Source organism: Streptomyces sp. AK02-01A (assembly GCF_033795305.1).
In the GTDB taxonomy this organism is placed as follows: domain Bacteria; phylum Actinomycetota; class Actinomycetes; order Streptomycetales; family Streptomycetaceae; genus Streptomyces.
Genome location: NZ_JARBAE010000028.1, coordinates 57,672 through 98,316, shown reverse-complemented (window position 1 = coordinate 98,316; position 40,645 = coordinate 57,672). Strand labels below are relative to the sequence as shown.

Annotated in this window: 20 protein-coding genes (1 of these 20 running past the window's edge); 14 read left to right on the top strand and 6 right to left on the bottom strand. The window is 68.6% G+C overall.

The genetic code is table 11. The features are described 5' to 3' along the window. From PV679_RS24010 to PV679_RS23995, 4 genes are all read right to left on the bottom strand, one after another. Positions 1-3,373, bottom strand: a 3,373-nt coding sequence (locus PV679_RS24010) for an Ig-like domain repeat protein (RefSeq protein WP_319682446.1), incomplete at its 3' end; no start/stop codon positions are given. A gap of 589 nt (positions 3,374-3,962) precedes the next feature. Beyond that, complete coding sequence (locus PV679_RS24005) at positions 3,963-5,207, bottom strand: YncE family protein (RefSeq protein WP_319682445.1); 1,245 nt, start codon at positions 5,205-5,207, stop codon at positions 3,963-3,965. 437 nt (positions 5,208-5,644) lie between these two features. Next, positions 5,645-6,787, bottom strand: coding sequence for a ThiF family adenylyltransferase (locus PV679_RS24000; protein ID WP_319682444.1), 1,143 nt, complete (start codon positions 6,785-6,787; stop codon positions 5,645-5,647). Further along, on the bottom strand, positions 6,787-8,100 hold the full coding sequence (locus tag PV679_RS23995) for a M14 family zinc carboxypeptidase (protein WP_319682443.1): 1,314 nt from the start codon (positions 8,098-8,100) through the stop codon (positions 6,787-6,789). Before PV679_RS23995 ends, PV679_RS24000 begins: the two co-directional genes overlap by 1 nt. A 497-nt stretch (positions 8,101-8,597) precedes the next feature. On the opposite strand from PV679_RS23995, the gene PV679_RS23990 reads away from it, so the two are divergent. The 3 genes from PV679_RS23990 to budA all read left to right on the top strand — a co-directional run bounded on the left by PV679_RS23990 (position 8,598) and on the right by budA (position 15,053). After that, positions 8,598-12,176 carry a phosphotransferase gene (locus tag PV679_RS23990; RefSeq protein WP_319682442.1) on the top strand — a complete coding sequence of 1,193 codons (3,579 nt, stop codon included), beginning with the start codon at positions 8,598-8,600 and terminating at the stop codon, positions 12,174-12,176. A 353-nt stretch (positions 12,177-12,529) separates the two neighbouring features. After that, positions 12,530-14,209, top strand: coding sequence for an acetolactate synthase AlsS (gene alsS, locus PV679_RS23985; RefSeq protein ID WP_319682441.1), 1,680 nt, complete (start codon positions 12,530-12,532; stop codon positions 14,207-14,209). 31 nt (positions 14,210-14,240) lie between these two features. Beyond that, positions 14,241-15,053 (top strand): acetolactate decarboxylase, encoded by an 813-nt coding sequence (gene budA / locus PV679_RS23980; protein WP_319682440.1) that lies wholly within the window; start codon positions 14,241-14,243, stop codon positions 15,051-15,053. 15 nt (positions 15,054-15,068) lie between these two features. On the opposite strand, the gene PV679_RS23975 is transcribed toward budA, so the two are convergent. Continuing rightward, positions 15,069-17,408 carry an FUSC family protein gene (locus PV679_RS23975; RefSeq protein ID WP_319682439.1) on the bottom strand — a complete coding sequence of 780 codons (2,340 nt, stop codon included), beginning with the start codon at positions 17,406-17,408 and terminating at the stop codon, positions 15,069-15,071. A gap of 317 nt (positions 17,409-17,725) precedes the next feature. Between PV679_RS23975 and PV679_RS23970 the strand changes: the two genes are divergently transcribed. Both PV679_RS23970 and PV679_RS23965 read left to right on the top strand, forming a co-directional pair. Continuing rightward, complete coding sequence (locus PV679_RS23970; protein ID WP_319682450.1) at positions 17,726-18,304, top strand: dihydrofolate reductase family protein; 579 nt, start codon at positions 17,726-17,728, stop codon at positions 18,302-18,304. Between the two features lie 928 nt (positions 18,305-19,232). Further along, positions 19,233-19,769 (top strand): ATP-binding protein, encoded by a 537-nt coding sequence (locus PV679_RS23965; RefSeq protein ID WP_319682438.1) that lies wholly within the window; start codon positions 19,233-19,235, stop codon positions 19,767-19,769. 925 nt (positions 19,770-20,694) lie between these two features. On the opposite strand, the gene PV679_RS23960 is transcribed toward PV679_RS23965, so the two are convergent. Next, positions 20,695-21,531, bottom strand: a complete 837-nt coding sequence (locus PV679_RS23960; protein WP_319682437.1) for an IPT/TIG domain-containing protein — start codon at positions 21,529-21,531, stop codon at positions 20,695-20,697. A gap of 1,759 nt (positions 21,532-23,290) precedes the next feature. Here PV679_RS23960 and PV679_RS23955 point away from each other — a divergent pair. From PV679_RS23955 to PV679_RS23915, 9 genes are all read left to right on the top strand, one after another. After that, the gene (locus tag PV679_RS23955) at positions 23,291-23,500 is read left to right on the top strand and encodes a DUF5988 family protein (protein ID WP_319682436.1); all 210 of its coding nucleotides are present in this window, start codon (positions 23,291-23,293) and stop codon (positions 23,498-23,500) included. Positions 23,501-23,679: 179 nt separating this feature from the next. Beyond that, positions 23,680-24,966: a beta-ketoacyl synthase N-terminal-like domain-containing protein gene (locus tag PV679_RS23950; RefSeq protein ID WP_319682435.1), complete on the top strand. Its 1,287-nt coding sequence runs from the start codon at positions 23,680-23,682 to the stop codon at positions 24,964-24,966. A 132-nt stretch (positions 24,967-25,098) separates the two neighbouring features. Beyond that, the gene (locus PV679_RS23945) at positions 25,099-31,464 is read left to right on the top strand and encodes a type I polyketide synthase (protein WP_319682434.1); all 6,366 of its coding nucleotides are present in this window, start codon (positions 25,099-25,101) and stop codon (positions 31,462-31,464) included. 372 nt (positions 31,465-31,836) lie between these two features. Then, a complete protein-coding gene (locus PV679_RS23940) occupies positions 31,837-35,277 on the top strand; it encodes a CARDB domain-containing protein (protein ID WP_319682433.1) in 3,441 nt (1,146 codons plus the stop codon). Positions 35,278-36,152: 875 nt separating this feature from the next. Then, on the top strand, positions 36,153-37,730 hold the full coding sequence (locus tag PV679_RS23935) for an ABC transporter substrate-binding protein (RefSeq protein WP_319682432.1): 1,578 nt from the start codon (positions 36,153-36,155) through the stop codon (positions 37,728-37,730). Between the two features lie 36 nt (positions 37,731-37,766). Beyond that, positions 37,767-38,795, top strand: a complete 1,029-nt coding sequence (locus PV679_RS23930; RefSeq protein WP_319682431.1) for an ABC transporter permease — start codon at positions 37,767-37,769, stop codon at positions 38,793-38,795. Positions 38,796-38,797: 2 nt separating this feature from the next. Continuing rightward, on the top strand, positions 38,798-39,685 hold the full coding sequence (locus PV679_RS23925) for an ABC transporter permease (RefSeq protein ID WP_319682430.1): 888 nt from the start codon (positions 38,798-38,800) through the stop codon (positions 39,683-39,685). Further along, the gene (locus PV679_RS23920; RefSeq protein ID WP_319682429.1) at positions 39,685-40,575 is read left to right on the top strand and encodes an ABC transporter ATP-binding protein; all 891 of its coding nucleotides are present in this window, start codon (positions 39,685-39,687) and stop codon (positions 40,573-40,575) included. Before PV679_RS23925 ends, PV679_RS23920 begins: the two co-directional genes overlap by 1 nt. After that, positions 40,572-40,645 carry the 5' portion of an ABC transporter ATP-binding protein gene (locus PV679_RS23915; protein WP_319682428.1) on the top strand. 796 nt of this gene lie beyond the right edge of the window, so 74 of the gene's 870 nt are visible here — the first part of the coding sequence; the start codon lies at positions 40,572-40,574; its stop codon lies beyond the right edge, outside the window. The genes PV679_RS23920 and PV679_RS23915 overlap by 4 nt, the downstream gene beginning before the upstream one ends.

Sequence of the window (40,645 nt, the reverse complement as noted above, 5' to 3'; positions counted from 1 at the left end):
TGGTGCTCGCAGCCGTGACCGTCTGGATATCCACCGGCGACGTCGAACCACCAAAGCTGGCGTTGCCGCCGTACACCGCCGTCAGACTGTGCACACCGATGCTGAGGGTCGACACCGACAGCGTCGCCACACCACCGGCCAGCGTGCTGGTGCCCAGCAGCGTCGCACCGTCAAAGAAACTCACCGTCCCCGTCGGAATCCCACCACCAGGAGGAACCGCCGCGACCGTAGCCGTCAGAATCTTCGTCTGACCGAACACCGACGGATCCGGCGCCGACGTCAACACCGTACTGGTGCTCGCAGCCGTGACCGTCTGGATATCCACCGGCGACGTCGAACCACCAAAGCTGGCGTTGCCGCCGTACACCGCCGTCAGACTGTGCACACCGACACTCAGCGTCGACACCGACAGCGTCGCCACACCACCCACGAGCGCACTCGTACCCAGCAGCGTCGCACCGTCAAAGAAACTCACCGTCCCCGTCGGCGTACCGACAGCGGGCGGCACCGGCGCGACCGTGGCGGTCAGGATCTTCACCTGACCGAAGACGGACGGATCCGGCGCCGACGTCAGCGTCGTGGTCGTACCGGCAGCGGTCACGGTCTGAATGTCGATCGGTGAAGTGGAACCGGTGAAGGTGACGTCACCGCTGTAGACCGCCGTCAGACTGTGCACTCCCACGCTCAGCGTCGATGTGGTGAGAGTCGCGACTCCGCCCGCCAGAGTGCCGGTACCGAGAAGGGTCGCACCGTCGAAGAAGCTCACCGTCCCCGTCGGCGTACCGACAGCCGGCGGCACCGGCGCGACCGTGGCGGTCAGAATTTTCGCCTGACCGAAGACCGACGGATCCGGCGCCGACGTCAGCGTCGTGGTCGTACCGGCGCCGGTGACCGTCTGGATATCCACCGGCGACGTCGAACCACTGAAGGTGGCGTCACCGCTGTACACCGCCGTCAGACTGTGCACACCGACACTCAACGTCGACACCGACAGCGTCGCCACACCGCCCACGAGCGCACTCGTACCCAGCAGCGTCGCACCGTCAAAGAAGTCGACTGTCCCCGTCGGCGTCCCACTACCGGGAGGAACCGCCGTGACCGTAGCCGTCAAGATCTTGACCTGGCCGAAGACGGACGGGTCCGGCGCCGACGTCAACACCGTACTGGTGCTCGCAGCCGTGACCGTCTGCGTATCCACCGGCGACGTCGAACCACCAAAGTTGACGTCACCGCCGTACACCGCCGTCAGACTGTGCACACCCACGCTCAGCGTCGACACCGACAGCGTCGCCACACCACCCACGAGCGCACTCGTACCCAGCAGCGTCGCACCGTCAAAGAAGTCGACTGTCCCCGTCGGAATCCCACCACCCGGAGGAACCGCCGTGACCGTAGCCGTCAAGATCTTGACCTGGCCGAAGACGGACGGGTCCGGCGCCGACGTCAACACCGTACTGGTACTCGCAGCCGTGACCGTCTGCGTATCCACCGGCGACGTCGAACCACCAAAGCTGGCGTCACCGCTGTACACCGCCGTCAGACTGTGCACACCGACACTCAACGTCGACACCGACAGCGTCGCCACACCACCCACGAGCGCACTCGTACCGAGCAGCGTCGCACCGTCAAAGAAGTCGACTGTCCCCGTCGGCGTGCCACTACCGGGAGGAACAGCAGCAACCGTAGCGGTCAGCACCTTCACCTGACCGAACACGGACGGATCCGGCGCCGACGTCAGCGTCGTGGTCGTACCGACAGCCGTCACGGTCTGCGTATCCACCGGCGACGTCGAACCACCAAAGTTGACGTCACCGCCGTACACCGCCGTCAGACTGTGCACACCGACACTCAACGTCGACACCGACAGCGTCGCCACACCACCCACGAGCGCACTCGTACCCAGCAGCGTCGCACCGTCAAAGAAACTCACCAGACCCGTTGGAGTCCCGCTACCGGGAGGAACAGCAGCGACCGTAGCGGTCAGCACCTTCACCTGACCGAACACGGACGGATCCGGCGCCGACGTCAGCGTCGTAGTCGTACTGGCAGCAGTTACGGTCTGCGGATCGACCGGCGACGTCGAACCGTCGAAGTTGGCGTCACCGCTGTACACCGCCGTCAGACTGTGCGCGCCCACACTGAGCGTCGACACCGACAGCGTCGCCACACCGCCTACGAGCGCACTCGTGCCCAGCAGCGTCGCACCGTCAAAGAAGTCGACTGTCCCGGTCGGAGTGCCGGCCACGGAACTCACGGTGGCGGTCAGGATTTTCGTCTGACCGAACACTGACGGATCCGGCGCCGAGGTCAGGGCCGTGGTGCTGGTGAAGGCAGCGATCGCGACAACAGTGACGGTGGCGTCGCCGTTGTTCACCACGTAGGCGTTCAGGCCGTCCGGAGTGATCGCCAGTCCGATCGGCGTCGCGCCGACCGGACTGGTGGAGACGACGGCGTTGGTCGCGGTACTGATGACACTGACCGTGTCGTCGTTCTCATTGCTTACGACGACCCGGAGGCCGTCCGAGGAGATGCCGACACCGAACGGTGTGGTACCGACCGGGATGGTGGAGACGACGGTGTTGGTCGCGGTGCTGATGACACTGACCGTGTCGTCACCGGAGTTCGCCACATAGGCGAAGAGCCCGTTCGGAGTGACCGCCACATCGAGCGGCGCCGTACCCACCGGAATGGTGGCGGTGACCGTGTTGGTCGCGGTGCTGATAACGCTGACGGTACTGTCACCGGAGTTCGTCACATAGACGAAGAGCCCGTCCGGAGTGACCCCTGTGCCGAACGGTGTCGCGCCGACGGGAATGGTGGCGGTGACCGTGTTCGTGACGGTGCTGATGACACTGACCGTGTCGCCACCGGAGTTCGCCACATAGGCGAAGAGCCCGTTCGGAGTGACCGTCACTTCGAGCGGAACCGAGCCGACGGGAATGGTGGCGGTGACCGTGTTGGTGGCGGTGCTGATGACACTGACCGTGTCGTCGCCGGAGTTCGTCACATAGACGAAGAGCCCGTCCGGAGTGACCACGACGCCGAACGGCGCGCTGCCCACGGGGATGGTGGCGGTGACCGTGTTCGTGACGGTGTCGATGACGCTGACCGTGTTGTCACCGGAGTTGGCCACGTAGGCCCGAAGGCCGTCCGGCGTGATCGCGACATCGGTCGGAAAATTTCCCACCGGTACGGTCGGATCCAGCAAGGCGACCGCATTCGCGCGAGATTTCCCGCGCCATACAAGGCCGAGTAGCTGACGCCACTTCGGCTGAAAACTCTGGTCCATGAGGTACCCCTCGCGATCTAGATCCATCCGGTCTAGACGGGAGCTGCTGGGAAATCGGCCGTACCCGGTGCGGCCAACGCACATGAGACATAGGGAATTTGCCGGACTTCCAAGGAGAGCGCCCATCAGGTATTGCCACTGACCGCTACTGGTCAGCGGGCAATCGTCCGTCCCCAGCGGAGGATGGGCGCCTCGTCAGGTCCAGTACCACGATTAACCCACCCTCACCGAATCCAGCACAGCGGAAGGACCCAAATATCACCCGAACGGATTCACCGCCTCGAAGGCTTGATTCATGGCTCCGACGCTGTTGCGAAAGGCCTGGTCGCCATGGAATGTCGGTGTGGGCCCGGCGCCACAGGCATAGGTGTAGGCGCGCCGACGGCGACACGTGCGCCGAGGACACCGCCGGAGAGGCACCGCGTGAGGAGCTCTCGGGCACCTCGTACGCACAACGCAAGTGCCCCGGCCACCTGGTGGAACGGTGGCCGGGGCACTTGTGTGAGGGAGCCGTGTCAGCGGGCGGGCCGCTGTCGGCCCGGGATCTCTCGTTGCCGAGGAGCCTGTCCCGCGACCGTCGGCCTCGGCGCGAGGCCGACGGAATGTCCTGGGCCCTGATGGCAACGGGCCAGGGCCTGTTGACGGTCGCGCGCCGGTCTACGGCTGTCGCGGATCAGCGCTGAGCGGCGTTGGCCCGCGCCTCGCCGCCGGCAGCGAGCGGCGCCGGAGTGGCCGCCGCGGCAGACGGTGCTGCGGCAGACGGTGCCGGGGCAGGCGCAGCCGCGGACGGCGCCTGGGCCGGAGTGGCCGCAGAGGGTGCCTGGGCCGGAGCGGCCGCGAGCGGCGCCTCGGCGACGTCGTCACCACTGCTCCGGTTGACGGCGGAACACGGCCCGCAGTCAATCGCCACTCCGGCCGGGCCGATGCCGACGCGAGGTGTGGCGACCACTCGGTTCCTGATCGTATTGATCACTGACACATTGTTGGAGAGGAGGTTGGACACGTAGGCGCGCTCGCTCCTTTCGTCCACGGCGACTCCGACGGGGGCGGTGCCGACGCGTACGGTGCCGACCACCCTGTTGGTGGACGTCCTGATCACCGAGACGTTGCTTGAGCCTTGGTTGGCCACGTACGCGCGGTGGCGCCGGGTGTCGATCGCCACGCCGAACGGAGACCTGCCGACGGGAATGGTGGCGAACACGAGGTTCCTGGACGTGTTGATCACGGACACGTTGTTGGAGCCCTGGTTGGTCACATACGCCCGGCCCCTGTCCACAGCCACTCCGACGGGCGTGGTGCCGACGGGGATGGTGCCGGTCACCGTATTGGTATTGGTCGCGATCACCGACACCGTGCCGGACTGGATGTTGGTGACATAGGCACGGTTGCGCGCGTGGTCCACGGCGACCGCGAACGGGTTGCCGCCGACGGGGACGGTGGCGGTCACCGTATTGGTGGCGGTATTGATCACCGACACGGTCCCGGAGACCTCATTCGTCACATAGGCACGGTTACGTCGAGTGTCGACGGCGATCCCGAACGGACCGGTGCCGACCGGGATGGTGGCGGCCACGGCGTTTCTGTGCCTGCCGGTATTGATCACGGACACGCTGTTCGAGCCGTGATTGACCACGTACGCGCGTCGGTGACGGCTGTCGATGGCGATTCCGAACGGGCTCCTTCCGACAGGGATGTTCCTGGTCACGACGTTTCTGCGGGCATTGAGCACCGACACGTTGTTCGAGCCCTGATTGACCACGAAGATCGGGTGTCTGAATTTGCCGTCGTCCCCGAACTTGCTTCGAGTGGCCTCTTGCACCAGCTCCGTCGAATCACTCGTGGGTGCGGCCGATTCCGCCCAGGCGGGCGAAGCGGTGCCGAGCAGAGGACCGGCGAACAACACCGCCGCGAGTCCCACCGCCCATGTTCCCCGTCGTCGGCCCCGTGCCTTGTGGAGCCTCCACTCCGGGGTTTTGGACTCCTGTGGCACGTTTCGGGCGAGAGGCATACCGTCTCCTGACAGGCTGTGATGTGGCTCCTGGTGGGAGCCGCGGGCAAGGATGCGAAACGGCGCAGCGAGCCGCCTTCGTCCTGGCGGCTCGATCCGTCGTCAGCAGCCATCCTGTGATCATCTTTCGACGCTCGCCACGGATGTTCGGCCAGAAGGACGCACGGGCCGCCCCGGGTTGTCCTACGGCTTGCCGGACCGTCGGATGCGATGACGCTTCCTGCCGCTGCGGGCACGCCTCGGCCCGGGCCGGCTCGACACGCGCAAGTGACCTGCGGTGTCTCAGTGTTGGACGGCCCCTTCGCGGCGGCGCCGATGCCGGGACCGCGCGTGCGGGCCCGGTCCGCTCATCCCGGAGGCGTACCGCAGGCCGGACAGTCCGCCCGGCGCCCGTAGCGCTCTTCCACGGGCTCGGCGAGTTTCATCAGGTTGAGACCGAAACGGAAGCCGGGTTCCATCCGGGGTACGCCCGTCAGCAGCGCGATCGCCGCGTGAGTGAGCAGATGGCCGGAGAGCCCGGCGGTCACCGCGTTGACCGGGTTCCAGTCCATCCGCGGCGAGGCGACCTCCTCGTCCTGGCCCGCGGCGAGGCGCAGGTCGCGCCGGTCGACATCGCCGGCGCGGTGGCATTCCCAGCACGCCCCGTGCCCGGGGACATGGACTCCGACCGTGACCAGCGGGCCGCGGTAGCCGGCGTCGAGCCAGGGCGTCCCCGTGGCCAGACAGACGCGGTTCGCCCAGCGGCGTACCTCCGGCGGCCGGTCGGCGCAGAGCAGCAGCAGGTCGTATCCCGGCGCGAGCAGTGCCGCGAGGTCGTCGGCGCCGCGCACCTCGCGGCGTTCCGTGGTGAGCGCCGCCCGCGAGTCGAGCGCCCGCAGGGCTTCGGCCGCCGCCTCCGCCTTGGGTCGGCCGATGTCGCTCTCCCGGTAGAGCGGCTGCCGGTTGAGATTGGACAGCTCCACGACATCGCCGTCCACACAGTGCATCCGTCCCACGCCCGACGCGACCAGCCCTTGTGCGGCGAATCCGCCGGTGCCGCCGAGTCCGAGCAGCAGGACACGGGCGGATCGCAGCCGCGCCTGGAGTTCCCATGTCGTCGGGCGCGGTGACAGATCCATCCAGCGCAGCAGCGTCACACCGCGGCTGTACCGTACGTGGTCCTCTCCGGTGAGGCCCTCAGGCAGTTCGGCTCCCGCGTCCTCCAGGAATCCGGCCTCGTACAGGTCACGCATGGCCTGCCCGACCAGGCTCGGTTCAACACCGGAGTGACGGGTGAGCACCTCGGTGACCGCTTCGAGCGGGCCGCGAGTGCCGTCGAGGGCCTCGGTCAGTGTCCAGATCCAGCCCTCGGGGTCGGCGACCTCGGCACCGATGCCGTACACCACACTCCCGATCCGCACATTGCCGTCCACGGTGCGATAGGCCCGGTGCTCGGGCTTCACCCGTGGACGTCGTAATCCGGACAGCGGCACCTTGGGTCCCTCGGGCATCACGCCCGTACCACCTTCGTCTCACTGAACCGGCCGGCCAGTTCGGCGGCGGCCAACACGACCCTGAACTGGTGTTCTACCTGGTCATGGACCGGAATCCAGCGGACACGGCAGTCGGCCTCGAAGGCGTCGCACCGCTCTGCGAGGAACCGGTCGAGAGTGTTCCGGACCGCGTCGACCCGCGCGAGGTCCCGGCGGACATACGGAGCGTCCTGGGCGAGCAGTTGGCTCAGCAGCCCCGCCGTGCGTACGACAAGCCGCCGGGCGGCGATCCGGAGCGACATGACGCGCGCCCGGTTGAGCGGCGGCAGGGCGCCGGCCGTGCCGGGAGCCCATTCCTCCGCCAGTCCCGGACAGACGGCGAGATACTCCTCGACCGGGGCGAGCAGCGGCGTGGCGGTGTCGAGAAGCGCCGGGCGAATCCGCTCGACCAGTTCGGTGAGCAGCAGCGCGTCCTTCCGGAGCGTGCGGCTGATGGTCTCCAGAGCGGCGCCCGGATCGGGATGCGCGGCCGTGTCACCGACCTCGTCGGCGCCCCACATCGGAGCTTCGACGACGGCGGTGAAGGTGCCGTACCGATGCGGATGGAACCAGGTGGACGCGGCGGTGGACGCGGGCAGCGAGTCGAACTGATCGGTCTCCTCGGGCTGCGGCATGTCATAGACGCCCGGGCCGGGACTCGGCCAGAAGAAGGCGTCGTACGGTCCCAGCTCGACCGGTATCCGCAGGTCCCCGGCGGACCGCACCAGCTTGTCGGCCATGCCCGGCAGACCACGCGTGAGCTGGACGAAGCTGCCTCCGACGTCCACGCCGTGCAGCGAGCACTGCAGAAACGGACGCAGTTCGTCCTGGAGTTCGAGGAGAGCGCGGGTCTCCGGCATCGGTGCCGCCCCGGACTCCGCGGGCAGCCACTCGGGCTGCCCGGCGAAGCCGGGACGGTAGAAATGCCGGTAGTGGTGGACGAAGGTCATCGGTCCCCTGAGCCATCGCTCGTTGCGGCGGGCCCCGTCGGGATCGAGACAGAGGAGGAAGTGCCAGGTCGTATCGGCCGTATACCTGAACCTGTCCGGTCGTCCGGCCCGCGCCAGATAGCGAGCCAGTCGCAGCGCCGTGACGCCGCCGACCGGCTCATTGGCGTGCGGACCGGCGACCACCAGAACGTGCCGGCTCCCCCGCCCGACGGAGAGCGACCGGATGGGCTCCCCGGCCCGCGACGCGCCGATCCGGCGCAGCACCACCCGGTCCGGCTGCATGGCCGCCAAGCGCTCGGCACGTGAGGTCAGTTCATCGACGGTGAGATAGCGGCCCGGCACAACGCCCGCTCAGGAACCGGTGGAGTTGCTGTCGCCTGTGGTCTCTTTCCGATCGAGACGCCGAATCTTGATCGCCGCAAGCTTCGGGTGTGATGCGCTGTCGTTCTTGGCCGCTCCGCTCATGAACCGCTCCTTCGACATCACGGGGCCCAACTCTCCTGTTGTGCACCCATTGTGATGGTCAGTCACATACTCCAAGTGCGTCAACACTGTGGACGGGTGACGGCACAGTTGGCGAGAACCGGCCCCGTGCTTCCGGCCGCGCGGCGACGCGACACGGTGCGGCCGGACCGTCCCTGCCGCTCCCAGGCCGTGCCAGCCGCACCTCCGCGGCCGGGACCAGGAACTACGAAAAAGTCCTGCTCTTGGCCCGCCCGCCGCAGGCCCGGACGTGCCCTTCTTGGCTCCGCCTTCAGTTATCTGACGGATCATCAGTTCGCAGGCCTCGGCTGCTAGCATCATTTGGCTGCGTCGGCGAGGATCAGCAGGGGGACGGTATGCCGTTGAGGCCGAGGTTCGTCGTGGACGAGAGCGCCCGGCGACTGTTCGTCGACCGTACCCACGCGCTGGCCGCGGTGGAGGCCGAACTGGACGCCGTCCAGGCCCGAGTCGGCGGCGGAGGCGACGTGATGAGTCCGCGCGTCCTCAATGTCACCGGTGTCGGTGGCATCGGCAAGTCCCGTCTGCTCGCCGAGGTGCAGCGCCGCGCCGAACACCGCGGCTACCGCACGGCTGCACTCGATCTGCAGGTCCCCCGGTTACGCGAACAGGACGCAGCACTCTCCGTCCTACGCGCCCAGTTCGGTGAGCAGAAGGTCAGGTTCGACCGGTACGACCTGGCGTACGCCGCCCTGTGGCAGCGCTGGAACCCCAACCTGCGACTGTCCGAGAAGAACCTGCCCTTCCTCACCCGGAGCGAGGTCCTCGGTGGCATCCTCGACGGCGTCACCAGTCTTCCGGTGTTCGCCACGGCGATAGGTCTGATCCGGGCCGTCGACTCGACCTCCCACCACGTCCGCCACTGGCAGCGCATCCGCACGGATCCGGTACTGCAGCGGCTGGACTCGCTACCGAACGCCGAACTCGCGGACGCGGTGACCTATCTGTTCGCCGAGGAACTGCGCGCGGCCACCAGCGACAGACGGCCATACATCCTCTTCGTCGACGCCCACGAAGCGCTTGGCGCCGGAGCGCTGCGGGCCGGGAGGGACAGCACCGTTGACGCCTGGCTGCGAGACCTGGTGTCCCAGCTCGACGCGGGGCTTGTCGTCGTAGCGAGCCGCGAGCCACTGCGCTGGGCCCGCATGGATGTGGAGTGGGATCAGGTGATCCGGCTGATCGCGCTCGATGGTCTGCCCATGGCCGACCGGTTGTCCCTGCTGGAACAGGCCGGAGTGGAAACGGACGCGGTGCGCGATGCGCTGGCACGAGCCAGCGCCGGAGTGCCGTTCTATCTCCATCTCGCCATCGACACGGTGCGGCAGCAGGCGCCGACCGGATCGCCCGACAGCCCGCCCTCCACTCCCGCGGTCTCCACTCAGGAGATTCTGCGGAGGTTCCTCCAGCACGTCAGCACGGAGCATGTGCAGATCCTGGAGCTGCTGAGCGTCGCGCGCACCTTCGACAGGGATGTGTTCCGCAAGATCACTGCTGCCTTTGGCCTACCAGGACACCAACTGGCGTGGGAGGGCATCACGGCGTACTCGTTCGTACACGCGTCGGGACAAGACCGCTTCCGGTTGCACCAGTTGATGGTCCAGGCGTTGCGTGACCAGCTTTCGCCGTCCGCCGCCCGAGCGGTCAACCGGGTCTTACGTGCTGTGTGGCAGCGACGAGCCGATGCCCTCGACGACGGAGAGGGTACAGCCAGGCATCTCGCGGACAGTCTGCGCGAGGCCGCCTTCCACGCGGCCCGCGCCGAGGAGCTGTCCGGGCCGCAGCTCCTGTCCTTCGCTGACCGGATTACCCGTTGCGGCAGCCCGCAGAGCACCAGTGGCCTGCTGGCGGACCTCCGCGAGTATGTCGGAGCACCGGTCGTCGGGCACGGAACCGGATTTGGAGCTGCCGCCGGACAGGCCGAGCTTCGCAGAGCGGCACTGTGCGCCGACGCCGACCTGTCCCTGCTCGCCGGAGAGGTCGAACGCGCCGCGCAACTCACCGAGGGTGTGAGCCCGCGCACCCCCACCGAGGTGGAGGGAAGGCTTGCGCTGGTGGGGGCTCACGCCCGCCGGATCCTCGGTTCGACCAGCCGGGCGCTGGAGTTGTACACCGAGCTGTGGCAATGCCAACAGGGCGCCGTGCGGTTGCAGGCCGGGCTGTGGGCCGCGGATCTGCACATGGCGCAGGGCCGGTTCGCTCAGGCGAGGGAGCTGGCCGACTCCCTGCGGCAGGAGTGCCCACCCGAGGATCACGAGTTCCTCGGAGACGCCGCCCGGCTGCTGCACCTCGCCCATCGGTTCGCCTTCGATTTCGAGGGTGCCGCGGCGTGCCTCGAAGAGGCGGAGCAGCACTACCGCTCGGGCAGGAGCGCCGTCGGGCTGGCCAATATCGCGGTCAACCGTGTCGAACTGCTGGCGTGGACGGACCCGGCGCGCGCCCTCGGTATCGCCCAGGAGGCTGTGGCGACCCAGGTGGAACTGGGAGCCAAACCCGAGATCGGAAAGGCCTACTCGGCGATGGCGCTGGCCTGTCTCGGTATCGGAGAACCCCATCGGAGCCGCGCCGCTCTGGAGCTGGCCCGGGAGAACCTGCGACAGGCCGGATACCGCTCCGGACTGGCCAGAGCGGAACTGGTACGCGCCGTACTGCTCGCTCGCACAGAGCGGATCGGCGATGCCTTGACCAGCGCCAGGCGGGCTGTGGCCGAGTTCGAGGCGACCGAGGTCTACCCGAGTCTGGTGCTCGCCACCGACCATGTCCTGCGCATGGTCGGGCTCGTCGATGACGCTGTCTCGGCGGCTGCTGACGCGGCACGCGCCAAGATCCAGCCGTTCGATTCAATCCAGCGACTGGATCAGGACATCGAGACGAGCATGCACACTCTGCTGGCTGACGCGTCCACCGTGAGCACGCCTCCCGGAAGACTGTACGCAGAAGCCCTGTCCGCGCCGCGCCCCGCCGCCGGTTTCTACAACCGGAATGTACGCCTCGACACCTCTTCGGGCCCGGTGATGGTACGCATCCCGATCTCGCACGCGGACCAGATGGACCTGCGCATCTGGCCGGAACACCTGGTGACGGCCGCCGTGGGACCCTTCCTCAGCGGCCAGGTCCCCCGGCTTCTGTACCGGTCCGCCGAACCGGCCTTCCAGGTCTACGAATTCGTCGACGGAGCCGTGATCGACGACGCGTACCCCAAGGAGACCCGTGTACCGGACGCGGTGCCGGGAGATGTCGTCCGGCTGCTCCGCAGGCTCACCGACGTGCCACGAGAGGCGATGCCGGACTTGCCGGACTCCTGGCCCCGGGACGGCGACACGAGCGGGTTCGGCCGACTGCTCCAGTCGGTGACCGCAGGAGTGATCGACCGCTTCCAGGATTCGCATGCGGCGCTCTTCTCCGAACTGGGCATTCCCACCGCACCGCTGGAGACTGTCACCGACCAGTGGGACGCCCTTGCGCGGCGGCCCTTCCGACTGGTCCACTCCGACATTCACCGCAAGAACATGATTCTCCGCGACGGGGCGGTGTCCTTCCTGGACTGGGAGCTCGCTCTGTGGGGCGACCCGGTCTACGAACTCGCCGTCCATTTGCACAAGATGGGCTACCAGACCGACGAGGCAGAAGCGGTGGTGCGGGATTGGAGCAGGGACATGCCCACACCTCTCATCAACGGCTGGCAGCCCGACCTGGACGCCTATCTCCGGCACGAGCGGATCAAATCGGCCGTCGTCGATTCGGTCCGCTACGCGCAGATCATCGCTCAGGGCAGCCGGACAGCGGAAGCTGAAGAGACACTGGTGTCTTCCCTGACGAAGAAACTCAACCGGGCCGGCCAGATCTGGGGATGGAATCGTCCCGTCACGGCATCAGGAGTACGGGCCGTGCTCGATGGGCCGTCCAACCCCGGGGTGTGATCCCCGGAGACGTGTCAACACGCTGTTGTACAACGCGGCGCGATCCACTCTGCCGCCTTCCGGCCGGGCCGGGACCGTCGGCGGGTCCCGTGATCAGCACACAGCCATCGGCGTGATCAGTAAACGGAACCTTGGCCTGCCGACGACTCCGGCCACAGGTTGAGGCCGGTCGCGACCGGCCACGGAGCCGGGCCCGTGGCCGGTTCACCTCCGTCGGGCGAGGTCGATTCAGATCTGGGAGACTTGATGTCGAAAAGTTACTGAATGGACGACATGTCGATACCTCTCAGCCACCTCCCTCAGCCATGTCTCTCAGCCGAGAAGGCGTGGCAAGACGGAGGGAAGGATCTGCCGTGAATGAAACGCGTGTGCGCGCCGCTCGCAGCGCGCAGAGAGTGATCGAGGCGGTCGCGGCCCAGGGCGCGGAGTACATCTTCGGGGTTCCAGGAGCCAAGATCGACGCCGTCTACGACGTGCTGGCCGACATGGGCCCGCGGCTGGTGGTGTGCCGGCACGAACAGAACGCCGCGTTCATGGCGGCGGCGGTCGGCCGGCTCACCGGTACGCCGGGCGTGGTTCTGGTGACCTCAGGCCCTGGTACCACCAACCTCGCCACCGGTCTGCTCACGGCCAACACCGAGCAGGACCCGCTTGTCGCCCTGTGCGGCGCGGTCGGCCGCGAGGACCGGCTCAAGCGTACGCACCAGTCGATGGACGCCGGCGCGGTGCTGAAGACCGTCACCAAGTTCACCGGCGAGATCGACGATCCCGACAACGCACCGGAGGCGGTGGTCAACGCGTTCCGGGCCGCCACCACCGAGCCACGCGGAGCGGCCGCGGTGGTCCTGCCCTCCGATGTCCTCGCGGCGCCGACCTCCGCCAGAATCGCTCGTGCGCTGCCCGTCCCCGCCCTTGGCCCGGCGCCCGCCGAGACAGTACAGAGGGCGGCCGACCTCATTCGTGGCGCGGAGCGGCCGGCCCTGCTCGTCGGTACGCGCGCGGCCGACCCGGAGAGCTGCGCGGCGCTGCGCGCTCTGGTCGCCGACACCGGACTTCCCGTGGTCGAGACGTTCCAGGCCGCCGGTGTCATCTCGCGTGCGCTGGAGGACCACTATGTCGGCCGGGTGGGACTGTTCCGCAACCAGCCCGGCGATGTCGTCGTGGCCGACGCCGATGTGCTGATCGTGGTCGGGTACGACGCGGTCGAGTACGACCCTGTCCTGTGGAACACCGATGTGACACGCACGGTCATCCATATCGACTCCGTCCCGGCGGACATCGACAACCACTACCAGCCTTCACTGGAACTGCGCGGGACGGTGGCCGCGACAGTGACCGCACTGGCGGAGAAGCTGTCCGGGCTCAGCCTCAGTGACGCGTTCAGGAGTGAGATCAACCGCCAGCGACGGATCCTGACGGACATCGACAAGAGCGCCAGAACCGCTTCACCGGCGAACGGCGGGCTGAACCCGGCGGAGCTGGTCCTGACGCTGCGCGACGGCCTCGACGACGACGCCACGGTCGCCTGCGACATCGGTTCGGTCTACATCTACATGGCGCGTCACTTCCGTACGTACGAGCCGCGCCATCTGCTGTTCTCCAACGGCCAGCAGACCCTCGGAGTCAGCCTGCCGTGGGCCATGGCGGCGAGCATGGTGCGACCCGGTACCCAGGTCGTCTCCGTCTCGGGTGACGGCGGTTTTCTCTTCTCCGCGCAGGAACTGGAGACGGCGACGCGCCTCGGGCTGACGTTCACGCATGTCCTGATGCGCGACAACACCTACGACATGGTCGGCTTCCAGGAGGTGCTCAAGTACGGACGGAAGTCGGGCGTGCAACTGGCCGACTACGACACCGTCAAATACGCCGAGACCTTCGGAGCACACGGCTACCGCGTCGAGACGGAGGACGAGTTCGGCGCGGCGCTGCGGCAGGCCCTGTCCGAGGACGGTCCCTCGCTCATCGACGTGCCGGTCGATTACAGCCACAACACCGACCTCGCGGCCGATCTGCACGAGGACCCGTTCGAGTGAACCGGCGGCGCCCGGGAGGAGGCAGCAAGACATGACCGCATCCGAGACCGCCACCGACCGGTTCCGGCACTGGGCCAAGTCCATGCTCGCCCATCGTCTCGGCGGCAGCGGGTCCGGCTACAGCGCGGAGAGGGCCAGAGAGGTCTACCAGTCCTCCACCATGGGCGCGCTGCTCGACGGCGTCTACGACGGAGACGTCACGATCGCCGAAATCCTCACTCACGGCGACTTCGGGCTCGGCACGTTCAATCATCTCGACGGCGAGATGGTCATCCTCGACGGCACCTGCTATCACCTGCGGGCCGACGGCAGCGCCACCGTCGCCGCCGCCTCCGACCGTACGCCGTTCGCCGCCGTCACTCACTTCTGGCCCGACACCACCATCCCGGTCACGGACGGCGGCAGCCGTGCCGACGCCATGGCGCTCATCGACGAGACGATCCTCAGCAGGAATCTCGTCTACGCCGTCCGGATCACCGGGACGTTCAGCTCGATGCGTACGCGCACCGTCATGGAACAGACCCCGCCGTACGCGCCATTGACCCAGGCGACCAAGGGCCAGGCGGAAACCGACTTCACCGATGTGACCGGGACGCTGGCCGGCTTCCGCATGCCCGACTACGAACAAGGCGTCTCGGTGGCCGGTTATCACCTCCACTTCCTCAACGGCGACCACACACGAGGAGGACACTCCCTCGACTTCCGGATGGACCACGGTGACATCGCCATCAGCACCGCGTCCGAACTCCATCTGAGCCTTCCCCGGTCCGGGAAGTTCCTCGACGCCAACCTGTCGGCGGGCGATATCGCGGACCAGATCCATCAGGCGGAGGGCGGCGGTTGAAGCGCGCGGTCGGTCCTATTCGGACATGGGTGGTGACGACGAACGGGACGCGGCACCGCGCCGTGTCCCGGCCCTGAGCCGGCTCCGCATGGCGGCGGCTTCTCGCGCCGGCGCGAGGATTCCCGCCTGTAGCCGCCGGGCCGCGTCGATGTGATCGGCGGTCCAGATCATCTTGACCGCCGTCGCGGTACCTCGCCCGTCCTCGCCGCTGAGGTCGCGCCGTACGGCATCGATCAGACGGCGGTCCGCGGCCGTGTCGTGCGCGAGCCGGTCGGGCACGGAGCCGGAGCCCGCCAGTGCCCGCGCCGTCTCCTCGTACCAGTCGACGAGCGGCGTGCCGGCCGCGAGGATCTCGGCGCGTGCCGCGGTCCGGTCGCCCGCCGGCGCGGCGCCGTCGCGTCTCCAGAGATCGAGGATGGCGTCGGCGGTGAGCTGGAGCACGGCGACCGCGTTGACCAGTGAGGTCACATCCGCCAGCGGAACATGCTTGGTGCCGCGCTCGGCGAGGAATCCGCGGAAGGCGTCATCGAGCCGGCGGGACGCCGCCGCGGCGCGCCGGCCGTCCTCGCGCGGCGGAGGAGCCGCGGGTACGAGTGCGTCGCACCGGGTCACGCCGTACTCGATCGCACCGCGCAGGCAGTGAGCGCTCTCGGAGAAGGCCTCGGCGAGCGCCTGGCCCAGTGCCGATCCCGCTCCGCGCGGCCAGAAGAGCGCGCCGACGACCAGGCTCACCGCGCAGCCGATCGCGACGTCCTCAAGCCGGACGAGTCCGATCCGCCAGCCCGCCGGCTCGATGATGTTGTAAAGGATCAGCAGCGAGGCGGTGAAACCCGCCTGGCCCGCGGCGAAGGAGATGACGGCCGGCGCGAGGCCCGCGAAGGCGACAGCCGGCGGGAGCAGCAGCCACAGCGCGGTGGTGTCCGCACCGATCACATAGACCAGCCCGCCGCCGATGACAAATCCGGCCACGCTTCCGAACAGCCCGCGCACCGCGTTCTGGCCGGTCATCAGGGCGTTGGAACGCAGGACGGCCAGCGTGCCGAACACGACCCAGAACGAATGCTGTACGCCGGTCAGTCCGGCCACGAGCACGGCCAGCGCGAGGGCGGTCGCGCCGCGCACACTGTTGTGCAGCCAGACCGAATGACGCTCGACATGGGCACCGGCGCTTTCCTGCGCGAACGACAGCCGGGAAGAGACGCCGGCCGGTTCGCGGCCCAGCGCGCGCTGCCACCAGGTCCGGCGCCGCGCGGCAACGATGAGGTCGATGTGCACGGCGATGGCGGAGGCCACGAAGCTCATCTCCTGAGCGCGGAAGCTCGGCTCCAGCGAGCTGACGAACCCGGCGACCACGGCCTCCGGATTCTCTTCCATGGAGGTGGGAGCGCGACGGACGGGGAGCGCGGACGTCACCGTCCGCTCCATGGCCTCGCGCGCGTCCCGCAGCCGGCGCATCCCGGCATCCAGCTCGGTGGGGTCTCCGACGGCCGACCGCAGTTGGACGGCGCTCAGCTCAAGCAGGTTCGCGGCCGCCGTCTTGACCTCGCACACCGCTGATGCGGTCCGTCCCGGCCGCTCGTCGACAGGTGACCGTTCGAGGACCGCGTCGAGCAGCAGCACCTGGTCGATCAGGCGCACGAGAGTGCGTGTGCCAGTTGTCAGACCCGTGGGGCGGTAGGGCGTACCGAAGAACGACTCGCGCAGCGCCGCGACCGAGGCGGCGGCCTCCTCGACCAGTGCGCCGAGGGCCTCGCGACGGTCCGGTCCGAAGCCACTGAGCGTGCAGTCGGCCTCCGTGCGCAGCCGCCGCGCGAGCAGCGCACAGGTCCTGGCCGTCGCCACGCGCAGTGGCTCACGGGTGGGTGCGGGCCACAGGACACCGATGGCCACCATGGATACCGCGCCGGCCAGCAGCCAGCCGAGGACACGGGCCGGGATCGAACCGACCGGTCCCGGCAGGGTCACCGGCAGGACAAAGCTGACCAGCAGCGCGGTCGCGGAACTCGCCAGCACCGAACTGACAACGCCGATGAACAACACCAGGAAGGAGACGACGAATGTGACCGCCGCGGCCAGCCACACCGTCTGCGAGGCCAGGGTCCCGAGACAGACCAGCACCGCACCGGCGAGCACCAGCCAAGCCTGCGCCGCCAGCCGCTCCCGCATCGAGCCGCCGAAGTCGACGAAGAGCAGTGTGGCGAGCGCACCGAACGCCGAGAAGATGGCGAGCGTCGGATTGCCGATGAGTTCCCCGGCCACGGCGAAGACACCGGGCATGACGATCGCGGCGCGGCCTGCCCGGCGCAACGCGGTCAGATCGGCGTCACGCGTGCGCAGCCACCGCGGGAGGGTCATGAGGCGGCTCCTCGCGACCGGTACGGGCTCAGCCGGTCGGGCTGGTTCGACCGGCGGTGCGGACCACGCCGGTGAACCGGAATGGCCGGCTCGCGGAGCGCGCGGTCAGTGGTGGACATCGTCAGGACCGAAGCACGGAAAATACGGGCAGCACTGAAAACCCAGCGCATTCATAGAATGGCATCATGTCGCGCGCTCCGCCCAAGGGCCTCGTCCCGATGGCCGAAGGCCGGGCCGCGGTCACGCTTTCGAGGGATCAGGGCCACGACCCCGCGATACGGTGGAAGCCCGACGCCATGACTTCGCTGAGGTTCGCCATGAGGAAGATCGTCCTGTCCCTGTCGGTGTCTCTCGACGGCTTTATCGAGGGACCCCAGCGCCAGATCGACTGGCATTTGGTCGACGACGAGTTGCACAGTCACTTCAACGAGCAACTCAAGCCGATGGGCGCCTTCCTGAGCGGGCGTGTCACTCATGAGCTGATGGCCCAGTTCTGGCCGACGGCCGACGCCGACCCTTCACATGCGGGTCCGGTGGCCGAGTTCGCCGGGATCTGGCGGAACATGCCAAAGATCGTGTTCTCCAGGACTCTGGAGCGGGCCGACTGGAACACCACCATCATGCGGGATGTCGTCGTCGAAGAGATCTTGGCGCTCAAGGCACGGCCGGGCGGAGACCTGGCACTCGGCGGCGCCGACCTCGCCGCGGCCTTCATGCGGCACGACCTGATCGACGAGTACCGTCTCTACGTCAATCCGATCCTCCTTGGACGAGGCAAACGCCTGTTCAGGGACTCGGACTCCACTGTCGGTCTCCGGCTCGCCGAGACCCGGACCTTCGGCAACGGCGTCGTTCTCCTCCGATACCAGCGCAGGACCGCCTGCTCGCTCCATTGACGACTGCCGACAACTGCCGTGCGCGCGACCGCCGTTGAGGCATTCGTTACCGCGACGGGGACATGTGCCGCGCACCGCGGGCCGAGACCGGTGGCGGGTGAACGCCTCCGCACGCGCGGCATATTGGCCGGCACATCGACAGAACACCGGGCCGAGAACGCTGTTCGCGTGAATATCGGGCAATAGCGTCGGCAGCGATGATGGATAAATTGCGACAACTGCGCCATTCGGGTGGTGTACTCCTGATTTTGTTGCTGTCATATGCGCACGAGAGGATAACTGTCATTATCCAAACCGGTGGGCCGCCCACCCTCTCCGGGGGAGTGGCAGCGTACATATCCCGCATCTACCAGGCGAAAGCCTGAATAGCCGCGGGTTGGTCTCTGCCACGATGGGCACTCCCGTGGGAGGGGTTTGGATAGCCAGTCGGCGCCGGTAAAACGGTGCCGACTGGTACGGCGGCTCATGTGACCTCTTTTTGGGGGCACCATGCGAGCTTCCCGCACCTCCCGATCCGCCGTCGCCGCCTCCGCCCCGGCTCTCGTGCCGGCGATTGTGAGCCCGCGACGCGAGGACGGCCGAGGCACCGGATCCGCCTCATGCCGAGGCACCGATTCATCTTCCAGGGCCGACGGTGTTCGCTTCCCGGCCCCGCTCGCGCGGGCGGCCCTGACGACCACGGCCCCGCACCACGCTCCGCGAACACCGGACCGCTCTCTCCGTACCGCCGGCGACCGCGGCGGAACCGATCGCGGGCGGTGGCCGCACCACCTCGTATCTGTCACAGCGCCCGCACACCCGGAGCCTCGCACGGTGGTCCTCGGCGTGCGCGCGCGTCCGCGTGACAAGCCGGGCTGTCCCGCGTCACGTCCGGGAGCGAACACCGCTTCCCGTCATCCGCGTCCGACCCACGACGAGAGGAAGAGCCATGCTGCCCAGCACGCGTGCGAGAGTGCAGATCACACTGTCCCCGAGAGAGGTCGAGCGGTGGCCCGACACGGCCGCTCGGGCCCTGGCCCATGACTGGCCCAAGGGACGCCCGGCGTCGTTCAGCGTGCCGACACTGGAGCGAGTGGTGCCGATCTGCCGCCATCTCGCCGGGTCATGGATGGATTCCCAGGACATCACGGACGAAGGCGCTCGGTACACGGTCTCGCTCGTGCTCTCGGAGCTGATGACCAACGCCATCCTCCACACGAACAGCGTCTGGATCTCCGGCCATTTACGGAAGACCGGTGACCAGATCCTCGTGGAAGTACACGACGAAGGCGGCCCGTCGGTCGCCGCGCATCCGCATCGCGCCCGTCACGCGAACGAGCACGGCCGGGGCCTGGCGCTGGTCGCGCAATCCGTCCAGGAGCTGGGAATGCGGCTGGAGGCCGACGGCGGCCGCACGGTCTGGGCCTGTGTACAGGTGACCGCTCAGGCCCCTCGCCAGCGGACAGCGAGCACGTCCGCGGCGTGAACCGCTCCCGGCCGGAGGACAGTTCGGCCGGGCTACGCATTCCAGGCGCAAGCCGCACCTCACCGTTCGCGCCCGCCGGAGTCCGGAGCCGGGAACATCGAGTCGCCCGGGCGCGGTGACCACCCGGCGGCCCACGGCGCCGTCGCCTTCGGTCCGGCACGCGTCCCCGCACGGGACCGCGACGCCGAACTCACCCAGCAGATCACGAAGTAACTGATCCTCCGGGCCCGTTCCTCCGGGCCCGTTCCTCCGCGCCCGTTTCTCTCAAGCCCCGATGTCACAGCGCCCGATGACACAGGGCCTGGTGTCACGACGGCCCGGTGTCACAACGGCCCTATGGAGCCCTCGTAACCGGTCCGTCGCCTGAGGAAAGCCGCCCGGCGACCGGCCCTCTCCCCCGCCAGGCCGTCCCCATGCCTTCGCGCACCGGCCGTGCCTCCCGCCGAGACCGCGGATTCGCGGCGCCAGGCCGTTCGCGGCCGGTCGCCACGGTACGGGTCAACAGGCCGCGTTCACAACGGCGGCCGGTCACTCTCATACAGCCGGAAGCCCTCGGAATGACCGAGGGCTTCCGGCTGTCGTGTTCGCCGTATTCGCCGGATGCGCTGTGTTAGCCGTGTTAGCCGTACGGGACGAGCGCGCCGCCCTGCTGCCCGGCACCCAGCGCCTCTCGTCTGGATCCTCCCGGGCCCGCCTCCCCCGGCACCACGCCTCGCCGGGTTGCCGTCGGTCACCAGGGCTCCGCCATGGCTCGCCGTGGCGGCCGCGGTGGCGGTCAACTCCCGCCGTTCTCATCCGTGTTCTGCCGCAAACACCCACGCACGCCACCGGCCTGCGGAGGGATCCCGCAGGCCGGCGGCGTTGTTCAGGGCCCTTGCCTACCGGCGTGTCGACGCGGCGGCAGCGGAGCGGTGACGGGGAAGGATCACACGTAGGTGTACCCGCCCGCGACGGTCGCGGTACCCGCCGGTGTCGTCACGACGACCGCGGCGTTTCCGAGCACACCGGCCGGCGAGATACCGAACAGCAGGGTCCCGCCCGGATCGATCGACACCACGGTGGCCGGCACACCCCCGACGGTGACCGTGGCACCGAGCAAGTTGGTGCCAGTGATCACGAACGCCGTACCACCGAGGACCGGGCCGGTGGCCGGGACAATGCTGACGGCGGTGGGAGGCAGGACCGCGCCCGTGTAGGTGAACCCACCCGGGACAGTGACGGTACCCGACGGTGTCGTCACGACGACCGGGACGTTTCCGGCCACACCGGCCGGCGAGACACCGAACAGCAGGGTCCCGCTCGGGTCAATCGCCACTACGGTGGCCGGCACACCCCCGACGGTGACCGTGGCACCGGCCAGGTTGGTGCCAGTGATCACGAACGCCGTACCGCCGGCGACCGGGCCGGTGGCCGGGACAATGCTGACGGCGGTAGGAGGAGTGGGCGGGGTCGGGCCCACATAGATGTAGGACACCGGGTTGCTCGTGCCCCTGCTGCCGGTCGCGGTGACCGCCACAACGCCCGGGGCGTGTGCCGGAGCCAGGACCGTGACGGTCAGGCCCAGCGGGTCCTCGGCGATGATGGTGGCCGGTGTGGTGCCGAACAGGACGCTGGTCGTGCCGTTGAGGCCCACCCCGAAGAGCTGAACAGGGTTCCCGCCCGTGGTCGGTCCCGAGTTCGGCGTCAGCACGATCAGCAACGGGCCGAAGGGGAACGGGAAGAGCGAGCGGGACTGGTCGAAGTTGAGCGCGGGTGTTGCCATGATGGTCCTCCTGCGAGAGTGACTCTGAACGCCGGACCGTGCGGTCCGTGCGTGGACTGGCCGCGATCAGTGATGCGCCGCCCGGGCGAAGGCCATGCCTCCGACCCACGTGGGATCAGGCACGGCAGAGGGAGGGCGGCCCTCTTGGGCGGGGAATCCGGCCGGGGCAGTGCCATGTGGTGATACGGCCTGCCGGACAGGGAGGGATTCGACTGAGGACGGTGGCCGACGGGCTCGGCCTCATTGTGCGCACCATCGTGCGGCTTTGAGCAGGTGGGCCGCTTCACCGGCCGGTGCCGCAAGCGAACACCGGCTGATGGGGCCTGATTCCCGGGGATCCCACCGCGGTGCAGTGGTCTGCTCGCCGAAGCCCTGCTTGCTGTGGGGAGGGCCGAAACGGGCGGGCCGACTGCTGAGCTCCCCGGAGAGGGACGGGCGGCCCACCGGTTCAACGCTCTCCAGTAACACCGAACAACGCTCCGACATCAACCCCCATGACGGTTAGTCACCCGATTGGCGCAACCCGGAAGTCGGCTCCGCCGTGGCCCGTCGCCAGGTGCCCGTCCCCCCTCGCAAAGGGCTGTCCCGTAATCCCTGGTGGATCAGCGCGCGGCGTCGGATGCCGTGCGTCGCAAGGCGGAGGGGCGCTCGCATACGGGACGTATGCGAGCGTTCCGACAACGCGGCGGCTCGTGCTGGACGTACGTGGCTGACTCCGACAACGCCGCGAGCGTGCGGGCCGGACGTCGTGGGCCAGGCGGGATGTGTCGGACAGGCCTGAGGGCCGTCGGACGGCCGGGCCGCGGCTCGGGCCGAGTGGCCGGCCGGGGCCACGGCCCGAGCCGATGTCCTGTGACACACCGGCGGTGGGAAATCCGGCCCGGTCGAGCGGTCTCGCCGCTCCGGGTCCATCCATGTGAGTTTCTTCGCCGCGCCCGCGGCCCGGGACGGCGGAATATCCTCGGCGTAAGCCGACCCCGATCAGATCTGATTTTCGAAATTTGCACAATCCGGGGCACGAATTTGCCAATTCAGCGAATTGCGCCATCCGAGTGAATACGCTACGGATCCATTGCGGCCCGCTCTGCACCGTGGGACAACGGTACTTAATCCAAACCGGTGGGCTGCCCTCCTCTCCGGGGGGCGACGGCAACCGACGATCCATCGTAGAGCTGCCCAGTCGAATTGCAGGCAGCAGCATTGAGATCGCCCTGTCGCAATCAGCGGCCCCTCGGTGAGGAAGCGGTAGCTCGCATCACCTCGTCAAGGGGCATCATGCGAGCTTCCCCTATCACCCAATCCCTCATCGGGTTCTGGCTTCCGGCAGCAGAAGCGGCCGCAGCCCCGCCGGCCGCCAGGACGCCACGCCGCCGCCCCATGAGAGAGCGCTGGTCGACAGGCTCACCGCGACGGACACCGCCGCCGGAAGCGTCCCAGCACTCGCGCCGCTCCGGACTCACTCACTCGTCGGAGTCCACGACAGCGGCGCGGCCGGCCCGGCAGCCGGGAAGCCTCGTGACCGGCCTTCAGGGGTCCGCGACCGGTGTCGTCCGGGGTACTCGTGAACCGGCTCCGCCGGCCGGCGCCGGCCGCATCCCGCAAGCACCTCCGGGCCGGCCGGATCCGCACACCGGCCGACGGGGAATTCTCCGGATTTTCGAGTGATTCCTCGCCACCGCACCAGGAAATAGGGGCGGCCATCTGCCTCCGCACTGCGACCCCTTCCGCTTCGATTACCGATTCAATGATGGAGAGTGTCATGAATCAACGGATGCGAGTAATGCTCAGCGAAGGTCCAGAGGGCACTCCGTTGACCTGGGAAGCGGAATCGCTGAACAACGGCGAAAAGGTCAAGATTCTCAGCGGGAACGGATACGAGCATTTCGAGTTCGCACATCGCTACGTCGAAGTCGATGGAGAAGTGCTGCCCGTCTACCGCTGGTGCTACCGCACTTACATCGCCGAATAGGCCGGGCTCGTAAGCCGCCGGCTCCGGCCGGTTCTCCGCCTCGGCGAACACGGCGGGCCTACGAGTGGGCGCAACCGACTGATCCGGAAGGGATCAAAAATGATGACTCCTCTGTCGCACGCAGGTGTGTCGTGACCTCCGCCGGCGGCCCCCGAGCAGGCTCGCGGGGCAGAGACGCCGTGGTCACCGGTATCGGGTTCTGTCTTCCCGGTCAGGGCGGCCGTCCCGTCCTCACCGCGGACGACCTGTGGAACGTCGCCTCCCGAGGTGCGTCCTGCCTCATGAAGGACGATGTCTACTTCGGCTCCGTGGACCTCTCGGACGCGATGTTCGACGAACGCCTCCCCGGCATCCCGCCGTTCTTCTCCCGGCACTACACCGCGGCGCACCGGTTCGGACTGGTGTCCCTGGTGGAGGCGTGCGCGGACGCCGAGCTGGATCCCCGCTCGGGAGACCTGAGCGACGCGGCGATCCTGGTCGGGCGCGGTGGTGTGGACGCCAACATCGACAGCTATCTCTCCGTGCTGCGGGCCGATCCCGAGACCATTCAGGCGGCGGAGGCGATGGAACTGTTCATCGCCGCCGAACAGGCCGTCACTCCGTCCGATGTCGCGCTGGTCCAGGGAGCGTTGACCTGCTCGAAAGGTCCCAACTTCACGGTGTCGGCCGGCTGCGCGTCGTCCGCCGTGCAGATCGGCATCGCCCGGCGAATGATCGCCTGCGGCGAGGTCGATGTCGCCGTGGTGACCGGCGTCGATGTCTTCAGCGTCAAACTGATCCGCAACATCCAGAATCTGCTGCGGGGCGCGCAGAACACCTACGACGCCATCCGGTCAGACGACATGCCCTCGCTGCTGCCGTCCTTCGACTCGCTGATGCGGCCGTACGATCGTCGTGCCGACTGCATCAACCACGGCGAGGGCTCGGTGACCATCGTCATGGAGAGCCGGGAGCACGCGTCCCGGCGCGGCGCCCACCTGTACGGCCAGGTGCTCAACCAGGCCACCACGAGGGACGGGCTGGCCAATCCGCTGGCCTGTGAGGAGACGGGCAGCGAGCTGGTGGCCGCCGTCCGCCGCTGTCTCGGAGACCGGGTGGGGATCGACCAGGTGCCCTATGTGCACGGCGGCAGCGACGGCAATGTGGTGGTCACCGCCTTCGAGGCGAACGCCGTCACGGAACTGTACGGATCCGGCGCACGCGACCTGCTGATGTCCTCCCAGGAGGGCTGCTTCGGCCACAACGGCGCACCGGCCGGCTGTCTCGGCGTGGCGCTCACGCTGCTCATGATGGAGCACGGCGAGGTGTGTCCCACCGCGAACTGCGAGGAGCCGGCGGACAACCTCACCTTCGACCCCGTTCCCGGTGTGCGCACCCGGCCGCTCGACTTCGACTACGCGCTGAGTTTCAACTATCAGGTCGGCGGGGTGAAGAGCGCGATTCTCCTGGGCAGCCCGGACGTCTGAGCACTGTCTCCACGACTCTCAGCCCACCTCAGCGGCCGCCCTGCTGCCCGTACGGACCGATCCTCGTCCGTACGGGCACCCGTACCTGGGCCTCTCGCTCCTGTGTGTATTCAACCGACAAGGAGAACTCCCATGGGCAAACACAGGAATCCCACCGGCAAGACAACCGCGTCGCTCGCCGTGATCGGCATGGGCTGCAGGCTTCCCGGCGACGTCGACTCTCCGGCCGCACTGTGGCGACTGCTGGCGGAGGGACGAGAAGCGGTAGGGACGCCGCCGCCGGCGCGCGAGGCGCTGTGGGCGCGGGACAGCGAGGCAGTGGCCCCCGGCCGGCGTACGCCGCTCCCGCCGGGCGGATACCTGAGTGACGTGTCGAGTTTCGACGCGGACTTCTTCGGTGTCTCCGGCCGCGAGGCCGATGTCCTCGATCCTCAGCACCGGTTGCTGCTGGAGGTGGCCTGGGAGGCACTGGAACACGCCGGGCTGCCGCCGGACCGGCTGGCCGGCTCCTCGACGGGCGTCTTCACCGGCCTCAGCTACAACGACTACATGGACCGGCTCGCCGGACAGCCGCAGGAGCTGGAGGGCTCGATTCTGACGAACGGGCACTGTGTCGCCGCGGGCCGTATCTCCTATCTGCTGGGGCTGCACGGTCCGGCCGTGGCACTCGACACCGCCTGCTCGTCCTCGCTCGTCGCGTTCCATCTGGCATGCCAGGCGCTGCTCCAGAAGGAATGCGACGTCGCTCTGGCCGCCGGTGTGACACTCATGCTCCGGCCCAGGACGACCCGGTCCTTCGACAGGATGGGAATGCTGTCGCCGACGGGCCGGTGTCACACCTTCGACGCCGCGGCGGACGGCTTCGTCCGCGGCGAGGGCTGTGGCGCCGTCGTCCTCAAGCGTCTGGCCGACGCCGTGGAGGACGGCGACCGTATCCTCGCCGTCGTCCGCGGCTCGGCGGTGAACCAGGACGGCCGGACCGACGGTCTGGCCGCTCCCTCTCCCACCGCTCAGCGGGCCCTGTTCCAACAGGCGCTCGCACGCGCCGGAGTCGACCCGCGCAACCTGGGAATGATCGAGGCGCACGGTACGGGAACCCCGATCGGTGACCCGATCGAGTTCGCCAGCCTGGCGCAGGTGTACGGCACAGGCAACGGCCGGTGCGCTCTCGGGTCCGTCAAGACCAACCTCGGCCATCTCGAACCCGCCGCCGGAATCACCGGACTGATCAAGACCGTCCTCTGTCTCCAGCACGGGCTCATCCCGCCCAATCCGCACTTCACGCGCTGGAACCCGGCGATCGACGCGGAGAAGACCCGCTTCTTCGTGCCCACCGAGCTGACCCGGTGGCCCGTGGAGTCGGCGACACGACTGGCCGCTGTCTCCTCGTTCGGATTCTCCGGCACCAATGCCCATGTGCTCCTGGAACAGGCACCGGTGAGCGGCGGACGCACGGTCGTGCCACGGCCCCGGCAGGCCTCGCCGGCCACCTCCGAGGTGCTCCTCGTGCCGGCCGGATCCCCGGCGGTGCTGCCCGCCTCGGCGCGGCGCCTCGCGGACTGGCTGGAGGGCGAAGGAGCGGACGTACCGCTGCGCGATGTCGCGCATACGCTGGCGCTCCGGCGCAGCGCCGGGCGAGGACGCCTCGGCGTCGTCGCCCGTACCCGGAGCGACACGGTCGACGCCCTGAGGGCGTTCGCGGCGGGCCGGGCACATCCGGCCGTGGTGTCCGGAGCGTCGAGTGTCACCGTCTCCCGGCAGCCGGTGTGGGTGTTCTCGGGCCAGGGCTCGCAGTGGCCCGGCATGGGACGTGGCTTGCTGGAGCGCGAACCGGCGTTCGCGGCGGCGCTGGCGGAAGCCGACACACTGATCTCCGCCGAGGCCGGATTCTCCGTGCTGGAGGTCGTACGGACCGGTGAACCGGTCACCGGATGCGCCAAGGTGCAGCCGGTGCTGTTCGCCCTGCAGATCGCGCTGGCCGCCACCTGGCGCGCCCATGGCGTCGAACCGGCGGGCGTCATCGGCCACTCCATGGGAGAGGTCGCGGCCGCCGTCGTGGCCGGTGCGCTGTCCCTGGAGGACGGCGTCCGTGTCATCTGCCGGCGCTCCGCGCTGCTCACCCGGATCGCCGGTGCCGGTGCCATGGCGACCGTGGGACTGGACCGGAGCGCGGTGGAGGCCGAACTCGCCGCGAGTGACGCCGAGTCCGTCTCGGTGGCGGTGCTGGCCGCGCCTGGCTCCACCGTGGTGGCCGGCGAACCGGCGCAGGTGGCACGGCTCGTCGCCGCCTGGGAGGCGCGCGGTGTCCCGGCACTGCCCGTCGCGGTGGACGTCGCGTCGCACAGTCCGCAGGTGGAGCCGTTGCTGCCGGAACTCCTCGTGGCGCTGGAAGATCTGACGCCACGTCAACCGAAGGTGCCCTTCTACTCGACCGTGCTGTCCGACCCGCATGAGTCGCCGGCCTTCGACGCCGCCTACTGGTGCGCCAATCTGCGCAACCCGGTCCGCTTCTTCCCCGCGGTGGCCGCGGCCGCCGCCGACCGGAACGTCATATACGTCGAGGTGTCCCCGCATCCGGTCGTCACGCACGCCGTCAGCCAGAGCCTGCGCGATCTGGTCGACGAGCCGGTCGTACTGCCGACGCTGCGCCGCGAAGAGGACGAGTCCACCACCTTCCGTACCCAGCTCGCCGCGCTGCACTGCGCGGGAGTGAACGTCGACTGGTCACCGCTGTACGCGGGAGCCGGTCTCGCGGACGTTCCGACCATCGCCTTCGACCGCAAGCGTCACTGGGTGGACCTCGCGCCGCATGCCGCTCCCGAGGAGGAGAGCACCGCGCGCTCGGCCACCGGACTGCCGGGCCGTCACACGGAGGTTCCCGGTGAACGGGTGCGGCACCACTGGCGGGCCGACACCGGCACCGCCGCGCTGCCCTGGCTGAGCGACCACCGAGTGCACGGCACACCGGTACTGCCCGGTGCCGCCTACTACGCCGTCGCGCTGACCACCGCCTGCCAGGTGTTCGAGGCCGCGGCCACCGAAGTGGAGGTCACCGATGTCTCGTTCAAGGAGATGCTGAGGCTGACCGAACACACCGACCTCAGTACAACCGTGACCATGGTCGCTCCGGACCATGCCCTGTGTGAGATCTTCGGGCGCGGTGACGACGGCCAGTGGGTGACACACGCCAGTGCCGTACTGCGCCGCCTCTCCACCTCGCCACGCGCCCGCGCGGCGTCCGTCGCCGCTCTGGCCCACCGGCACCCGATCACCATCGATCCCGCCGGTCTCTACACGAATCTGCGTGGCCGCGGGCTGGAGCACGGTCCGGCATTCGCCGGAATCACGGATCTGCACACCACCCAGAGCGGTGACAGCTACTGGGGCCGCCTCAGGATTCCGCCGTCGGCGCGGACCGGCGAGCACTCCTTGCTGGTCCATCCCGTCGTTGTCGACCTCTGCCTGCAACTCCTGGTCGCGGGAGCGGTCCAGGACGCCGGCCAGGGACTGGTCCTGCCCGTCCGGATGCGGACGGTGCGTGTGCTGGGCGATCCGGCGACCGCCGTGTACTGCCACGCGCGGATCACGGAGACCACGGCCGACAGCGCTGTGGGCCATGTCCGTCTCCTCGACGAAGCGGGCAAGGCGGTGATGGCCGTCGACGGTGTGGAGTTCGCGCGCCGGAGCCCGGAGAAGGACGACAAGGTCGATCAGTGGTTCCTGGAGGCCGGCTGGCACCAGGTCTCCCGACCGCGCAACGCCGAGCGGGTCCCGGCCGGGAAGTGGCTGATCATCGGAGAGGGAGACGGAGACGCCCGGGCGCTGGCCGGCGTCCTGCACAAGGCCGGGGCCAGGGCCGAGGTCTGGGACATGCCACTGAGCGATGAGCGGCTCGAACAGCTCAGCGACTCCGTCGGCGAGTACCTGGCGCCCGGCCAGGATCCGTCACACGCCGTGGTGATGCTGTGCGGCGCCTCCGCCGCGGCCTCGGACGACCCCACCGTGGGCGGGCGGCGGCGAGCCCGGCGCGTGCTCAGTATCGCCCAGGCCATCGCGCACAGCGCCGATCCGCCGCGTCTGTACGCGGTCACGCGCGGCGCCCGCGCCGTGGTGGCCGGCGAGAGCGTGGATCTTGAACAGGGCGCCCTGCGCGGAGTGGTGCGCGTCCTGGCGTTCGAACACCCGGGAATGCGTGCCACGCTGGTGGACACCGAGAGCGGCCGTCCCGGCCTGCGGCACCTGGCCGAGGAACTGCTCACCGGCGGAAGCGAGGACGAGGTCGCCCTGCGCGGTCCCACGCGTCACATCGCACGGCTCGATCACGCTCCACTGGTCCCTTCCGAACAGGTCAGAGCCACCACCCGCACCGTGCGTTACGGAGTGGACGGATTCCGCCTCCGCGCCGGCCGCCTCGGAGACCTGGACAGTCTGGAACTCACCGCGACCGGGCGGCGGACACCGGGACCTGGCGAGGTGGAGCTGCGCGTCCAGGCCGCGGGCGTCAACTTCCGTGATGTCCTCACGACCATGGGCCTGCTGCCCGGTGAGCAGGACGTCCGGTACCGGATCGGCTTCGAGTGCGCGGGAGTGGTGACCGAGGTCGGGTCCGGTGTGGAGGGTCTTCAGGTCGGAGACCAGGTGCTCGCCATCCACCTCGAAGGCGGCGCCTTCGCCTCGTTCGTCACCGTCCCCGCCACCGCCGTCGCCCCGATTCCGGCCGGCATCGATCCTGTCACCGCGGCCGGGCTGCCGACGGCCTTCCTCACCGCCTGGTACGCGCTGCGGCATGTCGGCCGGCTCAGCGCCGGCGAACGCGTCCTGATCCACTCCGCCAGCGGAGGCACCGGACTGGCGGCGGTCGCCGTCGCCAGGCTGCTCGGGGCCGAGGTGCTGGCGACGGCCGGCAGCGAAAAGAAGCGGCAGTATCTGCGCGGCAGCGGAATCAGCCGCGTGATGGACTCCCGTTCGCTGGACTTCGCCGAGCAGACCCGCGCGGCCACCGGCGGCGAAGGCGTCGACGTCGTCCTCAACTCGCTGTCGGGTGCGGCGATTCGCGCGGGACTGGAGACCCTGCGGCCCTTCGGCCGCTTTGTCGAGCTGGGCGTACGCGACATCCTGTCCGACGCGCCCGTGGGACTGGGCCCGTTCCGCCACAACATCACCATGAGCACCGTTGACCTCATCGAGCTTCAGCGGACCCGTCCGGAGGCGTTCGCGGCCATGCTGCGTGAGGTCCTCACCGAGTTCGACGAAGGCCGTCTGAAGCCACTGCTCTGCACCACCTTCCCGCTCTCCGAGGCCACCGAGGCGTTCCGCCTGATGGCCCGCGCGGGACACACCGGCAAGCTGGTCCTGACCGTCCCCGACGACGGGGAAACCACCGCCGTGCTCCCGGACGGGCCGCCTGTCGTGCACGCCGACGGCTCTTATGTCGTCACCGGCGGTCTGCGCGGCCTCGGTCTGGCGACCGCGCGCTGGCTGGCCGAGCAGGGCGCGGGCCGTATCGTCCTCAACGGCCGCACTCCGCCGTCCCTCAGCGCCGCGCGCGAGATCAGGGAGCTGTCCGCACTCGGTACGCGGACCACGGTCGTACTGGGCGACATCGCCAAGGCCGGTACGGCCGAACGGCTCGTGGCCGCCGCGACCGAGGACGGAGCGCCGCTGCGCGGTGTCGTGCACTGCGCCATGGTGCTCGAAGACGCCGCGATCACCAATGTCCGCCACCACCAGCTCAATCGGGTGTGGGCGCCCAAGGTCACGGGCGCCTGGAAACTGCACAACGCCACGGCGGAACACACGCTGGACTGGTTTGTCGTCTTCTCCTCGATGGCCTCGTTGCTGGGCAATCCGGGACAAGGTGTGTACGCCGCCGCCAACTCCTGGCTCGACACCTTCGCCGCGTGGCGGACCGCTGAAGGTCTGCCCACTCTCGCGGTCAACTGGGGCCCGTGGGGCGAGACCGGTGTCGCGACCGATTTCAGCAGCAGGGGCTACCGGACGATCCCGACCGACAAGGGACTGCTGGCGCTGCACGCGCTCCTGGGTCACGGACGCGTCCAGACCGGCGTGATCCCCGGAGAGCCGGACACCTGGATTCTTCCCTCGGGACGGCAGTCGTCCTTCTTCAGTCTCCTCGCACCGGGCGACGAACCCGCCGGTGCGGAGCCGGACGACTCCGGCGACATCCAGGGCCGCCTCAGGGCGCTGGCTCCCGGCATCGCCCGGCGCACCGCGCTGGAGGGCTACCTCGGCGAGCACATCCGCGCGATTCTCCGGCTGGGCAGCACCACCCTTGATCCCGGGACACCGCTCAAGGCGCTGGGTTTCGATTCGCTGCTGTCGACGGAGCTGCGGGTCCGTCTCGAATCCGATCTCGGGGTCAAGCTGCCCGGCAACTTCGTCTGGCAGCATCCGACCCTGTCCGCACTCGCCGCCGGCCTCGCCGACCGCATGGGCCTGGCGCTGGAGGACACCGGCCAGTCGGCCGCGAGCAGGTGACGCTCCGGCCCTGTGAATGATCTTTCCTCGATATGACGGACCGGCTGGCAGAGCCCAGCCGGTCCGTTCGGCGTGTGGAAACTGTTGACAAACCGATGACATGATTGTTACCTGTGACTCGCAAAAAAATAGGCAACTGGCTCAATTTTTTCAGAGTCCGCCTGCAACTACATGGCAGGAGCCCGAGCCGCCTGCTGCAGTCCCACCGCTCTGCTTCAAGACCCCCACGGCCGTCCGTCATCCCCGGTCCGGCCAACCGACAACGCACGTCCCGCCGTCGCGCATCCGCGAGACGGCGATTCCGGCGCGTCAACGGGGCCGGCCGGTCCTGCGGGCCGGCCACTCTCTCGTTCCGACCGAACAGAGGACACCATGAAACGGAAGCAGCTCAGCCGGCGGCTGATGACCGGCATAGTCATGGCCTGCTTAATGGCCGTCGGGCTTTTGCCCATGTCCGCCGCCTCCGCCGCCGACCGCCCCAACCTGGCCCTGAGCAGGCCGGCCTCGGCCAGCGGAGCCGAGGGCAGTCATCCGGCGGTCAATGTCAGCGACGGCAACCAGCAGACGTACTGGGAGGGACCGGCCAACGGGTTCCCCGGGTGGGTTCAGATCGACCTCGGCGGAAGTGTCGGAGTCGACCAGGTGGTACTCAAACTGCCGACCACCTGGGAAGCGCGCACGCAGGCCATCAGCGTGCAGGGCAGCACCGACGGGACCACCTTCAGCACCCTGTCCGCGTCGCAGGGACGGACGTTCAGCCCGAGCACGGCCAACACCGTCACCATCGACTTCACCTCCGCGAGCGTCCGGTACGTACGGCTGAACATCACCGGCAACACGGGCTGGCCCGCCGCGCAGGTCTCCGAGTTCGGGATCTACGGCACGGACGACGGCAACGGCGGTGAGGACGACGGCGGGAACGGTGGTGAGGACGACGGCGCCGATCTGGCTCGCGGCAAGCCGATCGACGCCTCCTCGTCGGTCTTCTCCTTCGTCGCGCCCAACGCCAACGACGGCCAGATCAACACCTACTGGGAGTCCGCCGGACACCCGTCGACACTGACCGCGAAGCTCGGCGCCGACGCCGACATCACCTCCGTCGTGGTCAAGCTCAACCCTGACGCGGCGTGGGCGACCCGGACGCAGAACATCCAGGTCCTCGGCCGCGCGCAGGGCGCCACCGGCTTCACCTCGCTGGCGGCCCGGGCCAACTACACCTTCAACCCGTCGGCGAATCAGAACTCGGTGCGGATCCCGGTCACCGGGCGCGCCTCCGACGTACAGCTCCAGATCTTCAGCAACACCGGTGCGACCGGCGGCCAGGTGGCCGAACTCCAGGTCATCGGAGTCCCGGCGCCCAACCCGGACCTCACCGTCACGGCGCTGTCCTGGACGCCTGCCGCTCCGGTGGAGACCGACACGACCACGGTGAGCGCGACTGTACGCAATGTGGGTACGGCGGCCTCCGGAGCGACCACGGTCAATGTCAGCGTGGGAGGCGCGGTCGCGGGCAGCGCTCCGGTCGGCGCGCTCAACGCGGGAGCCTCGACCACGGTCCAGGTCGCCATCGGCAAGCGGGCGGAGGGCAGCTACCGGGTCACGTCCGTGGTGGACCCGACCGACACCATCGTCGAGCAGGACAACGACAACAACAGCTTCACCGCGACCGGGCAACTGGTCGTCGGCCAGAGCCCCGGTCCCGACCTCCAGGTGCTCAGCATCGACTCCACTCCGCAGAACCCGGCGGTCGGAGCGGCGGTCCAGTTCACCGTGGCGGTGAAGAACCGCGGCACCACCGCGTCCGGCGCCACCACGGTCACCCGCCTGACGGTGGGCGGCACCACCCTCAACACCAACACTCCGTCGATCGCCGCCGGAGCGACCACCAATGTGAGCGTCAACGGCAGTTGGACCGCCACGAACGGCGGTGCCACCCTCGTCGCCACGGCCGACGCCACCAACGTCGTCACCGAGACCAACGAGACCAACAACGCGTTCTCCCGCTCGATCGTGGTCGGACGCGGTGCGGCGGTTCCGTACGTCGAGTACGAGGCCGAGGCCGGCCAGTACCAGGGCACGCTGCTGGAGACCGACGCCGAGCGCACCTTCGGCCACACCAACTTCGCCACCGAGTCCTCCGGCCGTAAGTCGGTACGGCTCAACAGCACCGGCCAGTTCGTCGAGTTCACCTCGACCAACCCGACGAACTCGATCGTGGTGCGCAACTCCATCCCGGACGCGCCGAACGGCGGTGGCACCGAGGCCACCATCAGCCTCTACGCCAATGACACCTTCGTCCGGAAGCTGAACCTCTCGTCGAAACACAGTTGGCTGTACGGCGACACCGACGGCCCCGAGGCACTGACGAACACGCCTCAGGCCGATGCCCGCCGCCTGTTCGACGAGTCGAACGCGCTGCTGTCGACCACCTATCCGGCCGGCACCAAGTTCAAGCTGCAGCGCGACGCGAGCGACACCGCTTCCTTCTACATCATCGACCTGATCGACCTTGAGCAGGTGGCGCCGCCGGCCAGCAAGCCGGCCGAGTGCACGTCGATCACCGCCTACGGTGCCGTGCCCGACGACGGCATCGACGACACGGCCGCCATCCAGCGCGCGGTGACGGACAACCAGACCGATGTCATCGACTGTGTGTGGATCCCTGCGGGACAGTGGCGGCAGGAGAAGAAGATCCTGACCGACGACCCGCTGAACCGTGGTCAGTACAACCAGGTGGGCATCAGCAATGTCACGATCCGCGGCGCCGGAATGTGGCACTCACAGCTCTACACGCTGACCGAGCCGCACCTCGCCGTGGGCAGCATCAACCACCCGCACGAGGGCAACTTCGGCTTCGACATCGACAACAACACCCAGATCTCCGACATCGCCATCTTCGGCTCCGGCCGGATCCGTGGCGGCCCGGACGGCGCCGAGGGCGGCGTGGCCCTGAACGGCCGGTTCGGCAAGAACACCAAGATCGCCAACGTATGGATCGAGCACGCCAACGTCGGTGTCTGGGTCGGTCGTGACTACGACAACATCCCGGAGCTGTGGGGACCGGCCGACGGGCTGGAGTTCACCGGCATGCGCATCCGCGACACGTACGCCGACGGCATCAACTTCACCAACGGCACACGGAACTCGCGGGTGTTCAACTCCTCGTTCCGTACCACCGGCGACGACTCGCTGGCGGTCTGGGCCAACCGCTACGTCAAGGACACGTCCGTCGACGTCGCACACGACAACCAGTTCATCAACAACACCATCCAGCTTCCCTGGCGGGCGACCGGCATCGCGGTGTACGGCGGCTACGGCAACAAGATCGAGAACAACCTGGTCTACGACACCGCGAACTACCCGGGGATCATGCTGGCGACCGACCACGACCCGCTGCCCTTCTCCGGGCAGACGCTGATCGCCAACAACGCCCTCCACCGCACCGGTGGCGCCTTCTGGAACGAGGATCAGGAGTTCGGCGCCATCACACTCTTCGCACAGAGCAGAGACATCCCCGGGGTCACGATCCGCGACACCGAGATCTACGACTCCACCTTCGACGGCATCCAGTTCAAGACAGGTGGCGGCAACGTACCAGGAGTCGTGATCAACAATGTGAAGATCGACAAGTCGAACAACGGCGCCGGCATCCTCGCCATGAGCGGCGCTCGCGGCAGCGCGACGCTGACCAACGTGACGATCACCAACTCGGCCGACGGCGACATCGTCACCCAACCGGGTTCGAGCTTCGTGATCACGGGCGGCGCCACAGCGGCCAGGGAACAGGACCGGCTGCCGGGCGTACGACGGTGAGATCCACACCGTCGTCAGCCAACGCCGCACAGGCATCGCGGAGTTGAAGCTGATCCGGATGTTCTAGGTCCTGTCCGCTGAATCACGGCGGGACAACAGATCGGGCCCGGGAAGAGGCGACTCTCTTCCCGGGCCCGATCACCGCTGTCCGCTCCCGGCACCTCCCGGCCGGGACCCTCATGGAGCGGTGAGTGTGCGTGCCGCCGAGGTCCCTGCTCCACCGACGCCGACGACCGCCTCGCCACCCGCGCCTGAGCCACTCCCCGCGCTGACGGCACCGGTGGTGCGCGCCTTCGCGCGCGTGCCACGCGGTGCCGGGCCGGCGGCCCGTCTGCCACAGGAGGCCGCCGCGCACCAGGCCGTCACGCCTGCCGCTCTCACGGGTCCCTGATCTGCGGCCGGAGGCCGTCCCGCCCAATGAGACACCAATTGGTGTCCATTGACAGTCTCCGACGGCTGCCGCCAAGATGTGCAGCATGTTTACGACGCACCCCGGTGTGGTGTGCCGCTACGTGGATCTGCGGCGCACCTGCAGCGCTCTCTGTCGCTGACCGCCAGCCGCCCACGGCCCGCAGGCGCCTGACCGCTCCAGGCGGCGCCGGCCGCCCGCCGTCCGGCTGAACCGCGCCCGACGCCCCGCGCCTCCACTTCCGCGCTTCGTCGCCTCCTCTTCATCGCCTCCTGGTCCGCCCCCGCGAACCCGTCGACGCCACATGCCCCGAGCGTGGTGTGCCCGACGTGTGCACCGAGGCCCCTTCGGCATACCCACCGACGTACGGGTCGACCGTCCCGCGCGGGCTACGAGTCAGCCCTCGTGTCCCGAACCCGCCGACCTGACACGGCTCGGGACCATCAAGGAAAGAAGAAACAAAGAGATGTCCGGACGACCCACGCCCCGCCGCACCAGACTGGACCTCCGATCCGCCCGACGGACCGGCCGCCCGCGCCTCGCGGCCCTCGGAACCGCGCTCGTCGCCCTGCTCGTCCCCGCGCTCAGCGCCTGCGGCGGCGACGCCTACTCCTCGGCCGGCAGCGCCTCCACACTCAAGTGGACCTCGTCCTACTTCCCGACACACTGGGACCCGGTGGTCGGCGGAAGCGGCGCTCAGTTCCGTGAACTCTCGCTGGTGTACGCCTCGTTGACACGCACCGACGAGAGCGGCAAGGCCGTCCCGGACCTGGCCAGGAGCTGGGAGTACAACGCCAAGGGCGACCAGATCACCTTCCATCTGCGCCCCGATCTGAAGTTCAGCGACGGCGAGCCGGTCGACGGAGCCGCCGTCAAGGCCGCCATCGAGCGCGCCAAGAAGCAGCAGAACTCGGCGCTCTTCGGTGACCTGACCTCGATCAAGTCGGTGGACGCCAGCGGCCTGGACGCGGTCCTCCGTCTCAGCCAGGTCGACTACCAGATCCCGCAGTTGCTCGGCGAGCGCGTCCTGCAGATCGCCAGCCCCAAGGCGGCGGCCGCTCCGGAGAAGCTGGACCAGAACCCGGTCGGCGCCGGGCCGTTCACCGTGACACAGCTCATACCGGGCACCAAGGTGGTCCTCAAGAAGAACCCGGACTACTGGGACGCGAAGAACATCCACATCGACAATGTCGAGCTGACCTCCGCTCCCGACGCCTCCACGGTGGTCTCCGGCCTGCAGACCGGCGTCTACAACTTCGCGGACATCGAACCCAGTCAGGCGGACGCCGCCAAGAAGGCCGGCCTGGACGTCTTCGTACAGCCCGGCTTCAACGCCTCGAACATCAGCCTGAACATCAACAAGGCGCCGTTCGACAACGACAAGGTCGTCGACGCCGTACGCCATGCGATCAACCGTCAGGAGTTCGTCGACAAGCTGACCTTCGGCTACGGCGAGGTGACCGACCAGCCGTTCCCGAAGGGCTACGTCGCCTATGACCCGGAGTCGGAGAACACCTACGCGTACGACCCGGCGAAGTCGAGGAAGCTCCTCGCCGAGGCGGGCCACCAGGCCGGCGACATCAAGCTCGACCTGGTCATCCCCGCGGAGGACCCTCAGGCCGAGATCGTCCAGTCGCAGTTGGCCAAGGTCGGCATCACCGTCCGTATCAAGATCGACAAGAACTGGGCCACGCCGTTCTTCGCGAAGGACCTGACGTTCTCGCTCTACGGCACCACGGGCCGTGACTCCGCGGCGCAGACCCTCACCGCCCACTTCGGCCCCAACGGCCCGCTGAACCTCAGCACGCCCTACGAGCCGGCCGGTTTCGAGGCGGCCATCGCCAAGGTCCGCCAGACCCCGCTGGACGATCCGGACTACGCGGAGGTCCTGCGGGCGGCGACCCGGGCCGGCCTCCAGAGCAAGGCGCTGGTCTTCACGTACTCCTCGCCGAACCTCATCGCCAAGAGCAAGTCGATCTCGAAGCTGCCGGCGAACCCGGCCCACCTCGACTGGACCGGCGTGACCATCTCCGGCGGCAACTGACCTTCGCCCACCACGGAACCGAGAGGAGGCAACCTCATGACGACGACCGAGATACCGGCTCCGCCGGCCCGCGGTCACGGGGTCGCGGCGGCCAGGACGCGGCACACGCTGGGCCGCGTCCTGGTCACCCTCGCCAGGTCGGTCGCGATCTTCGTACCTGTCTTTCTGGTCGCGACGTTCGTGACGTTCGCGCTGCGGTCACTGAGTGGGCTCAGCCCGGCGCGGATTCAACTGGGTGAGGAGGCGACTCCCGAGGCGATCGCGAGAGTCGAGTCCCAATGGGGTCTCGACAGGCCCTTCCTGGTCCAGTACTGGGACTGGTTCAGCGGTGTCCTGCACGGACAGCTCGGCGCGAGCTGGACCAACGGCGCCGACATCTCCACGCTCATCGGCCTCGGCCTGGGCGTGAGCCTCTCGGTCGCGGTCTTCGCACTGATCATCGGCGTGGTCGTCGGCTTCGTCCTCGGCACGGTGGCCGCGCTGCGGCGCACCACCTGGATCGACCGCGCGATCACGGGCTTTGTCACCATGATCTCCGTGATGCCCGCGTTCGTCGTCGGCATCGTGCTGGTCGCCGTCTTCGCCGTCGGACTCCATCTCTTCCCGGCCGCCGGATACGTCCCGGCACAACAAGGGATCGGACCATGGCTCGCGCACATCACCCTCCCGGCCGTCGCGCTGAGCTTCGACGTCATCGCCGACGTCGCGCGCCAACTGCGTACAAGTCTGATCGGCGCCTACCGCGAGAACTACGTGACGGGCGCGATCGTACGAGGACTGAGCCCACGACGGATCTTCTTCGGTCACGTCCTGCGCAACGGCCTCGGACCGGCGCTCGCCACGCTCGGCCTGAAGTTCCCGTCGCTGGTGGGCGCTTCCGTCGTGACGGAATGGATCTTCGGCCTCCAGGGCTTCGGCAGATTCGCCAACGACTCCGCCCAGGCCGGTGACGTACCCGCCGTACAAGGCGTCCTCGTGGTGTCGATCGTCCTGGTCGTCGTCTTCAACCTGATCGTCAACCTGGTGCTGGCCCGCGTGACGCCGGCGTCCCAGAGGGGAGTATGACCATGGTCCGCCGCATCCTCGCACTCACCTCCGGCCGGATCGCCGTCGCGATTCTCACCGTGATCGCCGTGCTCGCGATCTTCGGCCCGCTGCTCGCTCCGCGCAATCCGCTCGCCACCGGCGACAACACACTCGCCGCCGCGTCGGGCGCCCACTGGCTGGGCACGGACCACCTCGGCCGTGATGTGCTGAGCCGTCTCCTCGACGGGTCCCGCGTCAGTGTGCTCGGCTCGCTCGAAGTGGCGCTGATGGCACTGGTCGTGGGCGCGATTCCGGGCATCCTGTCGGTCTATCTGGGCCGCGCCTTCGAGTGGCTCACCCTCCGCCTGGCCGACACACTGGTCGCGCTGCCCTTCCTGCTGTTCGCCGTCGCCGTGATCGCACTGCTCGGCAATGGCATCACCCAGGCCATGCTGGTCACCGGCGCGCTGGTCTCGCCGCTCTTCTACCGGGTGGCCCGCGCCGCCACACTCGCCGTGGCCCGCTCGCCGTACGTGGAGGCCTCGCTCATCTCCGGCGCCTCCATCGGCTGGATCGTACGGCGCCATGTCTGGATCAAGGTGCTCCCGCCGATCGCGGTCGCGCTCGCGCAGACCATCGGCGTCGGCTTCATCATCGTCTCCAGCCTGACGTTCCTCGGCATCGGCGTCGAACCTCCCGCACCGACCTGGGGCGGACTGCTCGCCTCGGACCTCGGCTACCTCAGCCACCGGCCGTGGGCGCCACTCGCACCGGCGCTGCTGATCACGGTGACCGTCTGGGCCAGCAACCTGCTCGCCGACGCGATCCGGGACGTCTCCGGCGAGGCGGGCCGCGCGCTGGTCAACAACCGCAAGGCCCGCGCCAACCGTCCCGACAAGGCCGATCCCGTTCCGACCGGAGGTGCGTGATGACGACACTGTCCAGAAACATCGCCCCGGAGGAGACCCGGAGCGTCATTCCGCACGCCACCGCCGGCCCGGTGACCTCACCGGTGCTCGCCGTCCGCGATGTGCGCATCACTGACCGGGCCAATGACCGTGAGATCGCCCATGGAGTGAGTTTCGAGCTCACGCCCGGCAAGGTCGTCGGCATCGTCGGTGAGTCGGGCAGCGGCAAGACGCTCACCTGCCGCGCCACGCTGGGCATCCTGCCCGCGCACTTCGAGATCGCCGGCGGCTCGGTCGAGATCAACGGCACCGACATCGCGGACCTGACCGGGCCGCAGTGGACGGACCTGCGCGGCGCCGTGATCAGCGCCGTCTTCCAGGATCCCGCGTCATACCTCAATCCATCGATCCGTATCGGCCCGCAGATCGTCGAGGTCATCCGGAGCAAAAAGGGACTGAACCGGCGCGCGGCACGCCACCGCGCCCTCGAACTGCTGCGGGCGGTGCGTCTGCGTGACCCGGAGCTGGTCTACAGCCAGTACACCTACGAGCTTTCCGGAGGCATGCTCCAGCGCGTCCTGATCGCGGCGGCGATCGCCGCCGACCCGCGGATCCTCATCGCCGACGAGGCCACGACGGCGCTCGACGTCACCGTCCAGGCCGAGATCCTCGACCTGCTCGCCGATCTGCGCGAGCGCACCGGCCTTGCCCTCGTCGTCGTCTCCCACGACCTGGCCGTCGTCTCCCAACTGTGCGACGAGGTCCTCGTGATGCGACAGGGCGATGTCGTGGAGCACGGCCCGACACACGCGGTGCTCCACGACCCGCAGCACGAGTACACCCAGCTCCTCATCGCCGAGCACGAGCAGTACGGCCTGGAGAAGTTCCTTACGCCGAAGGAGGCGTCGTGACCACCGAGCTGTCGGACGAGAGGTCCGCCGGCACCGAGCAGCCTCCGGGCCCGGTCCTCCAAGTCACCGG

Bases quoted from the DNA above. Each gene is read 5' to 3' on its own strand.
- PV679_RS23940 (WP_319682433.1), top strand. From the start codon at position 31,837: ATGAAACGGAAGCAGCTCAGCCGGCGGCTGATGACCGGCATAGTCATG.
- PV679_RS24000 (WP_319682444.1), bottom strand. From the start codon at position 6,787: ATGCCCGAGGGACCCAAGGTGCCGCTGTCCGGATTACGACGTCCACGG.
- PV679_RS23975 (WP_319682439.1), bottom strand. From the start codon at position 17,408: ATGACCCTCCCGCGGTGGCTGCGCACGCGTGACGCCGATCTGACCGCG.
- PV679_RS23955 (WP_319682436.1), top strand. From the start codon at position 23,291: ATGAATCAACGGATGCGAGTAATGCTCAGCGAAGGTCCAGAGGGCACT.
- PV679_RS23925 (WP_319682430.1), top strand. From the start codon at position 38,798: ATGGTCCGCCGCATCCTCGCACTCACCTCCGGCCGGATCGCCGTCGCG.
- PV679_RS23960 (WP_319682437.1), bottom strand. From the start codon at position 21,531: ATGGCAACACCCGCGCTCAACTTCGACCAGTCCCGCTCGCTCTTCCCG.
- PV679_RS23970 (WP_319682450.1), top strand. From the start codon at position 17,726: ATGAGGAAGATCGTCCTGTCCCTGTCGGTGTCTCTCGACGGCTTTATC.
- PV679_RS23990 (WP_319682442.1), top strand. From the start codon at position 8,598: ATGCCGTTGAGGCCGAGGTTCGTCGTGGACGAGAGCGCCCGGCGACTG.
- PV679_RS23945 (WP_319682434.1), top strand. From the start codon at position 25,099: ATGGGCAAACACAGGAATCCCACCGGCAAGACAACCGCGTCGCTCGCC.
- PV679_RS23935 (WP_319682432.1), top strand. From the start codon at position 36,153: ATGTCCGGACGACCCACGCCCCGCCGCACCAGACTGGACCTCCGATCC.
- PV679_RS23930 (WP_319682431.1), top strand. From the start codon at position 37,767: ATGACGACGACCGAGATACCGGCTCCGCCGGCCCGCGGTCACGGGGTC.
- budA (WP_319682440.1), top strand. From the start codon at position 14,241: ATGACCGCATCCGAGACCGCCACCGACCGGTTCCGGCACTGGGCCAAG.
- PV679_RS23965 (WP_319682438.1), top strand. From the start codon at position 19,233: ATGCTGCCCAGCACGCGTGCGAGAGTGCAGATCACACTGTCCCCGAGA.
- PV679_RS23920 (WP_319682429.1), top strand. From the start codon at position 39,685: ATGACGACACTGTCCAGAAACATCGCCCCGGAGGAGACCCGGAGCGTC.